This window comes from Agrobacterium albertimagni AOL15, assembly GCF_000300855.1.
Taxonomy (GTDB): Bacteria; Pseudomonadota; Alphaproteobacteria; order Rhizobiales; family Rhizobiaceae; genus Allorhizobium; species Allorhizobium albertimagni.
This window is the reverse complement of sequence record NZ_ALJF01000012.1, coordinates 1-57,671: the sequence shown is the minus strand read 5'-3', so window position 1 is coordinate 57,671 and position 57,671 is coordinate 1. Positions and strand designations below refer to the sequence as shown.

38 protein-coding genes, 1 tRNA gene and 2 pseudogenes (1 of these 41 running past the window's edge) are annotated in these 57,671 nt (G+C 59.7%); 21 read left to right on the top strand and 20 right to left on the bottom strand.

The window, feature by feature from the left end; all coding sequences use genetic code 11:
- On the bottom strand, positions 1-1,955 hold the 5' portion of the coding sequence (locus QWE_RS15415) for a glycosyltransferase (RefSeq protein ID WP_006727081.1). The gene continues 76 nt to the left of window position 1, outside the view; the window shows 1,955 of its 2,031 coding nt (coding positions 1-1,955); it begins with the start codon at positions 1,953-1,955; the stop codon falls past the left edge of the window.
- Between the two features lie 205 nt (positions 1,956-2,160).
- A complete protein-coding gene (locus QWE_RS15410; RefSeq protein WP_006727080.1) occupies positions 2,161-3,336 on the bottom strand; it encodes a glycosyltransferase in 1,176 nt (391 codons plus the stop codon).
- A 423-nt stretch (positions 3,337-3,759) separates the two neighbouring features.
- Here QWE_RS15410 and QWE_RS15405 point away from each other — a divergent pair, with 423 nt between their 5' ends.
- The 3 genes from QWE_RS15405 to QWE_RS15395 are packed head-to-tail and all read left to right on the top strand — an operon-like array spanning position 3,760 to position 8,315.
- A complete protein-coding gene (locus QWE_RS15405) occupies positions 3,760-5,016 on the top strand; it encodes a polysaccharide biosynthesis/export family protein (protein WP_240532560.1) in 1,257 nt (418 codons plus the stop codon).
- A 39-nt stretch (positions 5,017-5,055) separates the two neighbouring features.
- Positions 5,056-7,374: an exopolysaccharide transport family protein gene (locus QWE_RS15400; RefSeq protein WP_006727078.1), complete on the top strand. Its 2,319-nt coding sequence runs from the start codon at positions 5,056-5,058 to the stop codon at positions 7,372-7,374.
- A complete protein-coding gene (locus QWE_RS15395; RefSeq protein WP_006727077.1) occupies positions 7,371-8,315 on the top strand; it encodes a glycosyltransferase family 2 protein in 945 nt (314 codons plus the stop codon). Before QWE_RS15400 ends, QWE_RS15395 begins: the two co-directional genes overlap by 4 nt.
- A gap of 82 nt (positions 8,316-8,397) precedes the next feature.
- Here QWE_RS15395 and QWE_RS15390 read toward each other — a convergent pair whose 3' ends face one another.
- The 5 genes from QWE_RS15390 to QWE_RS15370 all read right to left on the bottom strand — a co-directional run bounded on the left by QWE_RS15390 (position 8,398) and on the right by QWE_RS15370 (position 14,664).
- A complete protein-coding gene (locus QWE_RS15390; protein WP_240532559.1) occupies positions 8,398-9,156 on the bottom strand; it encodes a methyltransferase, TIGR04325 family in 759 nt (252 codons plus the stop codon).
- A gap of 91 nt (positions 9,157-9,247) precedes the next feature.
- Complete coding sequence (locus QWE_RS15385; protein ID WP_006727075.1) at positions 9,248-10,813, bottom strand: oligosaccharide flippase family protein; 1,566 nt, start codon at positions 10,811-10,813, stop codon at positions 9,248-9,250.
- A gap of 304 nt (positions 10,814-11,117) precedes the next feature.
- On the bottom strand, positions 11,118-11,852 hold the full coding sequence (locus QWE_RS15380; RefSeq protein WP_240532564.1) for a sugar transferase: 735 nt from the start codon (positions 11,850-11,852) through the stop codon (positions 11,118-11,120).
- A 157-nt stretch (positions 11,853-12,009) separates the two neighbouring features.
- Entirely contained in the window at positions 12,010-13,401 is a 1,392-nt protein-coding gene (locus QWE_RS15375) for a hypothetical protein (protein WP_006727073.1), read from the bottom strand.
- Between the two features lie 93 nt (positions 13,402-13,494).
- The gene (locus QWE_RS15370; RefSeq protein WP_006727072.1) at positions 13,495-14,664 is read right to left on the bottom strand and encodes a glycosyltransferase family 4 protein; all 1,170 of its coding nucleotides are present in this window, start codon (positions 14,662-14,664) and stop codon (positions 13,495-13,497) included.
- A gap of 225 nt (positions 14,665-14,889) precedes the next feature.
- Between QWE_RS15370 and QWE_RS15365 the strand changes: the two genes are divergently transcribed.
- Positions 14,890-15,840 carry a glycosyltransferase family 8 protein gene (locus QWE_RS15365; RefSeq protein WP_006727071.1) on the top strand — a complete coding sequence of 317 codons (951 nt, stop codon included), beginning with the start codon at positions 14,890-14,892 and terminating at the stop codon, positions 15,838-15,840.
- A 65-nt stretch (positions 15,841-15,905) separates the two neighbouring features.
- Positions 15,906-17,279, top strand: a complete 1,374-nt coding sequence (locus tag QWE_RS15360; RefSeq protein WP_157790714.1) for a glycosyl hydrolase — start codon at positions 15,906-15,908, stop codon at positions 17,277-17,279.
- A gap of 132 nt (positions 17,280-17,411) precedes the next feature.
- Here QWE_RS15360 and QWE_RS15355 read toward each other — a convergent pair whose 3' ends face one another.
- On the bottom strand, positions 17,412-18,146 hold the full coding sequence (locus QWE_RS15355; RefSeq protein ID WP_006727069.1) for a LuxR C-terminal-related transcriptional regulator: 735 nt from the start codon (positions 18,144-18,146) through the stop codon (positions 17,412-17,414).
- Positions 18,147-18,413: 267 nt separating this feature from the next.
- Positions 18,414-19,001, bottom strand: a complete 588-nt coding sequence (locus tag QWE_RS15350) for a Crp/Fnr family transcriptional regulator (RefSeq protein ID WP_240532558.1) — start codon at positions 18,999-19,001, stop codon at positions 18,414-18,416.
- A gap of 876 nt (positions 19,002-19,877) precedes the next feature.
- On the opposite strand from QWE_RS15350, the gene QWE_RS15345 reads away from it, so the two are divergent.
- Genes QWE_RS15345 through QWE_RS15330 form a run of 4 tightly spaced genes read left to right on the top strand, consistent with a single transcriptional unit; the run spans position 19,878 to position 34,036 of the window.
- Positions 19,878-21,710 (top strand): amino acid adenylation domain-containing protein, encoded by a 1,833-nt coding sequence (locus QWE_RS15345; protein WP_240532557.1) that lies wholly within the window; start codon positions 19,878-19,880, stop codon positions 21,708-21,710.
- Positions 21,707-29,884 (top strand): hybrid non-ribosomal peptide synthetase/type I polyketide synthase, encoded by an 8,178-nt coding sequence (locus QWE_RS15340; RefSeq protein WP_006727066.1) that lies wholly within the window; start codon positions 21,707-21,709, stop codon positions 29,882-29,884. Before QWE_RS15345 ends, QWE_RS15340 begins: the two co-directional genes overlap by 4 nt.
- Positions 29,881-32,412: a condensation domain-containing protein gene (locus QWE_RS15335; protein ID WP_006727065.1), complete on the top strand. Its 2,532-nt coding sequence runs from the start codon at positions 29,881-29,883 to the stop codon at positions 32,410-32,412. The genes QWE_RS15340 and QWE_RS15335 overlap by 4 nt, the downstream gene beginning before the upstream one ends.
- Position 32,413: 1 nt before the next feature.
- Positions 32,414-34,036 (top strand): glucosamine inositolphosphorylceramide transferase family protein, encoded by a 1,623-nt coding sequence (locus QWE_RS15330; protein ID WP_006727064.1) that lies wholly within the window; start codon positions 32,414-32,416, stop codon positions 34,034-34,036.
- Here the strand turns inward: QWE_RS15330 and QWE_RS15325 are convergent.
- The 9 genes and pseudogenes from QWE_RS15325 to QWE_RS15285 form a co-directional block, all read right to left on the bottom strand.
- Positions 33,988-34,737 carry a 4'-phosphopantetheinyl transferase family protein gene (locus QWE_RS15325; RefSeq protein WP_157790713.1) on the bottom strand — a complete coding sequence of 250 codons (750 nt, stop codon included), beginning with the start codon at positions 34,735-34,737 and terminating at the stop codon, positions 33,988-33,990. The genes QWE_RS15330 and QWE_RS15325 overlap by 49 nt on opposite strands.
- A gap of 135 nt (positions 34,738-34,872) precedes the next feature.
- The gene (locus QWE_RS15320) at positions 34,873-35,919 is read right to left on the bottom strand and encodes a LacI family DNA-binding transcriptional regulator (protein WP_006727062.1); all 1,047 of its coding nucleotides are present in this window, start codon (positions 35,917-35,919) and stop codon (positions 34,873-34,875) included.
- A 13-nt stretch (positions 35,920-35,932) separates the two neighbouring features.
- Positions 35,933-38,350 carry a glycosyl hydrolase family 95 catalytic domain-containing protein gene (locus QWE_RS15315; protein WP_006727061.1) on the bottom strand — a complete coding sequence of 806 codons (2,418 nt, stop codon included), beginning with the start codon at positions 38,348-38,350 and terminating at the stop codon, positions 35,933-35,935.
- 4 nt (positions 38,351-38,354) lie between these two features.
- Complete coding sequence (locus tag QWE_RS15310) at positions 38,355-39,182, bottom strand: carbohydrate ABC transporter permease (RefSeq protein ID WP_006727060.1); 828 nt, start codon at positions 39,180-39,182, stop codon at positions 38,355-38,357.
- On the bottom strand, positions 39,179-40,072 hold the full coding sequence (locus QWE_RS15305) for a carbohydrate ABC transporter permease (protein ID WP_006727059.1): 894 nt from the start codon (positions 40,070-40,072) through the stop codon (positions 39,179-39,181). The genes QWE_RS15310 and QWE_RS15305 overlap by 4 nt, the downstream gene beginning before the upstream one ends.
- A gap of 59 nt (positions 40,073-40,131) precedes the next feature.
- Complete coding sequence (locus QWE_RS15300) at positions 40,132-41,157, bottom strand: ABC transporter substrate-binding protein (protein WP_006727058.1); 1,026 nt, start codon at positions 41,155-41,157, stop codon at positions 40,132-40,134.
- A gap of 29 nt (positions 41,158-41,186) precedes the next feature.
- Positions 41,187-41,372: pseudogene (locus QWE_RS26050) on the bottom strand (extracellular solute-binding protein); the annotation flags it as partial.
- A gap of 96 nt (positions 41,373-41,468) precedes the next feature.
- A complete protein-coding gene (locus QWE_RS15295; RefSeq protein WP_006727057.1) occupies positions 41,469-42,545 on the bottom strand; it encodes an ABC transporter ATP-binding protein in 1,077 nt (358 codons plus the stop codon).
- Positions 42,546-43,377: 832 nt separating this feature from the next.
- The gene (locus tag QWE_RS15285) at positions 43,378-44,085 is read right to left on the bottom strand and encodes a GntR family transcriptional regulator (RefSeq protein ID WP_006727056.1); all 708 of its coding nucleotides are present in this window, start codon (positions 44,083-44,085) and stop codon (positions 43,378-43,380) included.
- A 189-nt stretch (positions 44,086-44,274) separates the two neighbouring features.
- On the opposite strand from QWE_RS15285, the gene QWE_RS15280 reads away from it, so the two are divergent.
- The 12 genes from QWE_RS15280 to QWE_RS15225 all read left to right on the top strand — a co-directional run bounded on the left by QWE_RS15280 (position 44,275) and on the right by QWE_RS15225 (position 56,901).
- On the top strand, positions 44,275-44,934 hold the full coding sequence (locus QWE_RS15280) for an aspartate/glutamate racemase family protein (RefSeq protein ID WP_006727055.1): 660 nt from the start codon (positions 44,275-44,277) through the stop codon (positions 44,932-44,934).
- Complete coding sequence (locus QWE_RS15275) at positions 44,931-46,310, top strand: dihydroorotase (RefSeq protein WP_006727054.1); 1,380 nt, start codon at positions 44,931-44,933, stop codon at positions 46,308-46,310. Before QWE_RS15280 ends, QWE_RS15275 begins: the two co-directional genes overlap by 4 nt.
- Positions 46,307-46,702 carry a VOC family protein gene (locus QWE_RS15270; protein ID WP_006727053.1) on the top strand — a complete coding sequence of 132 codons (396 nt, stop codon included), beginning with the start codon at positions 46,307-46,309 and terminating at the stop codon, positions 46,700-46,702. Before QWE_RS15275 ends, QWE_RS15270 begins: the two co-directional genes overlap by 4 nt.
- A 47-nt stretch (positions 46,703-46,749) precedes the next feature.
- Positions 46,750-48,318, top strand: coding sequence for an ABC transporter substrate-binding protein (locus tag QWE_RS15265; protein ID WP_006727052.1), 1,569 nt, complete (start codon positions 46,750-46,752; stop codon positions 48,316-48,318).
- An 83-nt stretch (positions 48,319-48,401) separates the two neighbouring features.
- The gene (locus tag QWE_RS15260) at positions 48,402-49,367 is read left to right on the top strand and encodes an ABC transporter permease (protein WP_006727051.1); all 966 of its coding nucleotides are present in this window, start codon (positions 48,402-48,404) and stop codon (positions 49,365-49,367) included.
- 7 nt (positions 49,368-49,374) lie between these two features.
- On the top strand, positions 49,375-50,247 hold the full coding sequence (locus tag QWE_RS15255; protein ID WP_006727050.1) for an ABC transporter permease: 873 nt from the start codon (positions 49,375-49,377) through the stop codon (positions 50,245-50,247).
- A 17-nt stretch (positions 50,248-50,264) separates the two neighbouring features.
- On the top strand, positions 50,265-51,245 hold the full coding sequence (locus tag QWE_RS15250; protein WP_006727049.1) for an ABC transporter ATP-binding protein: 981 nt from the start codon (positions 50,265-50,267) through the stop codon (positions 51,243-51,245).
- Positions 51,242-52,270, top strand: a complete 1,029-nt coding sequence (locus QWE_RS15245) for an ABC transporter ATP-binding protein (RefSeq protein WP_006727048.1) — start codon at positions 51,242-51,244, stop codon at positions 52,268-52,270. Before QWE_RS15250 ends, QWE_RS15245 begins: the two co-directional genes overlap by 4 nt.
- Positions 52,267-53,736 (top strand): ABC transporter substrate-binding protein, encoded by a 1,470-nt coding sequence (locus QWE_RS15240; RefSeq protein WP_006727047.1) that lies wholly within the window; start codon positions 52,267-52,269, stop codon positions 53,734-53,736. Before QWE_RS15245 ends, QWE_RS15240 begins: the two co-directional genes overlap by 4 nt.
- Complete coding sequence (locus QWE_RS15235) at positions 53,733-55,193, top strand: amidohydrolase family protein (RefSeq protein WP_006727046.1); 1,461 nt, start codon at positions 53,733-53,735, stop codon at positions 55,191-55,193. Before QWE_RS15240 ends, QWE_RS15235 begins: the two co-directional genes overlap by 4 nt.
- Positions 55,190-56,119, top strand: coding sequence for a dihydrodipicolinate synthase family protein (locus QWE_RS15230; RefSeq protein ID WP_006727045.1), 930 nt, complete (start codon positions 55,190-55,192; stop codon positions 56,117-56,119). Before QWE_RS15235 ends, QWE_RS15230 begins: the two co-directional genes overlap by 4 nt.
- Positions 56,119-56,901: an SDR family oxidoreductase gene (locus QWE_RS15225; RefSeq protein ID WP_006727044.1), complete on the top strand. Its 783-nt coding sequence runs from the start codon at positions 56,119-56,121 to the stop codon at positions 56,899-56,901. The genes QWE_RS15230 and QWE_RS15225 overlap by 1 nt, the downstream gene beginning before the upstream one ends.
- 57 nt (positions 56,902-56,958) lie before the next feature.
- Here QWE_RS15225 and QWE_RS24780 read toward each other — a convergent pair.
- Positions 56,959-57,319, bottom strand: a pseudogene (locus QWE_RS24780) (transposase); the annotation flags it as partial.
- Positions 57,320-57,447: 128 nt separating this feature from the next.
- Positions 57,448-57,524 (bottom strand) — tRNA-Met (locus QWE_RS15220).
- Positions 57,525-57,671: the final 147 nt, after the last annotated feature.

Genomic DNA, 57,671 nt, shown 5'->3' with positions numbered 1-57,671 from the left:
TCGGGCGCAAGCTTTCCGGTGATCGCGTCGCGAAGTGCAAGCAGGTTTCCCTTGAGCCTCCCCTTGCGATCGACATACGGCTCGGGTGCAATAAACCGCCCCATATTGCTTGCGATGTTTCGCCCCATCTGGCCGATGGCAAGATGCGGCGCCATGGTCCCTTTCCGCATCAGGTGGACAGGATTGGCCACTTGGGAATAGCCGAGGCGTTCACCGCTGGTGCGCCCACTCTTGACCCCCATATGAACACCCTTGCAGCCCGACCATTTGACAAGCCGCGCACCCCTCATTGCCAACTGACCACCAAAATCTCGGTCCTCGAGCCAGCCATACAGAACCAATTTTTCGTCGAAGCGCGCATCCCCGATCGATGTCACGCGAAAGGCCATGTTGCAGCCATAGGGGCTGAAGGGTTGGCACAATTGCCGATCTGCTGAACCACTGTCGGCTTCGACAATGCGCTCGGCCTCCTCGAACGGGATGCCCGGCCCCTTGATGCCATCCGCGAGGACGACCCCAGTCACACCATCAACCTGACTGTCATCGCAAAAGAGTTTTGCCGCTTCGGCAAGCCAGTCGGGATGGGCGACAAAGTCGTCGTCGAAGAAGGCTACAATATCCGTTTCAGGCCCCAGATGGCGCAAGGCGGTGTTGCGCTGGGTGGCCAGACCGATCGGCCCGGTGACGATTTTGACCGCCTTGTTGTGAACAAGATCTCCTGCATCCTCGGCAGTCGCGCATGAGACGATCACCGACTTGGGGGAAAGCCTCTGCGACGAGAGGAAGTGCTTAACCGTCCTTTGCACCACGTCTGGTCGGCGGAGTGTGGCAAAGACTGCGGTGATCTGAAACTGCTCAGGCTTGGACCTTGGCACAAGCCTCCGGGGCCGGATGGGATTCTGCAAGAGCTCCAGGTAGCCCATCGCACTTTTTTGCCAAGAGAAGTTCCGGCATTGCTCGCGGCCGCGCCCGGCAAGCTCGATGCGAAGATGATCCGACGCTTTCAGCGCCGAGATCCGGTCGACCCATTGCGCCGGATCGAAGGGAGATGCCAGGAGCGCGGCATTGCCGCATATTTCGGGCATGCTGGCACAATCCGAAGAGACAACCGGACAGCCTCGCGCCATCGCCTCGACAAGCGGCAGCCCGAACCCCTCGGTAAAAGAGGGGAATGCCAGGCACAACGCTTGATCCAGAAGGTAGGCGAGAACGTCATCAGACACGCGGCCCAGGGGATACACATTGCCTGGCAAAGCAAGCTTTGGCTGGCGTATGATATGATCGGAGCCGATGATGACGACATTGATGCCGAGCTCTTCAAGTCTTGGCGCGATATCGATCAGGAGGCGGATGTTCTTGTGGGGAGCCGTAGCATTGATCGCGAGGACAAATGGTCTGTCTTGCGGGTGCACAGGAAGTTCTGCCGGCAAAGCGGCAGGATCCGGCTTCCAGGACAGTGCATGTTCGTGACCGTTTGGCAGCACGACGATTTCGTCGGGCGATAGAGCGAGATAACGGGCAAGCTCTTGGGCCGACGCATGCGATACGGTCGCGATCTGGACCGCGCGCCTGGCCAGAAGCGGCTGGAGGCACCGGTAAACGGTTCGAAAGCCGCGGGTGTAGCTGCCGGGCGAGGAAAGCACATTGGTGTCGTGAATGCAGACAATCTGCTCATTCTTGAGGATTGGCGCCATGTTGCAGAGATTGAGAAGGCGTCTCCCGCGCGCAGCGATCGGCAGCTCTCCCTGTTCCCAGACATAGCCGGTGCTGAGCCCCGTCTGGAGCGCCTGCAGTCTCTCGTAGGCGGGATGGGAAGTGCCATGCGGAGATATAACCGTAGCGCCCTCGCTTTCCGGTATCTGGTCGAGAGCCCGAACAATGTTGCGAGCGTAGCGCTGGACCCCGCTGATACTTTGGGTGAGATAACGACCGTTAACGGCGAAGGATGCGCTCATCGTCCTGTCCTGCATTGAACGGCAGCAAACGCGGCCGGGTACCAATCATTCACGTCAATCTCCTTTGGGCCAAACGGCGAAGTCCTGTATCCGTAGCTCCTCTACCCACCCCCATCTGCAAGGCGACAGATCTCGCCCTTTCATCGAAATGACAATGCACCGGCTCCGCGACCCAGGGCGCGAACGTCGTTGAGCCGGATTTGCATCAATGCAGGGGAGCATGTTTCAAATCCTCGAAAACGGAGGGCAGCGTCGTTGCAAAGGGTTTGACGTCGACAACTGTATGGCGCTCCGCCAGTGCCTGATCGATCACCCTTTTCATCCCGGCCTTGAAATTGGCGACGCTGAACTGGGCCGCATGTGACTGGATGAGGTCAGCGGAGAAGCGATGCTCCATCGTCTCGAAGAGCTCGATGGCGTCTGCCAGGGATTGTTCCGTCTGCTCCTTGAACAACAGGCCGGTACGACCTGGTACGACTGTGTCGAGCGCGCCGCCTCGCCCGAATGCGATGACTGGACGTCCACTGGCCATGGCTTCGACGGGCACGATCCCGAAATCCTCTTCCCCCGGGAAAATCAGCGCTCTGCAGTGTGCGAGATAGTCGGTGAGTTGGGCAAACGATGCCGGGCCGACAAATCGGATCGTCGGCCCGGCGATACGCTTCAAGGCCGCGACCTCATGGGGGTCTCCATCGCCGACCACGACGAGATTTCGGCCGAGGCCGGTGAAGGTGCGCACGGCTAGATCGATGCGCTTGTAGGGGACGATCTGCCCGGCGCAGAGATAGAAATCATCAACACTTTGCGCCGGAGCGAAGTCGTCGATGGCAACGGGTGGATGAACGACCACGGAAGAGCGGCGATAATATTTGGCAATGCGGCTCGCCACATGATGCGAGTTTGCGACAAAGCGATCCACCCTCAAGCTGGAATTTGCGTCCCAGGCCCGCAACAGAGGAGCCACCACCGGCATCATCATTCTCGCAAGAAAACCCGCATTGCGCCGGTACAGATGATAGTGGTCCCAGATATAGCGCATCGGGGAATGACAATAGCAGACATGGACGGCCTGCGGCGGCGGAATGATGCCTTTGGCGGGACCGGATTCACTCGACAGGATAAGATCATAACCACTCAGATCAAACCCCTCCAGAGCGAAGGGCATGAGTGGCAGCAGCGACTGGTACCGACGCCTCGCACCGGGAATGCGCTGCAGGAAAGAGGTGAAGATCCGGTGTCGGCGAAGCTTGTCGGAGAGCTTGTCGTAATCACAGACCAGCGTGAAGATGTCGGCCTCGGGATACATGTCGCAAAGCGCTTCCACGACTTTTTCGCCGCCACGCATCGACACCAGCCAGTAATGCACGATCGCTACACGCATGCTTTTCATTCCCCCGACGTGGACAGCGGCAATCTAGGCGATCGCCTGCCAGTCGCGAAGAACGCCCTAAGGTCATCTGAGCGGACCATCTTTTGGTGTGTGCTCGACTGACCTGCCCAAAGGAGGCAGGCAAAGCCCGGCCCGCCATATCCAATCTCATCCATTTGGGGTGGAGGCTTAGTCACTCCTACCAAAAGTGACTAGGTAGAGAGGGGCTGCAGTGAATTTACTCCCAGCGGCAAGCCGCGATGATGGGGTTGAAGACACGCTTGTTCGCAAAGCCGGCTCTGGCGCAAAAAGCCCGGTCTGGCAGGCGGCGGTCGGCAATCACGGGACCTCACCATGTTTGAACGCGAGACAGCCAAGCCGTTTAGGCACAGACGATCACAACCACGCCTGTCGTGGCTCGCCGCAGCACTCTGTTTGAGCTTGCAGTCGCCCGCACTCGCAGCCGGTGCCTCGCTCGCAACAGGGGAAGTGCCCCTGGCACCCCAGACCCAGCTGCGGATCAGCATCGTCGAATGGATCGCTTCGACCGGGGAATACAAGGAATGGACGCCGCTCAACGGCCAGTATGTGATATCGCCCGCGGGCACGATCACCATACCGCTCTTGGGCGAGTTTTCGGTTGAAAACGAGACGGCAAGCCAGATCGCGGTAAAGATCGGCTCTCTGCTTAAGGAAAGGACCGGCCTTGCAGAAGCGCCATCAGCTTCCGTGGAGGTCGTGCGCTATCCCATGTTCTACGTGTCGGGTGTGGTGGAGCGCCCTGGCGAACTCGAGTTTCGCCCCGGCCTCACAATCAGCCAGGCAGTCGCCATGGCTGGCGGACGCGAGAAACGGACAGACGGCAATGGATCGCGCGAACTGGAACAGCTTCGCTATGCAGGTGAGCTGAACAGTTATGATCTCAGGCTCAAACAGCTGACGGCGCGGCGCGCCCGCCTGGAAGCCGAACTGGCAGAACGACCCAAGATTACCTTTCCACCGGAACTGATGGCTGCGCGCGAAGGCACGGCCGGCAAGATCTTCGTCCAGAGCGAAACAGACCTATTCGTTGCAAGAGCGGAAGCACTGAAGCGGCAGTTGACCTCACTGTCGGAATTGCAGGTTCAGCTGCAAAACGAAATCAACGTTCTGGATGAAAAGACCAGCGTCCAGGACCGCCAGATCAAGATTGCCGAAGATGAACTCGCAAGCATCTCGTCCTTGGTCCAGTCAGGCACTCTGGCAAAGTCACGAGAGACGTCCCTGGAGCGGGTCGTCGCAGATCTCAGCAGTGACAAGCTGGATCTTGTAATCGCTGCCATGCGCGCCAAGCAGAAGCTGAGCGAGACTGAGCGTGATGCCATTGCGCTCAAGGGCCAGCAACGGACCGAAGCCGGCCGCGAATTGCAGGAAGTCGTCGCCGAGTTCGAAGACACCAAACTGAAGCGCAACACAACCATTGCCCTGCTGCAGGCTGCGGGAGCGGCCGTATCGCGGCAGGCCGCAAGCGTGGCCGTCAGTGGTCAACCGCTCGAGTATTGGGTTACCCGTGAAGGCGCAAACAGCTTGGCCGTCAGGCTTGCGGAAACGGCTGCACTTCAGCCCGGTGACGTGCTTGAGGTTCGCTACGCGATCTCCACCAACGTTGCAGATGCGGAGCTTCGCCCCGTCATACAGCAGGCTTCGCAATGATCGTCGGATCCTCAGAGTTGTTCAAAAGGAATTGAGCCCATGGCAATTCACGAGCTGACTGCCTTCGATGGTCTGTCGACATCGGCGCGGAGGGACGGCGTGCGAGCCGCGCCACTGTCGTTCTACGATCTCATCAACTTCCTGCGGCGCAACGCCCGGCTGATTGTCATGTCGATGGTGCTCGGCCTTCTCATCGGCATCCTCTATGTCGCAAAGACGCCGTCGAGCTACGAGGCCTCTGCGCGCCTCGTGATCGATCCGGAGCAAAGCCGCATCCTCTCGCAGGATGCCGCCACGGGCACTGTTATCATCGAGGCGGCGGAAATCGCCAGCCAGGTTGAGATCGTCAAGTCCGAGGCGATTGCCGCCAACGTCATTCATTCGCTTGGCCTGCTCGATGACCCGGAAATCATCAATGCCTCATCCTGGTATGGCTCGTTGAAGCAGATGCTTGCGTCAGCTGGAAATTTCGTTTTCGGCGGCACCGGTTCCAGCGAGACACCGCAAGCCGAAGAGGAGCGGATGAGACGAACTATGGAAGGCTTCCTGTCCCGCGTCTCTGTGCGCCGCGTCGGCCAATCCTATGTCCTTGAAATCGGCTATCGTTCGGGCGATCCGGTCAAGGCCGCACGCACGGCAAACGCGCTCGCCGAGGCCTACATCCGCAACGGCATGAATGATCGCGCCGCGGCGGCCAGGCAAGGCGCTTTGTGGCTGGAAGGCCGGCTGATGGAAGTGGGTCAAAAGGCCCGTGAAGCCGCACTTGCTGCCGAGCAATACCGCAATGAGCACGACATCACCGCCATGGCGAATGCCACGACGCTCGATCAGCAACAGCTTTCGGAACTGAGTAGCCAGATGCTCGAGGCCCGGGCAGCAACCGCAGATGCTTCTGCCAAGCTGAGCACGCTGACGGAACTGATTGCCACCAATCCGGCCGATGCGAACCTTCCGGAACTGGCCAGCAATCCGCAGCTGATGAAGCTACGTGAGGAACTGCGTCTGGCCGAAACCAAACTTGTTGGGCTCACCGAGCGTTACAGTGCCGGCAACCCGGCCATTGCCGCTGCAGGCGCCGAAATTGCCCGCATCCAGTCCAATCTCATCGGCGAACTTCGCCAGGTTGAAGCACTTTACCGATCGAACCTGGAGACGGCGAAGAGCCGGCAAGCGCTTGCCGAGCAGCAATTTGCAAATGCAAATCGCAAAGGGGCGGACAAGAACATTGCGCGCGTGGAACTGGCCGAGATCGAAAGCCGCGCGAGCACCTATCGGCAGCTTTATGAGACGACCTTGCAACAGGTGGTCGGTGCTCTTCAGACGCAGTCCTTCCCGCTCGGGAAGGCGCGCATCGTGACCGCGGCAACCGAGCCGCTCACGCGCGTCTGGCCCAAGCCTTCTGTCATCCTGCCGTTTTCTGTCGTGCTTGGTGCCGCCTTTGGCCTGTTTGCAGCGGTCGGCCATCAGGCCATGGACCGCCGCGCCGGTTCGGGCGAAAGGTTGCAACGGGAGCTCGGCCTTGCCTCTCTTGGTCATGTCCCGACCTATCGCGACGAGGGCGCAGCCGGCAGCGAAACGGAAGGGCTTTCGCCGAACCTCCTGCCATTGCGGGCGGTCCTCGACACACCCTATTCGGAATTTTCCGAAGCTCTTCGCAGCGTGAAGAATTCGTTGGATTCCCTGCTACCGGCCGATGGCTCGATGATCATCGGCATCACATCCGTCGGCAGTGGAGAGGGCAAGACGACCATCGCGACGAACCTTGCGCAACTCTACCAGAACGAAGGAGAATCCGTGCTTCTGGTCGATGCCGATTTCATATCGGCCCGACTGACCCGGCTGGTCTACAATGCAGCACCGGATTTTGCCATCAAGCCGATCGCGACCACCATGCTCGGTGAGCCTGGCGAGGGAGCAACCGTATCGCGATTGCCGCGTGCACACCGGTATCCGGAGCGGATGGTGATTGACCATGATCCGGTTCACGATGACGAGGAAACCGCCGTTCCCGTTCCGCTCCTGACTGCCGAACAGACGCGCCGGCTGGCCGTTGCACCCTATCGTTATGGGCATCTTCCCGCGCTCAAGGAAACCTTGGCCAAACTGAGGAGCCAGTACAAGCTGATCATCGTCGACATGTCCGGTTTCGAAGAGTCGGCAGACACCCGATCCATCTGCTCGCATGTCGACGGGGTTGTCCTGGTGATCGGCGATAGCCGGCGACTGACGATCGAGCGATTGACCGACGCACTCAAAACCTTTGGCCGCTCGCGGATCTCATTGCTCGGTGTAATCTCGAACCGCAGCCGCACCGGCACGGTGCGCCGCGCTGCATTCACCGGAGGCCTGCTCGGATGATTGGCGAACGCTTGGCCGAAGCAGTTCCTCGATCGGACAATGCCAAGGGACGGCAGAGGCTGACGATTGTTGTCGGCATTCCCAGCTGCGGACGCCGAGAGATCATCTCCGCTGTTGTTCCGCATCTCCGGCGCCAGAGTCGCAAACCTGATCGCGTTGTCATCTGTGCGCCCTCGGCCGATGATGTCGACATTGCCGCGCTATCGCGACTGCCCTTCCCGGTCCAGTGGCACAAATCCGAGCGGGGCTTGTGCAAGCAGCGCAATGCCATCCTGGCGGCAGCTGAGGATGCCGACATCATCCTCTTCCTCGACGATGATTTTCTGCTTGATCAAAGCTACATCGAGCGAATGGAGCGGTTGTTCCTGAAGCATCCCGACGTCGACATTGCCACCGGCGCGGTCATTGCCGATGGGGCCACGGGTCCGGGGATAGCAGTGGAAGAGGGCCTGGAGCTGCTCAAAACAGCGCCATCCTCCGGCGACGAACTGTCGATCGATGATGCCTATAGCGGCTATGGCTGCAACATGGCCGTGCGCATGTCGACCGTGCACATCTGTAAACTGCGCTTCGACGAGGAACTGCCCTTGTATGGTTGGCTGGAAGATGTCGACTTCTCCAGAGTAGCGTGTCGCTTCGGCCGAGTGGTAACCTCGCCTCAACTGCGTGGCGTGCATCTGGGCACCAAGACCGGGCGTATGTCAGGGGTGAGGCTTGGCTATTCGCAGATTGCCAATCCAATCTATCTCGTCGCCAAGCACAGCATGAGCTGGCGTCATGCGTTGAACCAGATGGGTCGCAATCTGGGATCCAACCTCGTTAAGGTCTGGCGGCCGGAACCCTGGGTCGATCGCAAGGGTCGCCTGGAGGGCAATGCGCGGGCAATCCTTGACTTCCTGCTGAGGCGCCTGTCACCGCAAAACATCCGCAGAATGGATTAAGGGCGAACGGCAAGGCTTGGGCCGACCCTGGGGCAATCCAGTAGCTCGGCCAGGCTATCTGGCAGTTCGCGGCGAACCTCGCTCAGCCTTCCACCTGTCTCAGCCTGAAGTAGAACCCGGCACTTTCACTGGCTCCCAGCTCCGGGTGGGTGTCGATCACATGCGACAATTGCGGGATCGACCAACGGTCCACCTGCTCATAGCCGAGGCCTTCGAGCTCGCGCACGAAGGCCTTTTCATCACGCCTCTGATAGGGAACATAGGCCCGGCCGATGCGCTCGAGCGTCACGACAGGCATGTCATCCTTCTGGAACGCCACCTTGTTGAGAAGGAGATGAACCGGCAGTCTTGGAAGGGCCTGCAGGAGTTCCGGGAGGGGACGGTCCAGATATTGCAGCAAGCCGGAGGCGAGGAACACCGGTAAGGCTGGCGCCTGGCTGAGATCGTCGATGAAGGTGAGCTGGGTGATCCCCTCCTCCAGCGCAAGACGCCTGCCCGCCTTGGCGATCTCCGGCAATTCGTAGATGACCCAGGGCTTGTCGTCGGGCAGGTCGAGAAGTGGGCGGAAAGCGCGAAACTTGGTACCCATATGCCCGCCGGCATCGAGCAGTCCGCCTTTGTTTATGTCCAACCGTGCCATCCAGAAGAGCACGGGATAATCCCAGGGCGCGATTTTGCACATCGCGTCGAAAGAGACTGGCGCGACTTCCGGATGGTTATAGCCTGCGAGCCGGCCTGCCTTTCTCGCCGCGTCCAGCGCCTGCTCGTAGCTTGGATAAGCGCCGGTGAACCTTCGCGGCAGCGGCGACAGATAGCGCAGTCGGCCACTCAAGGCTCTCACGGGTTTGAGCCATCGATCAAGACCAGTTTCGACACTACGTGAGGCCAAGCGGGCCAGCCGCTTCAGCGCGCCGGCTTTTTGCCGCCCCGGCTCAGACTCTGTTTGCAGCATGGTCAATGTCATCACTCCAGTCTGTCATTGTCGCGGGCCGAAACTTAAGCGAGATCTTGTAAAGCAGTGCCAGCAAGGCCGCGTAGGCAAGCGCCCCGGCGATTGCCTGCACGAGATTGAGACCCAAGCCTCCTTGCAGCGACTGGGGACCCGCCGGCCCCAGAGCTATGACGGTTGCCGCCATAGCGATTGCCGCGGCAAAAGGAAGGAGCGACCCACGGATCACGCTCTGCCAGCGAACGGCGCCATGCCGGCTCTGCAACCAACCCGAGACGAGGAAGGAGAAGACCGCGGCAAGCATCTGGCCAGCTGCTGCCGCTGTCACGCCGAGCGGTGCCATGGCGAGAAGCAATCCGATGGAAACAATGCTGTTCAAGAGGATCGCTGCCGGAACCTTGCGGATCGCCCCCGCCAGCGACAACAACGGCTCGGTGACATGGCCCGGAACGAGCAGAATCTGCTTGATTGATAGCAGGCTGACGAGGATTGCAGCCGGCGCCCAACCATCGCCCAGAACGACGCTGACGATGGTACCAGACATCAATGCCAAACCGACATAGATCGGTATCGAAATGACCATCAGCAGGATCACGAAGGTCGTGGCCTTGCGCCCGAGCGCTGGCGTGGCAGGTGATGCCGCGGGCGTCGGTTCTCCAGTGGCGATTGCGACCTTGCGAAGCGTACTCCACGCGATTTGTCGTGCTGGCTCCCCGACGAGATCGGAGAAAGCCGAGACGATGCGTTCGGCCGCCCTGTAGTAGCCAGCGTCCGCCAGTCCGAGCACACTGCCAACGACCAGCGTCCCCGAATACGAGCGGAAGAGGACGAGAACACGATTTGAGGTGATGTGTTTGGAAAATTCGAACAGTTCCCGGATGAACGAGGCTTTGATCCGGATCCTGGGTGCCCAACCGAGCCTGAGCAAGGAGAGTATGGTGGCAACCAGCTGACTAACCAGTCTGCCAAGCGCGAGAGCATAGATATTCCAGCCCTGGAGAAGCCCATATATGGCAACGAGGGTTGCACAGATCTCGGCCAGGATCCGAATGAGGCTCAGTTCCTTCAGCCGCGCCTGCGCGATGAGCACGCCTTCCAGCACGGATGCAAAGGGTGTGAGCATGATCCAGAAGCTGAAGAGCAGGACAAGCCAGGCTTCGGCCCTCGTGCCGAACCTTGTTTCAAGAAGTGCAGCGGCAGACAATCCGATCACCGCCGCGGTGAAGCCTGCCAGCAAAGCGACCGTGGCGATCTGATCGACCCGATCGTCCTCGTGGGTCGTCTTCATCACGAATTCTCGCCAGCCGCCTTCTGCGACGACAACGAGAAGGGCAACCAACGCTGCCACATAGGAAAAGAGGCCAAACTCGGCCGAGGTCAAAACGCGTGCCGCGATGATGAAGGTGGCCAACTGGCTGGCCTGCATCGCGATTTTGGCAAGGAGCGTCCAAAGCGCGTCGCTGAACAGGGTGTGGGCATGACGCCTCCATCGCACAGCGAGAGCGCTTTGCGACAGCCACGTGCAAGCCTTCTTAAGTATTCCTGTCATCGGCATTCCTGCCTTATTTGTCTGTTAGCGCGTGTTGCAGTGGGATATCCGATCGGGCTCCCTCTTTTCGTGCAGGATCATGGAAGACTTCAGCTTTTGTTGATTATTCTTCCGTCTAATTGTGCCACTGGCTGTGAACGGTTGCTGTCGTGTCGGCTCAGCCGTCAGGATTATTCGGGGCGCTTTGCCGACGAGAGGCTTTTCAATGAGTGAGACTGCTTTGAGACTTCAACTCAGATGGCTTGTTCTTCTCTTCTGCCTGAGTTTCTGGGTCGCCGTCGCCTATTGGGCACTGTGACACTGCTTAAACTTCGTTTTGCGCGAAGAGAACGACGACAATCGTCTTCATGATGATCGTGATATCTGTGCGCATCGAACAGGTATTGTAGTAGTCGACATCGAACTGAACCCGCTCCTCATAGGTCGTCTCAGGGCATCGGGAGACTTGCCAGAGGCCGGTGAGGCCCGGGGTCATTGCCAGATAACAGTGGGCATATTGACCGTATCGTTCGAGTTCCTCGCTCACGATCGGTCGCGGACCGACGATGCTCATATCGCCGGCGAGGATGTTGAACAGCTGCGGCAGTTCATCCAGGCTGGTGATCCGCAGCAGCTTACCAAGCCAGTGAATGCGCGGATCGCGTTTCAGCTTCTGACTCTCTTCCCACTCCCCCCGCCGTTCAGGATCCTTTTCCAGAAGCTCGGCAAGCACCTTGTCGGCATCCTTGCGCATGCTCCGGAATTTCAGGCAGGAAAAGGCTCGGCCGCCGCGGCCAACTCGCTGATGGCGAAAGATGACAGGCCCCCCATCGACCAGAAGAAGTGCGGCAGCGATCAGCAGGAATGCAGGCAACAGAAACAGCAAGAGCAGAAGCGAGCACCCAATGTCGAACGCCCGCTTTGCCCCACGTCGCACCGTCTCTGGCGGCGACGCGAGCCTGGCGTCACGTTCGGAAAAATTGTTCGAATACACCGACATTTCATGCCCTCTTGAGACATCTAAGCTGCTCTTCAATTCATGCCCGCGCAATTGATCCACCAAGGCAGGCCATCGACCGATAGGGGTAGATCAGCCCCTGCCTCTTGGCCGAAAAGTCGAGAGACAGGACAGGTGTCGCAGCGTTCAGAGCCAAGGCTCGATGGCGAATGAGAACCGTCAGGCGGTCGGAGCGAGTTGGGCCGGCGACCAAAGACACTTATCCCGCGCGATCCGGCGAGATGGTCGGCAAGCCCGAACCGGCCGGATTGGCGGCGCGCAAGCCCGCCATGATGAAGAAGATCAGCCCCAGATCGACCGTCGAACCGGAGATCAATGCGCCGACGATCAGACACAGGCATCCGTTTCGCGCGGCAAGACCGACATCAGCCTCATAGGTGCGAGAGGTGCCCCGTGGCAGAATTACTGCCGTCATAAGGAAGGCCAGGAAGAAGATCGTGCCCAAAACGCCGACATTTGCCAGGAGCGCGACCGCGAAAGACGATGTCCTGACCGTGCCAAGACCCACACCGAAACCGTAGGACTGCCAGAAATTTGCAAGCCCGGACGCATTCCATGTGCCCCGTTCCAAGGCAGACAGCGATGCCGGCTTGCTGAGGATGGTGATGTCAACGAAGCGGTAGACCTCTTGATAGAGGTCGCGATTAAGCGCCAGCAGAAAACCGAGCATCAGCGCGGCGATCGGAAACGCAAGAACAACGGAAAGGCTCGCACGAGTTCCCGTAGAACCGCCGCAACGAAACAGGCTGGTCAGGTAGAGAATGGCAAAACAGATAGGGAGCCCGGCGATACCTCCCGAAGACGTCGAACGCACGATGAGCAGGGAAGAGAGCACGAAGAGAAGGCCACTGATTGCGCTGTGGCGACCGCAGATCCACAAGGTTCCGCAAAAGCCAACGACGGCCATGCTCGCACCCGCAAAGGCCGAGGCCTCCGGCCAGGAGCCGATCACGCGTCGCATCCCTGCAACCATTTCGTCGGCATGAAAGGTGTAGGCAGCGTTGCGGATATAGCTGAAGAGGTCTGCGAGTGGCGTGCCTGCGCTGACGAGATCGGCAATGCCGAAAAAGGCATTGGCGGCTCCAAAGGCCAGCACCCCGAATGTCACATGCCGGAAGCCTTGGTGGGTCGAGGCGATCGAGAGGATGAGACCGAAGGTGACGAGATCGGCGATGAGATAGACCGCCTGGGTGAAATTGCCGCTGACCGGCATCAGCGGGATCTTGCCTTCGCTGCCACCGCTGGCACTTGTGCCAAGGGGTATGATGTCCATCGTCCCTTCGAGAAGTCGCGGCGCAAAATATCCCGCCAGGATGCCATAGACGACGAGCAGGGCCAGCCAGATAAAGGGTTGCGAACGCAAAGCGCGGTCGGTGACGGTTGCGGCGTCACCATGAAGCCAGAGAGTGGAAAGGATTAGGAAGCCGAGAAACAGATGGCCCGGCTGTATGCCTGTGGAGCCGATCAAGACGGCCGCCGCTCCGCCGAGCACGGGGAAGACCGAAAAGGCGATGACGGTCGGTCCGCTGCCTCGCAACAGGCATATCAGCCCGACTGCAAGGGTCACCAGGCCGATCGGCTCAATTCCCATCCGTCACCCCCTCCGGCTCAGTCGATACTCGCCGCGTGAGACATTCTGCAGCTGGTCAACCAAAGGCCGGTCCTTAAGCCTATCGATAGCCGCTCATGCTTCATTGCCACGCATCTCCTGGGTGGCCACGGCTTGACGCGTTTTGCCAGCCTTCATCAGATCGTGGCTGATGCGCACGTGATCCTGAATATAGGCATCGACGCCAAGCCCATTCTGGCCCATTCTCGCCTGGGCGCGAACAGCCATCTCTCGTGCATCTTGCGGACAGGCGCGTATCTCGACCAGCGCTTCCTGCAGCGCGGCATGATCGCCTCTTGGAACGTATCGGATTTCACGGTCGAGGAAGTAGTGCCGCAGGCCACCCGTATCGGAGGCAATCACCGGCACACCGAAAAGTGCGGCCTCCTGAATGACCGTAATGCCACTTGCGTGCTGGTTCTCTAGAAGTGGTACACAGACCACGCTTGCCCGCTCGAAGGCCTCGTGAAGCTCGCCGGTGGTTCTCGCCAAGCGAACCTCGACATTGGCAATACCCGTAACGAGCTTCCGTGGCACAGTGCCGGAGAGAATGGTCAAGGACATGTCGGGGCAATCCCTGACCACCTCGACAAGTGTCTTCCAGTCGCGATGCCTGTCGCTTCCAATGGCCAGGATCCGGAACGGTTCCTGCGACCTTATCCTCGGCTCAACCTTATGTTCTGTGGGTATGCCGAAGGGCACGAAGCGGGCATCGGCCTTGGGAAAACGTGCCCTGGCCATGCGCAAATTGGCGGGAGAAAGGAACGTCAGAACATCCACGCGATTGATCAGCAAGGCATAAAGGCGGCGCTTCACCCATGACAATTGATCCCAATGGTCAAACAGCCAGACACTCTGACCGATGATCCTGGTTTTCATGCCCGTGATCAGCGCTACTGCCGCGACGGCCAGATACTGGGACTCCGTATGAGTCCAGATCACATCGGCGCGTTCAAAGGCGTGGCGTTGGCGCCAAGCATGAACGAAATCGAAACCGAGAATGAAGCGCAGGCCGTAGCGGAAAAACTTTGCCAGCAAGGTCTCCGAAGAGCCTCCGGAAAATGTCACGCTGCAACCGAGTTTCTCGGCGCGACCATAACCATAAGGCGTCTCGTCATTGACACCGACCAGTGTCTTCGCCAACCAGCTTTGCCGCCATCGCCTGGCATCCTTGTTTTCGGCAAGATGAACGAAGACTTTCAGCGTTGCAGCGTTTGATCGGTGGTCAGCGGGACGGGACACCATCTTGCTCACCGCAGGCCAATGGAACAAAGCCGCCGAGCTCTCCAACGAGAGGCGAGGTCACATACCCACGTTGACAACGCGTCCTGTTCGTATGTGATGAAGGCGGAGCATTTGTAGTTTTCCAGCATAAGTCGTCCTGCCAATGGAAGAGATATCTTCCATAGCCGATTGCAGGGGCACAAACGAACTTGTACTTATTGATGATATGGACAGGGGGATTTCGACTTGAATACCCAATGTATCACCTATGTGACGGATGAGAACTATTTCTTTCCGACCGCAGTTTCCGCCCTTCAGGCCCGAAAGGCTGCCTCTCCTTCGACTGACGTGGTGATCGTCTTCACAGAGCGGTTCAGGCATCACTATGAGGCGCTCGATTTTTGCAATTCAGCCGGACTGAAGCCTGTTGATGGATCGCAATTGCTCGCGGAGCGGTTCGCCAAGGTCGATCGCACTGATTTTAAGGCGAGGATCACCATTGCAGCCATGGGTCGACTGCTGCTGTCCGATCTTCTTCCGCAGCATTATCGCCAGGTGATTTACATCGACGGGGATACCCAGATTGTCGGCGACCTTGGCCCGCTCGAGGACCTGATTGTCCCGCCCGGCAAAGTGGTAGCAGCGATGGACTATACCTCGATCGTCGAGACTGCTCTTACCAGGAAGAAACCAACCTACTTCAATTCGGGAGTCTTGAAATTCGATCCTGCAGACTGGATCGGCGCTGCAGCCTTCGAGCACTTCATCAGAAATGGCGGCCATCTGCATGACCAGGGGGCCCTGAACTCGGTGGCTGGCGATGCGCTCATCTTCATCTCAAACCGCTGGAACTTTCCAAGACAGTTTCTCCATCTCCTCGACAAGCGCCCGACCATCATCCATTTCGCCTCTCATCCCAAGCCCTGGGACGGCGTCTACTTTCCGTGTTCACGGTCGCACTCAGCCGTCTATCGCGAGGCGCTGAAGAGCTACCCCTGCCTTTCACCTTTTGTCCGGAAGATATCGCCCCTCAGACGGATGGCGTACCGCCTGCGCTCTTTCAGAAACCGAATGGCCAATACCATGCCCTTTCTGAGCCGTGATAAAGATGAGGAGGCTATTCGGCGGGTGGTCTGCGACTGGGAACTGGACGACCATCAGCTTACCAGATCAACGCGGGCATCCGTATCCGCCTGACTGCTCGGGGCGTCGCGCTCAGTCCACCCTTGCCCCAGAATGTAACGAGGCAGGAGATGACCGGCATGCTGAAGACGATCGCCAGGACTGCAACACAAGTGCAAACCTTCAAGCTTGCGATGAGCGCCCTGGTCATCCTTTGCGGGCTAGCACCCGGCACTGTTCAAGCCGAGGGTGTTCAAGCACGAGCCACGTCGGACTTCCTCGACAGCATCGGGGTGGTGTCGACCTTCGAAGACCGTGGACAGCCCTATGAAAAGACACTCGCCATGCTCCGATACGGAGGCTTCCGATGGCTTCGCGGCGGGATTGAGGGGCTGAGCGATAGCGGCCCCCTGAGGATTGAAAGCTTTCTGCGCCTGCACGAAGAGGCGGGCGTGAAGATCAGTTGGGGATTGGGCAGCGGGATCAGCGACGTCGAAAGACTGGTGGCGACTGGACGCATCCTGGCGCGAGCCGGTGCGCTTTTGGCCTTCGAAGGCAATAACGAGCCCAACAACTGGCCGGTCACCTACAAAGGCGAAAAGGGCGGCGGGCGGTCATCCTGGTTGCCGCTGGCAAAGCTTCATGCTGATCTCTACCGCATGGTCAAGAGTGACCCGGAACTGGCTGCCTATCCCGTTTGGTCACTCTCCGAGCCTGGGGCGCAGACGGACAATGCCGGCCTGCAATTCCTGACCATCCCGGAAGAGGCCAATACGCTGATGCAGGCCGGAACCCGCTTTGCCGATTATGCCAATGTGCACAACTATCTCTACCATCCCAATGTCCCGGACCCGGCCGACAACAAGACCTGGGACGCAGCTGATCCGTCGAGCGCGACCTCGGTCGATGGTCTCTATGGAAATTTCGGGCGGACCTGGGCCAACCGGTTCGAAGGCTATTCCGAGGAGGATCTGGTCGACCTGCCACGGGTGACCACCGAGACAGGCGTGGCGATCAAGGGCAATGTTGACGAGGCCCTGCAGGGGGTCAATCTCGTCAACCTTTACCTGTCGCAATTCGTCCGAGGCTACCGTCATACGGCGGTTTATATTCTGCGGGACCGGACAGACGAGGAGGGCGTGCAGACCTATGGCTTCTTCGATCCGCAATACAAGCCAAGGCTTGGCGCTCACTACCTGCATAATCTGACGAGAATCCTCGCCGACGATGGGAGAAGCGAGGCCTTGGAAAGGCTCGACTATACGATCACGCCGAAGTTCGAAACGGTCCACGATCTCCTGCTGCAACATAGCGATGGCACCTTCCAGCTGGTCATCTGGGGTGAGTCACTTGTCGGCACGAACAAGTTGAAGGTCAGTTTGGACAAGATGGCGAAGAGGCTCGACCTCTATGACGCGACCGTCGGCAGCACTGCGGTCTCGACATTTGAAAGCCTGACGGAGATCGAGATTGAAATCAGCGATCATCCTGTGGTTCTGAAGATCGTTTATTGAGGCGCAAGAGGTCGTCTTTACACGGCTCCACACATGAAAATGCCGGTCGTTTTCTTAGGACAACCGGCTCTTTTCACAGATAGCATCATCCGACCATCACAGCAGATGTTCGATCTCCCGGTGTTGCGATGCCTACTTCAGCTTGAATGCCACTTGGGTTCGATTGGTGACATTCAGCTTCTTCATGATGTTGCGGATATGCACTTTCACCGTGCTTTCACAGAGGTTCATTTCATAGGCGATGATCTTGTTTGCCTTGCCGCGCCGCAACGCCTCAGCAACCTCAATCTCGCGGGGCGTGAAACCCTCATGCAGATAGCTTGTCCCCTTGACCACCGAGTTCAACGCATCGCGATTGGCCAGAAGACTGCTGGCGGGAATGAAGACCCCGCCTGCCCGCGCCAGCGAGATTGCCTCGGCCGCCACACTGATGTTCACGCTGGTTGGGATATAGCCGCGTGCGCCACAGTCGATGGCCTTTAGAATATCGCCAAGATCGTCGGATTCAGCAATCACGATCACAGGGGTGAGCTTGAATGCAGCCACCACCTCGTCGATCTTTTCACTGGGGAAAGATCCGTCGGCTCTGTTGGCTGTCAAAACCAACAGAATGGCGGAAGGATCTGAGGGGAGCTGGCGTTTGCGCCATTCCTCAACCGAGCCAACCCCTACGATCTGGATCCGCGGATCGTAGCCCAGAAGACTCCGCGACAAGCATTCTCTATCCAGAACCCGACTGTCGAGTATGAGGATGTAATCGTTGGACATTGCCTCGATCCCTTGGCTTGTCGTCAACGAACTGATGTAGTCGATATCGGCCTGTGCAAGCTTTTTGCTAATGTTTGAGGTCGACGCGTAAGCACTCATTTCAAACCCCCTCAATGTGCTGCCCGAGCCGCATTGGCAGCTCGAAGAAAAACGAAGTACGCACCCCCGACATGGGGGCCTGCCGTCCATATAAATGTCTCCTAATTTACGGCTGCAGAATTTCACGGGTTTGTTAGGAGTGCATTAACCTAGGTTAAGTCCCCCCGAAAGTTATTGCATTCGACTCAAATTTGGACCCAAAGGAATTAGCTTGAGCCGGCTTGAACACCGTCTTTCGTGGAAGAAAACCAGGCTAGAGGGGCAGCGCTAGACGTCCTGACGGTCAGGGGCATCGCCTGAGATCGAAGACAGGTAACTTGGGTCGAAATCAACCAGATCCATCAGTTTCCGGCGATTGAGAAACTCGACAATACCATTGCGGAAGGACAATAGGCCGCCCAAGCGCATCTCCTTCAACACACGATTGACGTGGACAGTGGAGAGACCGAGCGCATCGCCGATCTCGGACTGCTTGAGTGGGCATTCGAACCCGTCCAGATCGGGACGCGATGTATTGCGGGCGCGGATTCCAAGCTCCAGGAGGAGATGACCGGTCCGTCCAAACGCGTCACGTCGTCCAACGCTCGCCAGCCGCTCGGTGATCCGCGCATTGCGCTTCATAAGCTCGACCGTCAGGATCAGCGGCAGCTGCGACCCGGCCTCGCCTGAAATCTGTCCGGGGAACTCGTAGCAGCTGACTTCACCAACGGTCTGAACCGCTTCCTGGGACATGGCGGTGGAGACGGACGAAAGCACGTCGCCGTGCAAGAAGAAATCGGTGACGATCCGGGTCCCATTCGACATCATCTTGCTGGCGATAATCCAGCCGCGCTCGATCAGGAGAACACGTGACATCGTGCTCCCACTGTCGAAAAGCGTGGTTCCCGCCGGGTATTGGCGCAGCGTCGCCCGAAGCAATCGGGTATCCTGCCTGCGATGTTCCGAACCCGCTATGTTCCCACTGATAGAATGATCACCCAGCCGCATAAGTTCGCCCACTCGTCCGCACCCCGCAGACTAATGTACAAATACCACAAATACTTTTCGGTGTAATCCACATCGTCATAATTCCTCCCAAATCCTTTGAGGCTGCAATCCAACATGCATGCCCGCATAATTGTTCCAGGGCACAAGCCACTGTAATTTCGGGCTTCAGACCGCAACTGAAGAAACAATTCTTCATTCGAGGGACAATGATCGAAATCTTGGCAATACAGCGTCTCTCCTACCTCCATTCTAAGCTGCCACCACCCAAATGGATTAGCTATTATCAATTTATACTTCTTTTGGAGTAGGAGAGGCGCCTCGCTTCGCGCGTGGCACCGGGATACGTAAGCTGCACCTGCAGAGATGTGAATCAGTGCCAGATCCGGTGGGTGCCCCAAGGCTGGCGCCGCCAGTCAGGCCGTTACTCATGAAGACGGGGACCCACTCCATTTTCAAAGGCCTTGGCCACTCGGTTACTGGCCAAACGGATGAGGCGAAGACTAGCTGATCGTCTGATTTCACCCCAATGACCAGATTTTCATTTCACGCGCCCGTGAAATTCTGAAGCCGGGGAATGCCTCGCACCCTGACCCGCCTTAAGCGCGGGCGCTTTCATTCAGGACCGGTCGGGCAGGCAGTTGGAGTGGGATGATGATGACTGGTGTCCAGGACGTTGACGTGCGCAGCGCCATGACGGGGGAAAGCCCCCCTCGCCGGGCAATCCGCTATGACAAGAGAAAGGGGGTGCCCGAAATCGTAAGGCAGCATGCCTTTTCCACGCCTGAGGCGATAGCGATCATCTGCGGTGATGCGCGCCTAACCTATGGCGAGCTCGACCAGATCTCGAATGATCTCGCCAGCCATCTGATCGCATGTGGTATCGAAAAGGGTGACGTTGTCTGCCTCCTTGTGCCGCGATCGCTGGAAACAGTGGTTGCCAAGCTTGCGATCTTGAAGGCGGGGGCGGCGTATCTGCCGTTGGATCCGGCCTACCCGTCCGATCATTTGCACAATGTCTTGCAGGAATGCAGCCCGAAGGTCGTCTTCACCTTTGGTAAGCCGGAGCCGGGCCTCAGTGAAATTGCAGGGTCCGCCACGCAGGTGATTGATCTGCCGTCGCTCATGAGCGACCTCGAACCCAGCGACGCCTCGCAGTTGCCGGCCATTGGCGGCGCAGACCTCGCCTATGTGATGTACACTTCGGGTTCGACCGGTCGTCCCAAGGGGGTAGCGGTTCCCCACGCCGGGATCACGCGCCTGGTTCTCGACCAGAACTTCCTCGCCTTCTCACCCGCCGACAGGGTGCTTCATTCAACGACGATCTCGTTCGATGCATCGACTGTTGACATCTGGGGCGCACTTTTAAACGGCGCAACTCTGGTGATTATGGCGAAGGCAAATTTTTCGCTGACCGACATGCGGGACCTGATCCGCAAGCACGACATCACGTTCTTGAACTTTACCACCGGCCTCTTCAACGTCTTTGCCGACCATGTAGACGAGCCCATGCCTAGCCTTCGGCAGGCCATTTTCGGTGGTGAGGTTGCGTCGGCGGCCCATGTGAAGCGATTTATCGCAGCGCATCCGGCCTGCCTTCTGACCAATGTCTATGGTCCGACCGAAGCGTCCTGCATTGCAACCACATATACCGTCCCGCGACATTTCACCGGTGCCGAATTGCCGATTGGTGAAGCGATTGCGCATACCGATGTCTTTCTGCTGGACGATGAGTTTCAAATCGTCCCGCCCGGCATCGAGGGACAGATTGCGATTGCCGGCGATGGGCTGGCCCTCGGTTATTTCAACAGACCAGACCTCACTGCCGAACGCTTCATCTTCATCGACACACCCGAGGGAGAGCGCCGTTGCTATCTCACGGGCGACCTTGCCGTCATGGACGAGGCTGGGATCTTCCATTTTCGCGGGCGCCGCGATCGGCAGGTGAAGATCAACGGAAAACGCATCGAACTGGAGGAAATCGAAACCGTTCTGCGGCGCCAGCCGCGGCTTGCCGAAGCCATCGTCGAATGCCGGGAGATCGGCGGGCTGAAGCGCATCATCGCTTATCTGCGCCCGAGCGAAGCCCAGGACGTTGCCAATAGCAATTTCGTCCCCTCGGTAATGGAGCGTTTGCGCAGCAGTCTGCCGGCTTACATGATCCCGAGTACGGCAATCGTCGTTTCCGACTTCCCCTTGACGCATGCGGGCAAGATCGACAGGGCAGCACTACCGCTGCCGCCCGTCGAGGACGCCACCCCGGTCGCCGTGCGCAGCCGCTCTGAAGACATTCTAATTCGGCTGTGGCGTGACGCTCTCGGCTTGGAAGTCGTTCCTGCGGATCGCAATTTCTTTGACCTAGGCGGGACCTCGCTGCAGCTGATGCGGGTTCATGCGGGCCTCGAGCTAGCGATGGGCCAGCGCCTGGAGGTTCTGGCCCTTTTCAAATACCCGACCGTGCGTGACATGGCTCGTTTTCTCGATGGCCGTGAGCAAGCCTCCTCCGGGACCACAGCCGCGGATCAACGCGCCGCCCAGCAGCGCAGGACGATGTCTAGCTTCCGCCGGAGCATGTCATGACCGTCGACCTGCGGCCAAACGGCCATGCTCCCAAGAATGCCGAGGTCGACCCTGATGTTTCCGGCGGCATCGCAATCATCGGAATGTCCGGACGCTTTCCGAAGGCCGACAGCGTTCAAGGTCTGTGGGACCTCGTGAAAAGTGGAGAAAATGCTTTCCGCATCTTCAAAGCAGACGAGATCGAAGATGGGTTCACAGACGAGGAACGCGCGTCACCCGACTATGTCGCATGCCGTCCGCACCTTGCCGACGTAGATATGTTTGATGCCGAATTCTTCGGCATGTTCGCGCGCGAAGCGGCATTGACCGATCCTCAGCATCGGGTTTTTCTGGAAATCTGCTGGGAAGCCTTGGAGTCTGCCGGGTACGATCCCTATCAAGCGCCTGGTCTGGTCGGTGTCTTTGCCGGCTGCTCGATGCCAACTTACCTGCTCAACAATGTGCTTCCCGACCGCGCGGCCGTCGAGGAAGTCACGTCCAACTATCAGATCGGCTGCTACAACCAACTGATAGGTTCGCTCGGCGACGCGCTTGCAACGCGCATCGCCTACAAGCTCAATCTGCGCGGCCCAGCCTTCACGCTGCAATCGGCCTGCTCCACTTCGCTGCTTGCCGTCTCGCAGGCATGCCAGAACCTTCTGACCTATAGTTGCGATATGGCGCTGGCCGGCGGTGTCTCGATCACCCATCCGCAGAAGCGCGGCTGTATCTATCAGGAAGGCGGGATGGTTTCCCGAGACGGCGTCTGCCGTCCCTTCGATGCGGATGCATCCGGCACGGTCTTCGGCAGCGGAGCCGGCGTTGTTCTCCTCAAGCGGCTCGAAGACGCCTTGGCCGACGGCGATATGATCTATGCGATCATCCGCGGTTATGGCGTCAACAATGACGGGTCTGACAAGATCGGTTTTACCGCCCCAAGTGCAGAGGGACAGGCAGACGTTATCACGGCTGCGATCGCCCATGCGGGTATTGATCCCGCAGCGATCGGCTACATCGAGTGCCATGGCACTGCGACCCCGCTGGGCGATCCGATTGAGTTCTCTGGCCTCACGCAGGCGTTTTCGCGGGCGCCTCTGCAACGCAAAAGCTGCGCCCTCGGCTCCTTGAAGGGGTCGATCGGCCATCTTGATGCAGCGGCCGGGGTCGCGGGCCTCATCAAGGCGACTCTTGCCTTGCATCACGGCAAGATCCCCGCGATGCCCAACTTCAAGGCCCCCAATCCACACGTAGATCTCGACAATACGCGATTTTACATTCCCGACCGGACGAGCGACTGGCCGGCTGGCTCCACACCGCGCTGCGCAGGCGTCAGCGCGTTTGGGGTTGGCGGGACCAATATACACGTCGTCCTGGAAGAGGCCCCCAAACCCATCAAGGGAGAGGCCAGGACGACCGCACCCCTGATCCTCCCCCTGTCGGCCCGCTCGGAAGCTGCCTTGTCGCAGATGCGACGCAATCTCGTGGGCCATCTGGAGAAGAATCGAGACATCTCAATCGAGGCGCTTGCCACAACGCTGCAGGAGGGGCGCCACGCCTTTCGCACCCGTACCGCGATATCGGCCGAAACGATTGAAGAGGCCATCGAGGGACTGAAGCGGGAAAACCCGACAACCGCTGTCGCAGAGGACTGCCCTCCGCCGGTCGTCTTCATGTTTCCAGGCCAGGGCGCCCAGTATGTTGGCATGGGGGCTGCGCTGCATACCAGCGAACCGGAATTTGCCCGTTGGATCGATCGCGGCACCGAGCTCTTGAAGATGCGCTTTGGCATCGATTTGAAGGAGTATATCTGCCACGCCGGTCCCGTCAGCCGCGCTTTGGCCGAGGAACAGCGAGAAACACGCATTGCTCAGCCTTGCCTTTATCTCGTGGAATATGCCCTGGCCCAGCTCTGGATCTCCCGTGGCCTGAAGCCGACGGCAATGATCGGCCACAGCGTCGGCGAGTTCGTGGCCGCGACGCTTGCCAACGTAATCTCGTTCGAGGACGCGTTAACACTGGTGGCCACGCGCGGACAGCTGATGCAGGAGCAGTCTCCAGGCGCGATGATATCGGTGCGCGCAGCCCCCGACGTGCTTGCCAACCAACTCGTGGGCGAGGCGGAAATCGCCGCAATCAACGCGCCAAAACTCTGCGTCGCCTCCGGCCCAGTGGACGATATAGAAGCGCTTTGTTTCCGCCTGGAAAAAGCCGGGATCGCCTTCAGCAGGCTGCATACGTCGCACGCCTTCCATTCCGCAATGATGGACCCGTGCATCGATGCCCTGCGGGATGTGGCGTCCAAAGTGACCTACGGGCAGGCGACCATCCCCTACATCTCCTGCGTGACGGGCGACTGGCAGAGCGAGGTTTTCAGCTCGTCGCCGGACTACTGGGCACGCCACTGCCGCGAACCGGTGCGTTTTTCCGATGGTCTGTTGACCCTGTGCAAGGATCAACACCCCATCTTGCTCGAGGTCGGGCCAGGTCGAAGCCTGTCGGTCTTTGCGGCGCAGACGATTGGCCGTGATCAACTCCCGGCCATCGTCCAGTCCCTGCCGGAACACGACAGCGCAGCCTTGGCCAGACACTTCGTGGCCGACGCCCATGCCAGACTCTGGATGGCAGGCAGCAATCTTCCCTGGCCGGGTCTCAACGGCAATCCTCGCCAGTCCATCCCCCTGCCGACCTATCCCTTCCAGCGGCAGCGACACTGGATCGAAGCGCCGCCATCCGAGCGGCGCAGGCGCGCCGAACGCCCGGCAAGTTTGGACGGCAAACAGAGCATCAAGCGCGAGCAATTCGCATCAAGTGAGGTGGAAACCATGAACGCCATCAACACCGTGACGGTCCCGAGCCGCATTGCAAAGCTCGAGTCTGCCTTGATCTCGCTCTTGGGCGAGATGTCCGGCGAGCCGATTGATGCGCAAAACATCAATGACACTTTCCTCGAACTTGGCTTCGACAGCCTGTTTATCGGCCAGTTTGCCCAGAAGATCGACCGGCTCTACGGCGTCAGGATCTCGTTTCGTGAACTGTTGGCCAACATCCCATCGGTCGCGGCACTGGCGCGCCATCTCGATCGGGTGCTGCCTCCGGACCCGGCAGACGCTGACGTCCCAATCAAACCGCAGCCAGCATCGATTACAACCGGTCCGTCCGCCATAGCGGTCCAGACGACAACGCCTTCGTCGACACCTTCAGCGGTGATGCAGATCGCTGACCGCGCGGCAGCGGCACCGGGCCTCGAAGCGCTGCTGCAATCCCAGCTGCGCTTGGCGCAGGACCTCTTTGCACAGCAGTTCCAGCTGCTTCAGGGCGGCGGCGTGACCGCAAGCGCATCATCTGCGCCAACGACGTCTGAAACGCCGTCTCCCGCCAGTCCTGCCCCCTCCACTGACCCTGAGCCTGTAGCGCTTGGAAAACCCGGCCCGGAGGCGGCGGAAACCGAGGAAATCGGCGGCGCGCGATATCGCCACTATCAGCAGTCCGGCAAGAGGGGCATGGCGCAGACCAGCGCGGAGCAAGGAGCCTTCATCAACGACCTCGTGCTTGCCTATTCCAATCGAAACCAAGGCTCCAAGCAGTTTACCCAGGCCCATCGGGCCAGCCTGGCCGATCCGCGCACGGCGTCCGGCTTCAGAGCAGAATGGAAGGAAATGATCTTCCCCGTGGTGTGCCACCGCTCCAAGGGCGCGCGCATCTGGGATATCGACGGTCATGAATATATCGACTTGGTCAATGGTTTCGGCCAGACGGCCTTTGGCCATGCGCCGGATTTCGTCGTCGAGGCAATGAAAGCTCAGATGGAGGACGGTTTTGCAATTGGTCCCCAGACGCCACTGGCTGGCGAGGTCGCAGAACTTTTCAGCGCCATGACCGGCCATCAACGGGTGACGTTCTGCAACACTGGCTCTGAAGCCGTTATGGCCGCCATGCGGCTTGCCCGCGCCGTCACCGGTCGCGATCGTATTGCTGTGTTCGCCAACGACTATCACGGCCAGTTCGACGAGGTCCTCGTCAAGGGCCGCGCCCGCGCCAAGGAACCGATCGCTCTGCCGATTGCCGCCGGCATTCCCTCCGGCTCGGTGAGCAACATGGTCGTCCTGCCCTATGGCACAGACGAGAGCCTGGACTGGATCAAGGCAAATGCAGGCGAGCTGGCAGCCGTCATCATCGAGCCTATTCAGAGCCGCCATCCCGAACTTCGCCCGCGTGACTTCGTCGCGACATTGCGCGAGATCGCCGATACGTCAGGCTATGCACTGGTCTTCGATGAAGTGGTCACCGGCTTTCGCGTCGATCCCGGCGGCATGCAGGCGATCTGGGGTATCAAGGGTGACATGGCAACATACGGCAAGGTCGTCGGCGGCGGCATGCCGATCGGGGTCTTGGCAGGAAACAACCGCTTCATGGACGCACTTGACGGAGGCTACTGGCGCTATGGTGACGACAGCGTGCCCAACGTCGTCCCGACCTTCTTTGCCGGCACCTTCGTTCGCCACCCGGTGGTTCTTGCAGCGGCCCGTGCCGTGCTTCACCACATCAAAGGCGATGGATCCGCGCTCTACGACCGTGTGGCAAAGCGAACGGAAGCGCTTGTCGACGAAATCAACCTGGAGCTCGAAAAGCGGGGCGTCCCGCCATGCCTGCGCGGCTACAAGAGCTGGTTCGTGACCGATTTCAGCAGTCAGGATCCGCTTGGCGGACTGCTCTACCCCTATCTTCGGATGAACGGCATCCACATCCAGGAGGGCTATCCCTGCTTCTTGACGACGGCCCATAGCGAAGAGGACTTCAAGACGATCGCCAGAGCCTTCCGCGATGCAGTCGACGCTCTGCAATGCGTCGGCATCCTGGCGCCCAAGGCGGGGCGCGGGCTGAACGGGCTGGCAAATGCCACTCAAGCTTCGCCCCGGCCAGCGCTCTCCAAGCCAGACCGGACAAAGAGTGCGCGACTAACCGAAGCGCAATCCGAGATCTGGCTTGCCGCACAGGCCGGTGAAGAAGCCTCCTGCTCCTTCAACGAATCCTTGTCCCTTGAGTTGTCTGGAACGCTGGACAAGCATGCCTTTGTTCGGGCAATCCATGCCGTCGTCGCGCGCCATGATGCTTTGCATATTCGCTTCGATCGCAACGGCGAACGCTTCAGCTTCATCTCCGACTTCACGCTCCCGGTCGAGCTGATCGACCTGTCTGAAGATCCGTCGGCGAAGGCCAGGCTCGCGCAACTGATCGAAGCCGATGCCAAGACGCCGTTTGATCTCGTGGAAGGGCCACTGGCACGCGCTTTTCTCGTGACAATGGCGCAGGATCGGCACGTGCTGGTGTTTACCGCACACCACATCGTCTGCGATGGCTGGTCGCTGAACGTGATCATCAATGAGCTGTCACAGGCCTATACGGCCGCCTTGCGGGCGGAATCGCCGATGCTTGAGCCCTCTATGTCTTTTGCCGACTACGCCGAGCACCATGCACCCGGCGGCGAGGTCGGTTCAAACACCGCACAATTCTGGCATGCACAATATCAGCAGCCGCCCGAACTCCTTGATCTGCCCTTCGATCGTCCGCATCCAGATCGGCGCAGCTTTGCAGGCGGCACCTGCACGGTGATCGTTCCGTCCGACATAAGCGGTGCGGTGAGAAAGCGCGGCGCGCGGTCTGGTGCGACGATGTTTTCCACCATGCTTGCGGCACTTCAGGTCATGCTTGCGCGCCTTTCGGGCCAGACCGACATCGTTATCGCGGTTCCCTCGGCAGGCCAGAGCCTGCTGGAAGACAAGATCCTCGTCGGTCACTGTGTCAATCTGCTACCGATCCGCCAGCGGGTCGATCTTGAAGCCTCCTTCGAGGATCACCTGAAGACCACCCAACAACTGGTTCTCAAGGCTTTCGAGCATCAGGACTATACGTATGGCACGCTCGTCAAGACGCTGGGTGTAAAGCGTGACCCCAGCCGCCTCCCGTTGACAGGCATTCAGTTCAACCTTGAACGTGTCGCGGCAAATGCAACATTCGAGGGACTGGACGTCGCGATTACGCCCAACCCCAAATCCTTCGCGAATTTCGACATGTTCCTCAACATGATCGAGAGCAAGGATGGCATCCGGATCGACGTCGACTACAATGCGGACGTCCTGGACCGCGAAACGGTCGAGCGCTGGATTGGCCACCTTATCACCTTGTTGACGGCGCTCGCCGAAAAGGACGCTTCGCTGGTGACCGACCTGCCTCTGCTATCGCAACGAGAAATGCATTGGCTGGCTCGGGATCTCAATGAAAGCGCTGCCGACTATCCGCGCGAGGACAGCGTCGTTACCTTGGTTGCCAGACAGGCCCAATCGAAAGCGGGCGCTATCGCTGCGCGCCATGGCGCTCGATCGATGACCTATGGGGAGCTTGAGGCGCAAAGCAACGCCTTTGCCCACCATCTCCAGAAAGTCCTTCACGGACGGGGCGAGCGCGTGGCGCTGCTGGTAGACCGCTCGCTCGAGATGCTCGTGGCCCTGATCGGCATCATGAAGGCAGGTCATGCTTATGTGCCACTTGACCCTGGTCATCCGGCGGCGCGCCTTCACCAGACGCTCAATGCCGCGAGACCGGCTGCCATCGTCTGCGACACGGATGCGAATGAGGCACTCACAAAGACAGACGCGGATGAGGCAGAGATCGGCACCTTAAAAACGGCGACGATCCGGCTGGACAAGGTGCTCAGCGCTCTGGCCCCTTCCTCCGCATCAGCACCGGATATCCTGCCGCCTCACGCCGATAGCACCGCCTATGTGATCTTTACCTCCGGGTCGACGGGAACGCCCAAAGGTGTCTCGATCAGCCACCGCTCGCTGACGAACTTCTTGTGCTCGATGGCCAGGGAACCAGGCTTCGCGTCGGACGACGTCATCGTCGCGGTCACCACGATCTCATTCGACATCGCGGGCCTCGAACTTTACCTGCCGCTGATCTGCGGTGGCAGTGTTGTGATCGCTGACCGTTCGCAGGTCGAAGACGGTTTCGCGCTTGTTCGCCTCATCAACGAAAGCGCTGCAACCGTGCTTCAGGCGACCCCGACACTCTGGCAGATGCTGGTTGAAGCCGGCCTCGATAAAACCCGTCCCTTGAAGAAGCTGTGTGGTGGCGAGGCACTGCCTGCAAGCCTTGCCCGCACACTTTCCGGCATGCAGGGCTCCCTATGGAACATGTATGGTCCGACCGAAACCACCATCTGGTCGTCGTTGGCCAAGATCACCGATGGGGACGCACCGATCACGATCGGTCACCCGATCGCAAATACCGAGCTTCACATTCTCGGCCCCGATGGTCGCCTTGTGCCACCCGGGGTCGTCGGTGAACTCCATATCGGCGGGGATGGCCTGGCGGAGGGCTATTTCGACAGACCAGACCTGACCGAGACCGCATTCATCTCCTGCGATATCGGCCTTGGTGAGGAGCAGCGCCTCTACAAGACCGGCGATCTCGGCCGGCGTCTGAAGGATGGCTCGTTGCAGTTGCTTGGCCGACGCGACAATCAGGTGAAACTGCGCGGTTTCCGCATTGAGCTTGGAGAGATCGAAGCGGTGATCTCAAAGGTCGAAGGTCTGCGCCAATGCGCTGTCGTCGGCGCCAGAAACGCCCGCGGAGAGCTGCTGCTTGCCTGCTACTTCGTCGCCAACCCCGAGACCCGGGCAGCGGATGCGGCAGAGCTTGCCAAGGCGGTTCGTCGCGACCTGCCCGCCTATATGGTGCCCTCCGTCTGGTCTCGGGAAATCGAACTGCCTCTGACAGGCAATGGCAAGCTCAACCGCAAGGCCCTGGAAGCCCGCGAGCTGCGCCGTGACGACGGGCAGACCAAGGCAGCCGCAAAGACGGCACCGCGCACAGCCATGGAAGAGCGGCTGATGGACATCTGGGAGGGTGTACTCGACATCGACCCGATCGGCGTCGAAGACAATCTCTATGCGCTCGGCGCAGATTCCCTGATGATATTCCGCATCGCGGCTCGAATGCTCGATGCCGGCCTGCCGCTCGAAGCCAAACACCTCCTCCGTTACCCGTCGATTGCAGAACTCGCCGCCTATGCCGAAAAGGCGGCGGAACAGCTGAGCGTCAGTTCGCCTGACGAAGGCGGCATCGTCCATCAGATACCCTCGCTTTCGAGCTTCCGGAACGGCGCGCGGCGAAGCATGGAGCGGATATCATGAACCAGCACGAAAGCGTCTCTCTGACGACGGAGTCACCCGAGATCATCGGCGAGTTTCCCTGCACGCAAACCCAACTGCGTTGCTGGGTCCTCGATCAGATGCAGCCTGGAAACCCGGCCTTGAATGTCGCGGTGCGTTGGGAAATTCGCGGGACGTTTAAGGCGTCGACGATCGAGGCGGCGTTTCGCAAGATCATTCAGCGCCACGAAATCCTGCGCACACGCTTTATCGAACGACAAGGCAATCCCACCCAGCAGGTGCTCGATGCTGTCGACTTCAAGCTGTCGGTGATCGACTTGAGGAGCATGCCGGCAGAGCAGCGCGAACAGCGCATCCTGTCGATCGGCGAGGAAACGGCCTCCGCTCCCTTCGATCTGTCTCAGGCCGGCTTGTTCCGCGTCACCTTGCTGATGGTGGAAAACAGCAGGGCATTCCTGCTGATCACCGCGCACCAGACCTGTTTTGACGGCTGGTCGATCCGCGTGCTCGGTCGCGAACTCGGGGAGATCGCGTCGGCCATGGAGGCCGGCCGCGTACCGTCTCTGCCTGACCTGCCATTGCAATATGGCGACTATGCCTTGTGGCAGCAGGAATACCTTTCAAGCTATGGGTTTGAGGCGGAAAAGAGCTTCTGGAAGGAAACCCTGGCGGGTGCTCCCTATTTCGAGGTTCCAAGCGATCACCCAAGACCCGCGATCAAGACCGTCAATGGGACGATCCTCTCTGCAGTGAAACCCGTTGAATTCGGCGAGCGCATGGAAGCGGCCGCGCGTGATCACAAGGTTTCGCTCTTTGCCTATGGTGTTGCCATCGTCAGTGCCGTGCTCAACCGGGTCACCGGATCCGAGGACATACTCTTCGGCACCCAGATCGCCGGGCGCGAACATTCCGATCTCGAGCCGATGATCGGCGTGTTCATCAACAATCTGGTCCTGCGTGTGCCTGTCAGCCCGCAAATGAGTTTTGAGGAACACCTGACATCGGCGACAAAGACGGTCACTGCTGCGGTCAACCACCAGCGCGTGCCATTCAACAAGCTGGTCGAATTCATCAATCCGGTGCGCGATCCCTCGCGCAATCCGCTGATTTCGGTCAACTTCAATCTGTCGAAGGCCTTCATGGAGGACCGCTCCTATGGTGACTTCGAGCTCATCAGTGCCGCCTCGCAGTCACCCGGCGTTGTCTATGACATCAGCTTCGGCATGGTAGGTCGTCCCTCAGGCTGGCGCATGTCGATCGAATACAATACCGACCTCTTCGACCGCTCCACGATCGAGCATATTCTGAAAGTCTGGCAAGACGTCTACGAGCAGGCTTTGAGTACGCCGACGGCGCCGCTGTCACCGGTCCAAATCACCAAGTCGTGGTTGGGGTCAAATGGTGAAGCCGAAATCGCAGCAGCCCCTGATCGCAAAGCGCTCCCGATCGCTGGGGCACCTGACCTCGCCCAACATGCATGTGACGTCACTCCGGCTGAGCGCATGCGCCTCTTGACGGAGATATGGATGAGGGTTCTCGACGTCAAATCCATTGATCCGGAGTCGGACTTCTTTGCGCTTGGTGGACACTCGCTTCTGGCCCTGCGCATGCTCTCGGCGGTCAGGGAAACATTGGGAGTCAAGCCGGAACTGACACTGCTTTTCCGCCATCCGACCCTGCGCGGTTTCGGCGAAGCGCTGTTTGGCCCACTCGTTGATGACAGCCTATCCGCACAACAAAGGGCGGCACCAGTCTTCGAACGCAGCACCTTGAAGCAGGGCACCGGTCCCGGCGCGGTCTATTCGATCAATCACCCCTTTCTCTATTACCAACTGGCCAACAGGCTGGACGACAGCCTGTCGGTCTATAACCTCAACATGTTCAGTGTATCGGAAGATGACGTCTCACCCGACGTCACGCTCGAAGACGTGGCCGCCTCGGTGATCCGCGCCATGGATATTCATCCTGGCCAGGGACCCGTGGGCATCGTCGGTCTTTGCGTGAACGGGATACTGGCGATCGAAATTGCGCACCAGCTGCAGGAAATGGGCGTCGATGTTGCCTTCACGGCGGCAATCGATTCCTGGGCGCCCGGCTACTTCCGCTCACAGCCCTGGCTTCGCCAGCGCTTCTGGAATGCCGAACGTCGTGTCAAACGCACACTCTATTTTACCCGCAAGCTGTTTACTGGGCGGATCAGACTGCTTGGCTTCCTGAAGGAGTTCCGCCTCACCCAGAAACTTATCGGCGCAATCAGCCCGAGCAGCACAAAGGCGAGCGTAGAAGAGGCTGCGAATGTTCGGGTCACCGATTTCCTCGTGCAGCTTTCACGCGGCTACAAGGCGAAACCGGTTGGTGAACTGATGCTGTTAAAAAGCCAGGCAAGCCCTGCTCGCGCCCGCAGACTTCTGTTCGGCTGGGACAAGACGGTGACCGGAACGGCCTCTGTCATTGATCTTGAAGGTTGGCACGAGGATTCGCTCACGGTCGATGGCATGCAGCGTCTCGCGCGCGTCTTCAATGATCGTCTGGCAAGCGGGACACCGTAAGATGGACGCAAGCGCAGCCTATGGTGCAAAGACACCCGGCGATCGCCCCCTCGCCCCCATTCGGATCGCCGTGCTGGTGGATCGGAAGGACCAACTGGAAAATTGGCAGTTGGCGCTGATCGATCGGATCCTCGCTGACGACCGTTTCTGCCTGAAGACCTTGATCCTGTGTCCTGCGCGAACGGAGGCAAGCTCTTCGGCCTTTCGGCTGGCTGCGTCGCTGGAGCGAATGACTTTGGGGCGTCAACCTGTCTACCGCACCGTCAGCCCTGGCTTCGGCGACCTTCATGTCGAGCCCCTGGAGAAGGTCATTGTGAGTGGGTTAACCGCGGAGCTTGATCTGGTTCTGCAGCTCTCTCCGCTTGATCTCGATCCGAAGATCTTCACGGGGCTGCGTTTCGGAGCCTGGCGCTTTTCTTTTCTGGATGCGGCCGATCGGAATGCGGACTGGTTCGGCTATGGCGAGGTGATCTCCGGTCAACCGGCAACCGAGCTTGCCATCACCGTCTGCCGCGGGGAGCATGGCACGGAGGGGACGCTCGCGAGCGCGGAGTTCAACACCAAATTCAGCGCTGTCCGCAACGGCGACTTCATCAAGGAACGCGCTGTCAGCCTCGCCATGCGGGAGTTACGCAAGGTGGCCAGAACCCGCTCCATCACACCAGAGCCGTCGGTGACCGGGAGACCTGCAGCCGGACCGCCGGCACCGCGCGCCTTGGCCATTTACATGGCAGAGCTTGCAAAAACGCTCTTGGCGCGTGGACAGCAGGCGCTTGCCTTGAAGCTGAAGATTGCGGCGCCGGCCTGGGCGCTTTTCGTTGGCGAGGGAGAACCCGAAGACTTCGATCCGATGACCGCCAAATTGTTGAAACCGGATCACGGGGAGTTTCGTGCGGATCCCTTTCTATTTGAGGAAAACGGCGAGACTTTCGTGTTCTATGAAGCCTACAATGCAAGCGATACCAAGGCCCATATTGCCGTCTCACGTCTGAAAGGGGATCGGCTGGAACGGATCGGAATTGCGCTTCAGGCGCCCTACCATCTTTCCTATCCATTCGTCTTTCGCGATGGAGACAGTATCTTCATGATACCGGAGACCAACACGGCCCGACGGCTGGAGGTCTGGCGCTCTGTCGAGTTTCCCCTTCGCTGGGAGCTACATGCGACAGCCTTAGAAGGTCAATCGCCTGCCGATTCCGCAATGATCCGGGTATCCGGCAAATGGTGGCTTTTCACCAATCTCTCGGAGTTCCACGCCTATGAAGATCATTGCAGTGAACTTCACCTCTTCGAAGTCGATGGTCCGGATCTCAACTGGCTGAAACCCCATCACAACAACCCCGTTGTCATCGGCAGCATCGACGCCCGCAACGGAGGCCGTCCCTTTGAACGAGGCGGGCGGCTCTATCGACCGTCTCAGCGCAACGAGCACGGAATCTATGGCTACGGCCTGAACATCATGGAGGTCGAGGAGCTCAATCTCGACACCTATTGCGAACGATGCATCCGGCGGATCGACCCTGATTTCGCGGCCGGCATCATTGCCTGCCATCACCTCGATGCACTCAATGGCCGCTACATCATCGATGCCATGTTTAAAGACCAGTCGCATCTGTTGCGGTAGCGCACCGTAACACCACGCCCTTTGGAATGAACGGCAAGCGCTGCACAGAAGCCTGCGCCCGCGTCGAGATTTCGAACCGTCCAGTCATCGAGCGGGCCGATCTGCGGATCCAGCCGACGCAGCAAACACGTGTCATCGCCCAGCTCCAGTGAAACATCGAAGCTATCAAGCGGCAATGAAAGTCCCGCCCCTTGCGCCTTGACGAAGGCCTCCTTGCGGGTCCAGCAGCGATAGAACCCATTGAGCCGGTCGGTCTCGGGCAGTGCGTTAAGATCTGCGCACTCCTTGGCGCTAAAGAAATGGCTTGCCACGTCCTCGCGCAAAGGCCGAATTTCCTCGATGTCGACACCGATGGACGCGTGCGCGCATACGCCCAGCAGCGCCAGGCCGGCAGTGTGAGAAAGATTGAAATGCAAACCTGCAGCCTCGTCGTGCGCCAAAGTCGGCTTGCCGCATGCGTTGTAGATCAATGACAAGGTGACCGGATCGCGCTTGAGGTAGGAAGCAAGGATGCGACGAAGGCCCGCTCGACCGGCAATGTAACGGTGACGATCAACGGGTCTGAGAAATCGCTTCGCCCGTTCCGTTTCATCCTTGCTGATCAGCCGCTCGCCATCATTGTCGCCGACAGAATGTTGATCGAGCGACCAGCTCCAGACATCAACCTCCACGGCCTTCACGGATATGACTTGATCTGACATCGACATTCGGCTCCGCAGCGCGAGCAAGGTGGCGGACGCACCGGATCATCAGGATTACGCCGATGAGACCTAGGGTCAAGTTGGCCGATCGGAGAGTTGCCGCCCTAAAACCAGATAGCTGAATAGGCGGAGTGACTAAGAGAGTAGTGCAGGCTGGCCCGAGGAGCCTCGGACAATGAGTTCCAGTTCAACGAGGGCCGGTGTCCGAGGTCGGTCCTTTGTGCGGCTCGCATAGAGATAGTCGATGTTCTCGACGATCTTTTTCACTGGCATACTGAGCGCGTCGATACCGGGTCCAATCAGTCCAAAGGTGTCGCAATCGCCGAAACTGATGATGGACAGGTCTTTGGGGACGCATAATCCGCGCTCTCGCACCAGATCGAGCAATCCCAAGGCGCTCAAATAGGAGGCGCAGATGATCGCGGTTGGCGGGTCGGGTCGGTCGAACAATTCGATCCCTGCGAAGTAACCCGTCTGGCGCTCCCAGTCATGTCCAACGATCAGGCTCTGGTCTACACCCGGTCCGCCGGCCATGGCTCGCAGATATCCCGCAAGTCGGCCTTCCGCCGAGCTGTGTCCCGGCCGTCCGGCAATCAAGCCGATGCGCCGATGGCCAAGGCCGAGGAGATGATCGACGGCCTTTTTAATGCCGGATGCATCGTTGAACAAAACCCTGTCACAGGTCAGCGCCGGCACGTCGTTGTTGAAAAGGATGATATGCGTATCGAGCCCTGTCAGGAGCGGAGAAGCCTGCATCGCTTCGAAATCGCCCGATGCGATGAGCGCTTCGATCCGATGCTCCTCGAAAAACCGAAGTGCATTCGACATGGTGTCCGGGCTGCCATCATGCGTGAGTGGCAACACGATGCGCCCGCGCGCCTGCATCCGCGCCGTCAGCCCTGCCAGAATGGCGATTTGCAGCTCGTCATAGGAGGAGACGAGGAAACCGATCATCCGGCTTGCGTCCTTGCGAATGGTCGCAGCCGCGACATTCTTGACGAAGCCAAGCTGCGCGATCGCCATCTCGATCCGCTCCTGGCTGGAGGAACGGATCGGACGACCATTGAGGAAACGCGACACGGTGCCGACCGCGACGTCCGCAGCACGTGCGACATCGTGGATTGTCGGCTTGCGCGACCGTGCCATGGTCGGCACCGGCTCAAGATCCTCTTTCGATGTCAATCAGGGACTCCCCTCATGCCGCCCTTTCCATCCCGCCATTCAATGTCCGGAGCAAACGGACCTCCCTGCCGGCGGGGAGCATCAAGGCTAGCGGCTCGCCATCCAATCTGAACGTGCGAGCTTGCATGATTTGGCTTTTAATCCGCAACTCTGCAAGCCTTCCACTACGCCAGACCATATCAATCTCGACCTGCCCGCGGCACCGTAGTCCCCGCGCCTCGCCATCGGCCCATGCTTTGGGCAAAGCCGGCAGGATGACGATCTCACCGGATTGGCTCTGGACCAACATTTCGGCGACGGCGCCGGTATAGCCAAAATTGGCGTCGATGTTGAAGGGCGGGCAAGCCGTCAGAAGATTCGTATAAAGCCCCCCGCCAAGGTCGGCCTGCAGCTCGATCGCCGGATCGACCGGATTGAGAAGGTGACCGATGTTGCGATAGGCCATCTCCGGGCGGCCGAGCCGCGCCCAGAGCGCCGCCTTCCAGGCGAATGACCAGCCGGTTCCGGTATCGCCGCGTTCTTCGAGCACGCGCGCGGCAGCGGCCGCAAGCTCTGGCGTTTCGGTTGGCGAGATCTGCGCTGCTGGAAAGACGCCGTAAAGGTGAGACACATGGCGATGGGGGTGCTCGGCCTGCGGCAGGTCTTCCCGCCATTCGAGAAGCTGTCCGTCGGCCGCGATGCCATAGCCGGGCAGGCGCGGCAGGGCGGCGGACGCGGAAATGGCGATCGGGTCGTCCGGAATGCCGAGGACGGAGGCCGCATCGACGATCGTCGAAAAGAACTCCCGCAGAATTGCAATATCCATGGTCGCGCCAATGCTGAGCGCGTGGCGGGTACCATCCGGGAGGAGGTAGCTGTTTTCGGGGGATGTCGATGGCGCTGTCGTCAGGCTGCCATCCGGCAGTTCCACCACCCAGTCGAGATAGAACTCGGCAGCATTGCGCAGGATCGGCCAGGCCGTTTCCCGCAAGAATTTCGTGTCGCCGTTGAACAGATAGTGCTGCCAGAAATGCTGGCAAAGCCAGGCACCACCCATGGTCCACAGACCATAGCGGATCGGAAAGTCATAAGCGCGCCCGTTAAGCGCACCGATCGCCGTGGTCTGGAAGCGTCCGTCCACCTGGTGATGGGCGACCCAGCCGCGCATCCCGTACTGCACCGACGCCGTCCGTGCCCCGGCGAGACTGAGGTTCTTGACGAAATCGAAGAGCGGCTCGTGGCATTCGGCAAGGTTGCAGGGCTCCGCAGGCCAATAGTTCATCTGCAGGTTTATGTTGATCGTATAATTGGACCACCAAGGCGGCTGCACCTTGTCGTTCCAGATACCTTGCAGATTGATCGCCCGCGATCCGGGCCTGCTCGACGCGATCATCAGATAGCGGCCGTAATTGAACAGCAAAGCTTCCAGTGCCGGATCGCGCATCTTGCTCGCCTGTCGATGCAAACGTTCGTCGGTCGGGAGAGCGGACAGTCCGACTGGGGATCGGAGCGTGAGGGCGGCCCGATCGTACAGCGCGCGATGTGCTGCAACATGGCGTTCCAGCAACGCGGAAAAGCCCCTGCTTTCCGCCGCCTCAAGCCTGGCCAGGCAATCCTCCAGCAGTAGTCCGACATCGCTGCCGACTGACGTTGCGACGAGCACCGTGAAGTCACCCCCGACAACTAGCCCCTCGCCATGCACTGAAACAGACGCCGCGAGAACGCAGGCAACCGTCAGACAGCGGCGCGGGGGATCTACCTCGTAGAAGATATTCTCGCCATCGCGGATCCGGTCGTCGATACCCCGCCAGTCGACCATCGACGGCGCATCTGCCACCACGATGAGGTCCCGTGCCGACATCCGTGATACATGGCGGGTCTTGGAGCTCAGCGAAAGAACCGTTCTGGCTTGTGATGGATCGGCAAAACCGGCGTCGAGCACGAAAACCTGATCGGGAAACGAAGAAAAGGCCCGTCTTCTGACGCCCCCGACCCGTGATGCGACATAGTTGACCTCCGCGACAGCGGTGTTGAGATCGAGCTGTCGCGTGTAGCGCTCCACCGCATCGTGATCCCATTGGATCACAAGATCAGCCGCCGTGAGATAGGGCTGATTGAAGTCTGTCAGGAGTTTCTGTTCGACAAGAGCCTCGGCTCCCGCGACGTCGCCCGCAAACAGGCGCCGGCGCACTTCTTCGAGCACGAGTGGCCCCGTGGCGACAGGTGCGGGCGCGTCCCGTCCGGCCCAGAACCGGTCGTCATTGAGACAAACCAGGTCTTCCGCCGTTCCGCCCCGGATCATCGCGCCGAGACTGCCGTTCCCAAGGGGCAGGGCTTCATTGAAATTCCGGCCGGGCGCCGTGTACCACAGCCTGTGGCATTCCTGCGTGTCACGGCAATCCTTGGCCGTTGGCCTACCTGCGGCCTCCGCCTGCGTGCAGTCCTCGTTCATCGTTTCATTCCTTCACGCCACCGGCCGTCAGGCCCTGCGTGATGAAGCGCAAGCCGAACAAAACCACCAGAAGGGCTGGCACCGCCAGAAGCACGAGGCTGGCATTGTAGCGCCCGATGCCGGGGGGCGTTGCGCCCAGCACTTCCTTGAAACGCAATACGGCCTGTGCTGCCGTGGTCTGGCTGACATCCGACAGAAACAGCGAGGGAAGGAGGAAATCCTGCAGCGACCACATGATCGAAAGGGCACCTAGATTGACCAGTGCGGGTTTGCTCAAGGGGACGAAAATGTCCACGAAGACCCGGAAATGCGATGCGCCGTCCATGAGTGCCGCTTCGATGAACGTCTTTGGCAGGCTTTCTGCATAGTTTCGAACCAGCAACACGCCGAAGGGCAACGTCATGGCAGCCTCGGGAAGTGCCACACCAACGAGTGTGTCCCGCAGGTTCACTTCGCGTGTGATGAAAAACAGCGGAATGAGGATGGAGGTGAGCGGCACCGCCATGAAGATCAGCACCAGGGAATAGAGGACTTCCCGTCCCCGAAACTCGAAGAAGGTGAAGCCGTAGCCGGCGAGCGCAGAAATCATGACGACGACGGATGCATGCATCAACGCGATGGCGAAGGAGTTGAAATAGGTGCGCAGCAGCGACACGCCCCCGATCTCCTGCGTCAGCACGTCGATGAAGTTCTGCACGCCGTTGAAGGCAAATCCTCGCGACACGGCCGCAATCAGCGGCAGCGACCAGAGCCCTGCCAGGAGGATGAGAAATGCCGTCATCACGAACTTCTCGTGGCGGCGACGATAGAGCATGTCGGGTGGTGCGCTCATTGATGCCGATCCTTGCCGGAAAACCGCATGTGAAGGGCGGAGAGGACGAGAGTGACCAGCAGCGTGGCGACAGCCGCTGCCGACCCATATCCGACATTCGCGCCGGTTGTTGAGAAGGTGTAGACGTAGGTGCCGGTGATTTCCGTCGCACCGGCAGGTCCGCCTCCGGTGGAGAAGAAGACAATGTCGAAGGCGCGAAAGCTGGTCAGCAGCGTCGAAATGACGATCGTCCTATGCGTGCCCTTCATGATCGGAAACAGGATTTCGACGAAGAGGCGCCAGGTTCCCGCCCCGTCGATGACGGCCGACTCGATCAGGGAGGTGTTGATGGTGCTGAGATTGGCCGTGTAGTAGAGCACCGGCAGGCCGATGATGTAGACAAACAGAATGATCACGACGCCGTAAGCGAGCGTCGGATCGATCAGCCAGTTCTGTGCCATCCACCCGAGGCCGATGTCGGACAGGAGGACGTTCACCGTGCCGAAGCGTGCTTCCAGCATGGTGCGGAACACCGATGCGACCAACGACAACGGCATCAGCGCCGGAAGCAGGAAGATCGTGTAGAGCAGCGTCCTCGCACGCCATGTCGCCGACAGGGTGACAGCGATGAAGAATCCGATGGTCAGGGCTGCCCCGATGCTCACGCCCGCAAAAACGAGATTGTTGACAAAGGCCTTGAGGAAACGTGGATCGGTGAGCAGAAGCTGAAAGTTCTGCAGGCCAACCCATTTGCCGTTGACGAGTGACATCGAGATGCGTTGCAGGCTCGTATAGAGCAGGAAGCCCGTCGAAAAGAGATAGTAGACCGCAAACATGAGTGCGAGCGGACCAAAGAAGAGGATTGCTTCCCGCAGTCCGAGACGATGGATGATCGGCTTCTGATTCGACATGGCGTTTCCTTCAGAAAAAGCGTGCCCCGCATACGACAGGTGCTGCGGGGCAGCGCGATTTACAGGGCGTTCGAGTACCGCCCGCTATCCCATTCGCCTTGAAGATACTGGAGCTGCTGATCGACGGGCGCGTCGCTGGTGATCGATTGAATCAGCGCGTCCCCGACAACATTGGAGAAATCCGAGACATTGTTGCGATCGCTTGAGGCACTGCGCAGGAGGTCGGCAACGACGCCGTAATCCTTCGCCGTCCGTTCGCTGGAGAAATAGGCTGAAGGCAGGCTGTATCCCTGCTTCGAGGGCACCACGAACAGCGTGTCGTCCCATTGTGCAACGCCCTCGCCCGTCGTCATGAACTCGAGGAACTTTGCCGCTTCCGCCTTGTTTTTCGAATTCTTCGGCACCGCGAGACCGACTTCGATGAAGCTGCGGATCGCCGGCGTGCCGCCCTCAATCATCACCGGTAAAGGCGAGACGGTGACATTCTCGAGCTTCACGCCATTCGCCTTGCGGAAGGGAACCGAAAGGGTGCCCATTTCCCAGGTCCCTTGCAGAAACATCACCGCCTTGCCCTGCTGGAAGAGTTCGACAGAGCGTCCATAATCGAGGTCGAGCGTATCCTTGCCAAAGATGCCGTCCCTGAAGAGAGCAACTGTGGCATCGAAGCCCGCCGTGGCTTCAGGCATGTCGAATCGACCGCCCTGATTGTATCGCAGCTTGTTGAACCAACCCGGAGAGCCTTGTTCGACGATGGTGTCGAAGATCTCGTCCAGGAACCAGTTCGCGCCCGTAAACGCGACCGGTACGAGATCGGGCCGCTTTTCCTGAACCGTCTTCACGAAGGCAGCCAGTTCGCCGCGGTCCTTCGGAACCTCAAGCCCGAGTTCCGCCATAAGATCGAGGTTGTAGTAGGCTACGACCGAGCCCAGTGTGCCCATGGGTGCGATGTAAAGCGTGTCGTCACCCGCCAGAAGCTTGGCTTGTTCAAGCGCCTTGGACGCCAGCTGCGCCTCGATCGGTGCGGTGCCATATTGACTATAAAGTGCCGACAATGGCTCCAGGTAGTCCTTGACCAGCGTGACCATGCTGCTCGTCTGCTCGTCTGCACGGCCGCCACATCCACGGGATCACCTGAGGAGAGCGCGAGAGGCAGGCGCTGCTGATAGGCCGACGATTCAAGGAAAGTCACCTTGACGTCGATGTTCGGATTGGCCTTCTCGAAAGCGGCGATCGCCTTGTCGATCACCGGAGCAGGCGGCGCCCACGTCCAGAACGTCAGAGTTTTCTGCTCTTCGGCCATAGCCCCCGAAGCCCAAGACGCCGCCAGAGCCCCGACCAGCAGGGCAAGCTTTGAAACACGCATGATTTCCTCCCAGAAAATTGCGAAACGCCGATATCAGGCCCCGACCCAGGCTGGCGAAGGCTCGACGCGCGCCCCCGATTCGTCAAAACAATGCAAGCGCGACAATGGCAGCCACAGATCGAGCGTCTGTCCCTGAAGATCGCGGGCATTGCCGTTCTGGCGCAGGACAACCGGCTGCCCCGCCCGTCCGCTCTCTCGTGTCATTGTCAGGTGCAGAATGGAATCCGCGCCGAGCGTCTCGACCAGCGAGACCGCGCAGGACAGACGGACACCGGAACCTTCGTCACCAGAACCCAGGACGATGTCTTCCGGACGGATCCCGACATTGGCAATCCCGACCCCAGCGCCGCTCCGCTCGATTGGCAGGTCTTCCGCCTTGAACATGTTCATGGGAGGCGCACCGATAAAGGTTGCGACGAAGAGGTTGGCCGGGCGATCATAGACGTCTTGCGGTCGCCCGACCTGCTGAACACGCCCGCCATTCATAATGACCACACGATCGGCCATCGTCATTGCTTCGATCTGGTCGTGCGTCACATAAAGCGTGGTAATCCCGAGCCGTCTTTGCAGCCCGGCAATCTCGACGCGCATATGCATGCGCAGCCGCGCATCGAGATTGGAAAGCGGCTCGTCCATCAGAAATATCTTGGGGTTGCGCATGAGCGCCCGGCCCATCGCAACACGCTGACGCTGCCCGCCGGATAGAGCCGCTGGCTTTCGATCGAGAAGTGCGTCGAGTTCGAGAAGGGCTGCAATCTCGGCCGCCCGAGCCGCCCTGGCCTCGCGGCTCACACCGCGCAGCTTCAAGGGGTATTCCAGGTTCTGCCGAACCGTCATATGCGGATAAAGAGCGTAGTTCTGAAACACCATCGCGATATCACGGTCGCGCGGATGCTTCTCCTGCATCGGCTCTCCGTCAATATAGAGGCCGCCTGCCGATATGGTCTCCAACCCTGCGACCATCCGCAGAAGCGTGGTTTTCCCACACCCAGAAGGCCCGAGAAGTGCGACGAACTCCCCTTTCTCGACGGAAAGATCGACGGCGCTGACAGCCGTATAAACATTGCCAAAGCGCTTGGTCACGCCATCCAGGCGAACGAATTCCCCCACTGCACTATCTCCTCTTCCTCACCCAATTGATACCCATTAGTTGATATCGATGTCAACTATACTATCCAGAACTTTTCTATGGCCGGCCCTCGGACCGGTTTCGTACGACGGCACTCCAAAAGCGGCAAAAGACAGGACACTTCTGAAGAGTGGCGTACTCAATCTGTCAAACAATTGACATCGATAGCAACTTCTCGAGATTGGATGGCAACTGGGTGGCGAAGGACCGAGGCGCAAACGCGAGCGGCTGCTCCATTGAGACGATGGCCGCCTTAACGAGGCCTTGCAGCAACGACGAGCATGAATGCCATTGCCGCCCTTCCGAGACTGCTTTTTTGAGAGCCGATCTTCTACCGCCTGAACGATTGCTGCATGTGACTGATGCGACCGTGTGAATGCGGCGATCCCGTAGCTCCCAGTTGCGCCCCTCGGCGTCCGAAGGCAGGACAGGCGAGAGCATCCTGGATGCTGACAGCGCAGCCTAACGAACTGCGGGGTATATCGGGAAGGACGAAGCTCAGGCTGCTAAGAAGAGGGAGCCATATCCGCTCAGGCTGCGGTTTCCCCGACGTTAGACCGACTTCTCGCCGAATGATAATGTTCGGCGCGTTGTCGGTGGACGGAGACACGAAGCAACTCCACGACGATTGCCTCAAGAAGCTTGTCTGGATTTGATGCTGAGGATTATTCGTTGCGGGACAGGGTAGCGCGGTGACTTGTGGGTCTGCGCACGGAATGAGGCAGTAACCGACACGTCGCTCGGGTCAACCTGATTACAGTGCTTTACAATAACAGCCGACATCAGGACTGCGCTCAACCAAGGAAGGCCACCTCAAAGGGTGAGCGCCGTGGTGTCGCTCGAAATCAGCGCCTTCAGAATACCCTTCTGCGTGTGGTCGCTATGCTCAACCATGGCAGCACGGGCAAGGTCCGGGTCGCGCAGGCGCAGCACGTCGACAATGCGTCGATGATCGGCGCTGGTTTCCGGATTAACGTCGCGGCTGACGGCGCCGAGATAGAAAAGCCGCGTGCATTCGTCGAGATGCGCGGCAACCAGCGCCAAGAGCCGGGGATTGCTCGCCCCCTCGGCGATCGCCAGGTGGAAATCGCGGTTGGCTTTGACGAAGGACTGCACGCTCTCGCCCTGTTGCGGATCGTAACGCGCATCCGCCAGAGTTTCGAGCCGATCGAGGTCTGCAGCTGAGAGATTGAGGGCGGCCATGGCGGCAGCGGTGCCCTCTGTCATCGCGCGGATGGCAAAGAGATCGTTTATGTCCTTTACAGTCACGGGCGTAACCCGGTAGCCGCGCCTTGGAAAGGCTTCGATCAGTCCTTCCGCCACCAATCGACCGAGCGCTTCCCGCACCGGCGTCTTGCTCATGGCAAGCTGGTCTGCCAGCTCGAGCTCAGAAAACTCGGCTCCGGGCCTCAAAGAGCCGGAAAGCACCCGCGCACGCAGAGAAACATAAGCGGTCTCCGTCAGGGAAATTTTCTTCTGCCGGGCCGGCGAGGTATCACTGTCGACGCTGAGGCTCTGCAAGGCGGCTTCTCTCCAAGCTCGATGGGATCTGTGGACCCGCTCGTGGATAATAAGGCTTTACGCCCCTTTCTGTCTTCCTCCACTTTTTCTGACTTCGCAAGACGGCCAGCCTTTGACATGAGATATTTCGTAGTATATCACGATACATATTACAGTTTGACGGCTTGGGAGAGCCGTCGTGGAGGAACAGTGGCGCAGATCCTGGTGATCAATCCGAACAGCTCGAAGGCCGTCACACGGTCGATGGAAGCGTGCCTGAAACCGTTCGAAGGCAATGGCCACGAGATCCGCTGCACTGAGCTTGAGGGCGCGCCTTTTGGTATTGAAACGGATGCCCATGTGGCCGAAGTCGTGCCGCTGCTAATTGAGGCTGTGCAGGGAGCAAAAGCAGACGCCGTCGTGATCGCTTGCTTTTCGGATCCCGGCATTTCGGCCGTACGCGCCGCCACGAATGTCCCGGTCGTCGGCATCGCCGAAGCGGCCTATCTGACAGCACTCGGACTTGGACAGCGTTTCGGGATCGTGTCGATGGGGCCGTCCTCTATTGACCGCCATCTGCGCTACCTTGAGGACCTTCAACTCAATGGCAGGCTTGCAGGCGATCGGTCGATCGACATGACCGTTGCTGAACTCATCGCCCAGAATGCGGTCATTCCCGTTACGCGCATCGCCTCCGTGCTTCGCGATGAGGATGGTGCCGAAGCAGTCATCCTCGGCTGTGCCGGCCTCGGGACCTACCGGGAGGCTTTGCAGGCGGAACTGGGCTTGCCCGTTATCGACCCGGTTCAGGCCGGCGTCGCCCTTGCCTGCATGCAAACTGAACTCGGCTATCGCAGGAGGGCGCTTTGAGCATTGATCTCGTCATTCGTGGGCGGATCGTCACGCCTCAGATGACCATTGCCAATGGCTGGGTCGCAGTCTCAGGCGCGATCATCCACGCAATCGGAGAAGGCGACGCACCTGCCGCAGAGACTGTCCACGATGCTGGAGATGCCTTTGTTTTGCCGGGGATCATCGACGGCCAAACCCATGCGGGCAGCTATCTCGGCCTCCCGGGGATCGAGCCGACGACCCGATCTGCCATTGCCGGCGGGGTCACGACCATCGTCGATATGCCCTACGACAACCCGACCCCGCTGAGCGCCAGGGAGCATCTGGACGCCAAGATCGAAGCCGTCGAACGCTTTGCCCATTGCGATGTCGCGCTCTACGGCACGGTCATGCCCGGGCAATCCCTGAACGAAGTGCAATCACTCGCCGATGGTGGCGTCGTCGCCTTCAAGATCTCCGCCTTTGAGAGCAGCCCCACTCGTTTTCCGAGGATCGATGCGGCGCTTGCCCTTGATCTGCTGGAAGCGCTTTCGGCAACCGACCTGCCGCTTGGATTGCACAACGAAGACCAGGAAATCGTGCGTTCACGGGTTTCGCGCGCAAGAGCCGAGGGTCGAAACGGTATCACCGCGCATTCGCCGAGCCGGCCTGAAGTCGCGGAACTGGCATCGACCGTGCATTTCCTAGAGCTCGCCGCCAGTGCCGGAGGACATGCGCATATCGTCCATATCAGTACGCCGCGCGGCTTCAAGCTGGTCGACAATTATGCGCGAGAGGGCTTCAGGGCGACCGGCGAACTCTGCGTCCACTATCTCTGGTTCGATCCCGAACGCGAAGGTGAAGAGCTCGGCGCGCGGATGAAGGTCAACCCACCCATTCGCCCCGGCCAGATTGATCGGCTCTGGCAGGAACTAATCGAGGGCCGGATTGCCTTTGTCAGCTCCGATCATTCCAGCTGGCCGATCGACAACAAGTTCACCGACAGCATCTTCGATGCTGGTGCGGGCGTGCCCGGAATGGAGACGCTGCTGCCTGCCTTCTACACGGTTGCAAAACAGCGCGGTGTCGATGCTGCACATTACTGCGCCGAGTATCTCGCAGAACGCCCTGCCCGCTTCTTCGGCCTTTATCCGCGCAAGGGGGCTCTCGTTCCCGGTGCCGATGCCGACATCACCATCCTTGCCGAGGGGGACGATGTCTGGGACGCAAGCCGCGCTCGGGATGGCCTCAACTGGAGCCCTTATGACGGACGGGTCTTCGCCGCACGGGTGGCCGCAACCTATCATGCGGGCAGGCTCGCCTATGACGGACAATCGGTCCTCAACACGCCCGGCAGCGGACGCTATCTGCGCCGCGGCGAAAGCACATGGTTTCCAAAGGATCTCACAACATGACTGAGGCACCCACCCGGCCCGATGACGGTATCGTCGAGAAGGCCATCACCTTCTTCTACTACGTCGACCTGCCCAGAGCGTTCGACTTCTTTACACAGGTTATGGGCTTCCCGCTCGAGATCGATCAGGGCTGGTCGAAGATCCTGAAGATTGCTGAACACGCCTATGTCGGTCTTGTCGACGAGACCCGCGGCATGCATCGCGCCAATCCGATCAAGCCCGTGCAGCTTTGCATCCGCGTGCCGGATGTGGATGCCTGGCACCGCTATCTCTCGAGCCAGAATGCCATCGGGCTAACAGAACCAAAGGACAGCGTCTCCTTGGGAATTCGAGCCTTCGTGCTGGAAGACCCGGAAGGCTACCAGATCGAGGTGCAATCCGTACTTCGGTGAAAACGCGCATGCAAACGTGTCGGCATACCAAAAAAGGGGAACTAAAAATGCTGAATCTTCGCATGAAATCCGGACGAATAGCGGCCCTTGCCGCATTCGTCCTCTTGAGCTCTACGGCCCTGGGCGGCCTTGTCCACGCCAAGGAACTGACCGTCGGCCTGACCTCGGACGCCGTCAATCTCGACCCCCAGGCGGGCGAGGAGCTGTCCAGCAACATCCTGTTCTACCACATCTACGACCCCCTGGTCCGCCGCAATGCCGATCTGTCCTTCGGACCCGGCCTTGCAGAGAGCTGGGAGCTCAAGGATGACACGACCTGGGTGTTCAAGCTGCGCCAGGGCGTCAAGTTCCACAATGGCGAAGACTTCAAGGCGTCCGACGTCGTCTTCACCCTGGACCGGCTGAAGAAGTCGCTGATGGCCAATCTCGGCGCCAACATCGCCTCCTTCACGGCTGTCGATGACTACACGGTCGAGATCAAGACGCCCAAGCCCTACGCAGTCCTGCCGAACGATCTGGCAGCCGTCCTGATCCTCAGCGAAAAGTATGCGAAGGAAGTGGGCGATGAGCAGCTGGACCTGAAGCCTGTCGGCACCGGCCCCTACAAGCTGGTCGAATGGATCAAGGAAGATCACATCACGCTTGCCGCCAATACTGACTACTTCGCTGGCGCACCGAAGATCGAAGAAGTCACGTTCCGTCCGATCACCAATGGTGCCACCCGCACGGCAGCACTGCTGACCGGCGAAGTCGATGTCATCCAGGATCTCAACGTCCGCGACGTCGACCGCGTCAAGGCGGATGACCGCTACAAGGTCATGACCAAGCCGAGCCTGCTGAACGTCGTGGTATCGATCGACCATCGTGAGAAGAGCCCGACCATCGCGCTCGACAAGAACCCGATGATGGATCGCCGTGTCCGTGAAGCCATGGTCCGCGCGATTGACGTCAATGCGATCAACAAGATCATCATGAACGGCCTGTCGACCCCGTCGGAGCAATACATCCCTGTTTCCCATACGGGCTATGTCGACGGCGCAAGCTTCCGCGACATGTACCCCTTCGATCTTGAGAAGGCGGCCACTCTCATGGCTGAGGCCGGCTACGCAGATGGCTTCACGGTGACCCTCGACACCACCAACAACCGCTATGTCAACGATCAGCAGATCGCGCAGGCGCTTGCGTCGATGCTCGGCAAGATCAAGATCGATCTCAAGCTCAACCTAATGCCGAAGTCCAACTTCTTCGGCTACATCCGCGTCCCGAGCGATAAGTCGAGCATGATCATGAGCGGCTGGGACGTTCCCTCCGGTGACGGCGGCTCGATGTACAGCGTGATGTTCTACTCGCGCGACAAGAAGGAGGGCTATGGCCAGGTCAACCGCGGATCCTATTCCAATCCGAAGGTGGACGAGTTGATCGACAAGGCCGATGCGACTTCCAAGCTCGAAGAGCGAGACGGCTACCTGCAGGAAGTCACCAAGATCCTGATGGAAGACATTCCGATGATCCCGATCCACTACGAGCAGGATCTCTATGCCGCAAAGACAAATGTCGAGATGACACCGCGTGCGGACAAGTTCCTCTGGGCCTACGAGATCGACGTCAAGGAATAATCCTCAACCTGAACGAGCGCGGGACTGTCGACCGTGAGGGAGACAGTCCCGAATTTCTCACTTCTTCATGACGGGACACTGCCTTGCTGGGTTACACGATCAAGCGGCTCCTGCAGATGGTGCTGGTACTCTTTTGCGTATCGGTCATCGTCTTCCTGATGATGAGCTTTACCGGCGATCCCGTCTTCATGGTGATCCCGATCGATTCCACCACCGCCGAGATCGAACAGGCCCGCCGCCTCCTGGGCCTCGATCGGTCCCTGCTGAGCCAGTATTTCATCTTCCTCGGCAATATGCTGCAGGGCGATTTCGGGCGATCCTATGTGTTCCGCCAGCCCGCCATGGACCTCATCCTGGAGCGGCTGCCAGCAACGATCGAGATGGTGCTCGTGGCAATCATGCTGGCGACAGTGATCGCCGTACCGCTCGGCGTCTATGCCGGGGCCAATCCGAACAAGCCGGTGTCTCGCGGCATCATGGCCGGTTCACTGCTCGGCATTTCGCTTCCCGGGTTCTGGGTGGGCATGATGCTGATCTTCTTCTTCTCGGTCCGCTACCAGTTCCTGCCCTCGTCCGGACGCGGTGATACAGTTGAAGTCCTCGGGATGCGCATATCCATCTTCACGGCGGATGGCTGGTCACACATCATCCTGCCGTCAGTGACACTGGCGCTTGCCACCCTCGCGATCATGCTACGCATGACCCGTGCGGGCATGATGGAGGTGATGCGGCAAGACTATATGCGGTTCGCTCGTGCCAAGGGCGCATCCCGCCAGAACATCCTGTTCAGGCACGGCCTGAAGAACGCACTCATTCCGGTCGTCACGATTTTCGGCCTCCAGCTCGGTGATCTCATCGCCTTTGCAACGATCACCGAGACCATCTTCGCATGGCCCGGCACAGGCAAGCTTTTGATCGACTCCATCTACCGCGGCGATCGCCCCGTCATCGTCGTCTACCTGATGCTGACAGCCTTCATCTTCGTTGCCATCAATTTCATCGTCGACATCGTCTACACGCTGATCGACCCACGCATTACGGTGAAGTGAGGATCGCATGACCGGATTCTTCTCTTCGGAATTCTTCTTTCACTACCGCCGAAACCTGCCGGCTGTCTTCGGAAGCGCACTGCTCGCCTTCTTCGCCCTGCTTGCGACGCTGGGACCGCTTCTCGTTACGCAGGATCCTTACGACGTGTCACAGCTGGAACTGATGGACAGCTTCAAGCCGCCGGTGTGGCTCGAGGGTGGCGACAGCAGGTATCTGCTCGGAACGGACGGACAGGGCCGCGACGTGCTCGCATCGATCGTCTACGGCGCGCGAATCTCCGCCTTCATCGGCCTCGCCGCGATGATTTTTTCCTGCGTGATCGGGACGGCACTCGGTCTGATCTCCGGCTACTACGGCGGCATCGTCGACAGCATCATCATGCGCATCGCAGACATTCAGCTGTCGTTTCCCTCGATGCTGATTGCGCTCTTCTTGATGTCGGCCTTCGGGACAGGCATCGGCATGGTTCTGATCGCGCTCACCGCCGTCGGCTGGGTCGTTTACGCTCGCACCGTTCGCGGATCGACATTGAGCGAGATCCAGAAGGAATACATCCAGGCGGCCAAGGTGGCGGGGCTCGGAAACGGCGAGATCATCCTGCGCCACGTGCTGCCGAACGTCATGACGCCGCTTATCGTGGTTGCGACGATCCAGGTCGGCACCTTCATTCTGATCGAGGCCTCGCTCAGTTTCCTTGGTGTCGGCGTCCCCATCACCGAGCCCTCACTCGGCCTTCTCGTCAAGGAGGGCTTCGACGTGCTGTTCTCCGGCATCTGGTGGACCTCCGCCTTTCCTGGTCTGTTCATCATGTTCCTCGTCTTCGGCATCAACCTGTTCGGCGACTTCCTGCGGGACGAACTCAATCCGCGCTTGAGATGACGAAGGAGATAGCGACCATGGGCGAAGCACTTCTCGAAGTCCGGGATCTCAAGACACATTTCCATACCTTCGGTGGCGTGGTGAAAGCCGTCGACGGCGTCAGCTTCGACGTCCGCCCGGGCGAGGTGGTCGGCCTCGTCGGCGAGTCCGGCGGCGGAAAATCGGTGATCGGATTTTCCATTCTCGGCCTGATCGATCCCCCCGGACGGATCGAGGCAGGCAGCATTGTCTTTGCGGGCGAAGATCTGACGCGCAAGAGCGAAGACCAGATGCGCGCTGTGCGCGGCGGCCAGATCGCCATGGTGTTCCAGGACCCCATGACGTCGCTGAACCCGGTCTACACGGTCGGGCGCCAGATGGACGAAATGCTGCGCCTGCATACCAATCTCGATCAGAAAGCGCGGCGCGCACGCTGTATCGAAATGCTCGAGGATGTCGGCATCTCGGAGGCCGCCAGCCGCCTTGACGCCTATCCGCACCAGTTTTCTGGCGGCATGCGCCAACGCGTCGTGATTGCCATCGCGCTCTTGGCCGGCTCCCGCCTGATCATCGCGGACGAACCGACCACGGCCCTCGATGTCACCGTCCAGGCCCAGATCTTGAAGCTGATGCGCCGCCAGATCGTCGATCGCGGATCCGCCATGATCCTCGTGACGCACGATCTCGCCGTCGTCTCCGAGATGGCGGATCGGGTGGTCGTGCTTTATTGCGGCAAGGTCGTCGAGCGGGGGCTGACGAGCGAGATCATCGTGTCCCCTGCCCACCCCTATACGCGCGGGCTCCTGGACAGCATTCCGAAGATCACCGATCGCCGCGAGCGCCTCAGCCAGATACCCGGCACGGTACCGGACATCCGCACGCTCGGCCAAGGGTGCAGCTTCAGGGACCGATGCTTCCGGGCTCAGTCCATCTGCTCGGCAGAAACGCCGGCGCTCACCCCCGTGCGCGGCTCGCTCGATGCGGCCTGCCACTTCCCACTGGAGGAGACGGCGCCATGACACCCCCCGTGCTTGAGGTCCGAGGCCTGGTCAAAGCCTTTCCCGTGGGAGGTCTTTTCGATCGGCTGCAGTTCGGAAAGGGAAAACTTCTCGCTCCCCAGAAGCAGTTGCGGGCGGTGAACGGCGTCGACCTGTCGATTGTGCCTGGCGAAGTCATGGCGCTGGTGGGAGAATCCGGCTGCGGCAAGTCGACCGTGGCAAAGACGATTGCTCGGATCTACGAGCCGACATCAGGCGAGATCCGCATCGACGGCGAAGACATTTCTCGGATGCCGTTTCGCGAAATGCGTCCGATCCGCCGCAAGCTGCAGATGATCTTCCAGGACCCTTACGCCTCCCTCGACCCCCGGCAGCGGGTCAGGGACATCGTGATGGAGCCGAGGCGCGCTCAGGCCGGTGGCAAGCTCAGCCGGCGCGAACTCCATGACGAGGCCATCGCGCTTCTTGCGAAGGTCGGCCTCAATGCCGAACAGGCTGGACGCTACCCGCATCAGTTTTCGGGAGGTCAGCGGCAGCGGATCGGCATCGCACGTGCATTGTCGGTCAGGCCAAAGATCATCATCGCCGACGAGCCCGTCTCGGCGCTCGACGTCTCGATCCAGGCGCAGATCCTCAACCTGATGATGGACCTGCGCGACGAGTTCGGCCTCTCCTATCTGTTCGTTTCGCACGACCTCTCGGTGGTTCACCACATCGCCGACCGGATCGGCGTCATGTATCTGGGGTTCATGGTGGAGACGGCCAGCCGCGACCAGTTGTTCAGCCAGCCGAAACATCCCTATACGCAGGTTCTGCTTTCGGCCGCGCCGACCATCGACAAGTCGCTGGCAAAACCGAAGATCGAGATCGTCGGCGAAGTGCCAAGTGCCCTGCGCCTGCCCTCCGGCTGCTGCTTCAGGACGCGCTGCCCCATGGCCTTCGATCGATGCGCGATCGAGCGTCCGGTGTTGACGCCCCAGCCAGATGGCAGCGCCGTTGCATGCCACCTCCATGATCGGAACGATGCCGAAAGGAAAAGCCAGTGAGTTCACCCGTCGTCATTGTTCAACCGCGCCTTGCCCTCGAAGATCCGCATGACTGCACCGATGCGAACGACATGCTGGCTGTTTTCGACGCCCTGTTCGACGGGCTTGTCCGCTATGGCAAGGATGGCGGCTACGTGGCCGCACTGGCAAGCTCATGGGATGTCACACCGGATGCACGACACTGGACGTTCAGTCTGAGGGAAGGCTTGAGCTTTCACGATGCCACCCCCTGCGATGCGGCTGCCGTCTGCCAATCGCTCACTCGCATGGCCCGCCCTGACAAAGGCTACACGCTGGGCGCCCCCGGTGTCTGGCATCAGTATCTCGGCGATGCGGAGATCGAGGCAGTCGATCCCCTGACAGTCGTCATCCGCCTATCGAAGCCGATCGCCGATCTCCTCGATATCCTGGTTTACGGCTACGTGGTCGCTCCCTCGGCACTGGACCGCTACGAGGCGGGAGACACGTCGCAGCCGGTCGGCACAGGGCCGTACCACCTGGTTTCCTACGAACCCGGCCATGCTCTCCACGTCCAGCGTTTCGATGGCTGGCATGGCGAGCCACCAGCCAATGACGAACTGACCTTCCGCCTGGAACCAAACCGGGAAGCGCGGCTGGAGATGCTGATCTCCGACCAGGCGCAAGTGGCAAACAGCCTTGATTTCGAAGCCTCCAAGGCGCTCGAAGAAACGGCCAGGCATACGCGGGTCACCTCCTTCGTCCCCGTCGCCATCATCTATCTCTTCAATGCCTTCAAGGGGCCGCTGACAGACAGCCGTGTTCGTCGCGCCCTCAATCTGGCGATTGACCGCCAGGCACTGATCGATCGAGTGGTGAAAGGTGCGGCAAAGCCTCTGACTGGCTTCGTCAGCCCCATTCATTTCGGCAGCCTGCCTTCAGAGGATCTACGCTCCGATCAGGATCAGGCGAAAACGCTGCTTGCGGAAGCCGGATTCGCGGATGGTCTGACCATCAAGGTCGATTGCCCGACACGCCTCCCCGATGAAGCCGAGGCACTGACGGCGGCTCTTGCCGAGCAGCTTGCCCCAATTGGGGTGACGCTGAACGTTCACCGCCACACAGACCGCGAAGCCTATGCGCATGGTGTCCGCCTGAAGCAGGTGCGCGACATGTGCGTCTTCGATTCCAGCCCCTTGAGCACCTTCCGCATCCTCGCAGAGAAGATCGATCACAGGGCTCAGGGCTCCTGGTGGCTGGGCTTCCACAACGCCGAGGCCGAAGACTTGCTCGATGCGGGCCGGGCAACCGTTGATCAAAGTGAACGTGCGGAGATCTTTGAAAAGGCCTTCCGCGCGCTGCAAGTGGATCCCCCATGGCTCTATCTCTACAATCCCCTGAGGGTGACAGGCCTGTCGGGGTCCTGGCCGAACTGGCGCATGCGCCACGACTGCGTGCTCGACGTGACGCGGCTCCCTGATTTCCAGTCCGGGAAGAGAGCATCATGAGGCGTGTCGACCTGATCATCAGCGGTGGCACCATCCTCACCATGGACGGCAGTCGCCGCGTTCTCGACAAGGGTGCGCTCGCCGTTCTCGACGATCGCATCGTCGCGGTGGGGCACGCGGACGAGATCGCCAGAGAATACCAGGCCGAGCGCCATATCCACGCAAGCGGCAAGGTAGTGATGCCCGGCATGATCGACGCGCATGCCCATGCCGGTCACGGTTTGATCAAGACCATGGGGATGGAGCAAGGCAATCACTGGGAAGAGATTTGCAACGCAGCCTACACCGTCGGCTCGACACCGGAATTCTGGTTCGCGGAGGCGCGGCTTGCAGCCCTTGAGCGGCTTCGCTTCGGCGTCACCACCGGCGTGTCGCTTCTGGGCGGCGGCGACACAATCATGCGGACGGATGATGTCGCCTATGGAAGCGCCCATTGCGAGGGCGTCGCGGCAGTCGGCACGCGCTCGGTCGTCGCCGTTGGACCGACCCGCCCTCCGCATCCGCGAACCTATGCATCGTGGCACGACGGCAAGGCGTCAGAACGACCTGTAACCTTCGAGGAGCAGTTTACCGTCAGTCGCGAACTCATGGACCTATGGCACGGGCGCGGACGGCTGAAGATCGCCTTGCTCACCCCCGTCCTGCGTGACGAGCACCAGCGCGACATGTCAGCCGCAGACTACGAAGCCGCAGTCGCCCAAACCAAGGCCGTACGGGCGCTCTCGCGCGAAGCGGGCGTGGTGTTCACCCAGGATGGTCACTGGAAGGGCTCCGTTTCCCGCGCCGAAGAGCTCGGCATCCTCGGACCCGATGCGCTTCTGTCCCATGCCATCGACATCACGCCCGAAGAAATCCGCATCATCGCCGATACCGGCACCCGCATCGCCCACAACCCCAGCGCCATTGCCTCCATTCTCGGCCGATGCCCGGCGATCGAATTGATCGAGGCGGGTACTGTGGTGGCCATCGGCTCCGATGCAACCGCGCCGGACCGATCGGCGGACATGTTCCGGCACATGCAGCAATGCATGCATTATCACCGCACCCACTTTCGCGATCCCTCGGTCCTGCCTCCGGGCAAGGCCCTTGAGATGGTGACGATCGATGCGGCGACCGCCCTGGGGCTAGACCGGGACCTCGGCTCCCTCGAAGTCGGCAAAAAGGCCGATATCGTGGTGGTCGACATGAAGCGCCCTCACCTCGCACCCTACCAGATGCCGATCTTCCGCCTGGCCTATTTCGCCAATGGCAATGACGTCGACACCGTCGTGATCGACGGGCAGATCCTCCTCGAAGGTGGCCGGCCTCTTTTGACGGACCTCGATGACGTCGTCGCAGAAGCCGACAGGCAAGCCCGGCTGCTGATCGAGCGCATGGGGCTCGGAAACATGATCGGCCAGCCCGAAGGCTTCTTTGGCCATGCACGATATCCCAAACATCAAGGAGACAGTCAATGATGAGGCTGAATGAAGAGGCAAAAGGCGTCTACGTCATAGCCCTGACCCCTTTCACGGAGACTGGTGATCTCGATCTGGACAGCACGGACCGCATGGTCGATTTCTACCTCGAGCGCGGCGCGACGGGACTGACAGTGCTCGGGATGATGGGGGAAGCACAAAAGCTCACCATCGAGGAATCGCAGACCTATGTGCGACGTATCCTTCGCCGGGTCGATGGCCGCGTGCCGGTTGTTGCGGGCGTCTCTGCTGCGGGCTTTGCCCAGATGCAGGCCTTGACCTCGATGGTTATGGATGATGGCGCGGCTGGCGTGATGAGTGCGCCGCCATCGTCCCTGCGGAACGATCAGCAGATCGTCACCTACTACAAGCAGGCGGCAGAGTTCATCGGCGATACTCCTTTCGTGCTGCAGGATTTCCCACTCGTCACGAGCGTCACCATCCCCGTCTCCGTCATCCAGACGATCATCGATCAGATCCCAACCTGTGTTTGTCTGAAACACGAGGACTGGCCCGGTCTTTCCAAGATTACCGCACTACGAACCGCTTCGGAGACGACCGGCAAGAGGCGCATATCAATCCTGTGCGGCAATGGCGGCGTCTTCCTGCCCGAGGAGATGGCGCGCGGGGCCGACGGTGCGATGACCGGCTTTGCCTATCCCGAAATGATGCGCGACGTCGTCCATTATAGCGAGCAGGGAAATCCGGAGCGCGCGCAGGACATCTTCGACGCTTATCTTCCGCTTGCCCGCTACGAACAGCAACCCGGCCTTGGCCTCTCCATCCGGAAATACATCATGGCGAAACGCGGGGCCATCGCCACACCGGCCCTGCGCAAACCGGGAGGAGCCCTCTCTTCCGCCGATATCAGCGAGATCGAGCGCCTCATCGCGCGCCAGGACAGAAGATTGAAGGAACTCGGATAATGGAACTCGGCTTGAAAAACAAAACCGCTCTCGTGCTGGGTGCTAGCCGCGGACTAGGTGCCGCGATCGCCCGAGGGCTCGCGGAAGAAGGGGTGACCGTCCATGCCGCCGCCCGCAACACTTCGGCCATCTCGGCTTGGGCTTCCGAACTCCCGCGGACGGCCGGTGCCGTCATCCCGCTCCAGTTCGACCTCTCCGACATCGACAGCGTGAATAAGGCCGTCCAGTTGCTCGTGGCGGCAGGGGGTGTCGACATCCTCGTCAACAATTCTGGCGGCCCACCACCGGCCGCAGCCATCGATGCGAAACGAACGGACTGGCTCAACCATTTCGAGACGATGGCCGCCAACATCTTCCATCTGACCACCAGTCTTCTGCCAGGCATGCGGGAAAAGCGCTGGGGTCGGATCATATCGATCGCTTCGTCAGGAGTAGAGCAGCCGATCGCACGACTGGCACTCTCCAACGGCATCCGCTCGGCCTTGATCGGCTGGTCGAAAACACTTGCTGCGGAAGTGGCTCTAGACGGCGTGACCGTGAACGTGCTTCTTCCAGGGCGCATCCATACGCAAAGGGTGGACGAACTCGACGCAGCCGCCGCGAGCCGCTCAGCCAAGAGTGTCGAGGAGATCGCGGCCGAATCTGCGGCGGGCATTCCGGCCGGACGCTATGGACGGCCGGAGGAATTTGCCGCAGTTGCCGTCTTCCTGGCCTCCGAGCCAGCCTCCTATGTGACGGGAAGCAAGATCCGCGTGGATGGCGGTGCCATAAGGTCTGTCTGAAGCCGGATTAAGCAAAACGGACGGACATCTTGGATGTCCGTCGGAGATTTACTCGCCATCACAGCGTGCGCGTTCACTCGCACAACGATCGAGTGAGGCATGGAACCCGAACCAGAAAACCCTAGCGCTTCGCAGAACCATGCCACCCGTTGCCCGGCAGTCGTCGCACAGCAACGACGAAAGGGCCAGATCGGACGGTGCTTTGCAATAATCGCGAACCTCATATCGCATCCCTGGCAAAATAGGCTGCGTCCTTTTTTAGGATGTCGCGCTCCGGCTTCATCTAGCCTTTTCCAGCAAAGGACTGGCTGGGATGGTCGCCGTGTTCCCGAACCCATTTGCGCAAGACATTCTTTTAGATATCAAGGTCGCGGGCCGTCTGGGCAACAGCGAGCCCACCCTCCTGGACTAACTTCAGCGCCTCAAGCGGCTGAACCTGGCATCCGGTAGATTGACCCTTAAGAGAAACGCGAAAAAGCTCCTCGCCCGTTATGGCGAGGAGCTTAAAAGCAGATATTCGGAATGATCGAATTTACCGGTCTGATTTGGTTGCGGGGGCAGGATTTGAACCTGCGGCCTTCAGGTTATGAGCCTGACGAGCTACCGGGCTGCTCCACCCCGCGTCACCAGCGTAAATCCCTGAGGGATTTATCGCGACAGAGCAAACTCTTGAGTTTGCGTCTCTTGCGGCGCAAATCTGGTTGGATTTGCGCCTTTTTCGGTATTTTCGAAAGCGAAAAGACCGCTTTTGGCGGCCCTAAGATTTCGGC

Excerpts from the sequence above, each read along its gene's own strand:
- QWE_RS15410 (WP_006727080.1), bottom strand. The coding sequence starts at position 3,336 with ATGCGTGTAGCGATCGTGCATTACTGGCTGGTGTCGATGCGTGGCGGC.
- QWE_RS15400 (WP_006727078.1), top strand. The coding sequence starts at position 5,056 with ATGGCAATTCACGAGCTGACTGCCTTCGATGGTCTGTCGACATCGGCG.
- QWE_RS15395 (WP_006727077.1), top strand. The coding sequence starts at position 7,371 with ATGATTGGCGAACGCTTGGCCGAAGCAGTTCCTCGATCGGACAATGCC.
- QWE_RS15385 (WP_006727075.1), bottom strand. The coding sequence starts at position 10,813 with ATGACAGGAATACTTAAGAAGGCTTGCACGTGGCTGTCGCAAAGCGCT.
- QWE_RS15375 (WP_006727073.1), bottom strand. The coding sequence starts at position 13,401 with ATGGGAATTGAGCCGATCGGCCTGGTGACCCTTGCAGTCGGGCTGATA.
- QWE_RS15370 (WP_006727072.1), bottom strand. The coding sequence starts at position 14,664 with ATGGTGTCCCGTCCCGCTGACCACCGATCAAACGCTGCAACGCTGAAA.
- QWE_RS15360 (WP_157790714.1), top strand. The coding sequence starts at position 15,906 with ATGCTGAAGACGATCGCCAGGACTGCAACACAAGTGCAAACCTTCAAG.
- QWE_RS15355 (WP_006727069.1), bottom strand. The coding sequence starts at position 18,146 with ATGAGTGCTTACGCGTCGACCTCAAACATTAGCAAAAAGCTTGCACAG.
- QWE_RS15350 (WP_240532558.1), bottom strand. The coding sequence starts at position 19,001 with ATGTCACGTGTTCTCCTGATCGAGCGCGGCTGGATTATCGCCAGCAAG.
- QWE_RS15340 (WP_006727066.1), top strand. The coding sequence starts at position 21,707 with ATGACCGTCGACCTGCGGCCAAACGGCCATGCTCCCAAGAATGCCGAG.
- QWE_RS15335 (WP_006727065.1), top strand. The coding sequence starts at position 29,881 with ATGAACCAGCACGAAAGCGTCTCTCTGACGACGGAGTCACCCGAGATC.
- QWE_RS15330 (WP_006727064.1), top strand. The coding sequence starts at position 32,414 with ATGGACGCAAGCGCAGCCTATGGTGCAAAGACACCCGGCGATCGCCCC.
- QWE_RS15325 (WP_157790713.1), bottom strand. The coding sequence starts at position 34,737 with ATGTCAGATCAAGTCATATCCGTGAAGGCCGTGGAGGTTGATGTCTGG.
- QWE_RS15315 (WP_006727061.1), bottom strand. The coding sequence starts at position 38,350 with ATGAACGAGGACTGCACGCAGGCGGAGGCCGCAGGTAGGCCAACGGCC.
- QWE_RS15310 (WP_006727060.1), bottom strand. The coding sequence starts at position 39,182 with ATGAGCGCACCACCCGACATGCTCTATCGTCGCCGCCACGAGAAGTTC.
- QWE_RS15305 (WP_006727059.1), bottom strand. The coding sequence starts at position 40,072 with ATGTCGAATCAGAAGCCGATCATCCATCGTCTCGGACTGCGGGAAGCA.
- QWE_RS15300 (WP_006727058.1), bottom strand. The coding sequence starts at position 41,157 with ATGGTCACGCTGGTCAAGGACTACCTGGAGCCATTGTCGGCACTTTAT.
- QWE_RS15270 (WP_006727053.1), top strand. The coding sequence starts at position 46,307 with ATGACTGAGGCACCCACCCGGCCCGATGACGGTATCGTCGAGAAGGCC.
- QWE_RS15265 (WP_006727052.1), top strand. The coding sequence starts at position 46,750 with ATGCTGAATCTTCGCATGAAATCCGGACGAATAGCGGCCCTTGCCGCA.
- QWE_RS15255 (WP_006727050.1), top strand. The coding sequence starts at position 49,375 with ATGACCGGATTCTTCTCTTCGGAATTCTTCTTTCACTACCGCCGAAAC.
- QWE_RS15250 (WP_006727049.1), top strand. The coding sequence starts at position 50,265 with ATGGGCGAAGCACTTCTCGAAGTCCGGGATCTCAAGACACATTTCCAT.
- QWE_RS15245 (WP_006727048.1), top strand. The coding sequence starts at position 51,242 with ATGACACCCCCCGTGCTTGAGGTCCGAGGCCTGGTCAAAGCCTTTCCC.
- QWE_RS15235 (WP_006727046.1), top strand. The coding sequence starts at position 53,733 with ATGAGGCGTGTCGACCTGATCATCAGCGGTGGCACCATCCTCACCATG.
- QWE_RS15230 (WP_006727045.1), top strand. The coding sequence starts at position 55,190 with ATGATGAGGCTGAATGAAGAGGCAAAAGGCGTCTACGTCATAGCCCTG.
- QWE_RS15225 (WP_006727044.1), top strand. The coding sequence starts at position 56,119 with ATGGAACTCGGCTTGAAAAACAAAACCGCTCTCGTGCTGGGTGCTAGC.